Below are 57,671 nucleotides of genomic sequence, written 5' to 3' on the forward strand. Positions count from 1 at the left end.
CCTTCCATCTTTTCCACTAGCGGATTAATTATCGTGCGCTCGCCACCAATTGTTGCAAGTTCGCCAGATACCTGCACTATATCGCCGACGCTGACACCAGAGCCTTCTACTTTCAAACCAGCCGAGCGCCCAATCTCTTCAATGTAAAATGCCGAATCAAACACGGCCGTGACTGCAACATTCGAAATTCGAATACTATTCCCGTCTTCCAAATGCCGTGCCAGTCCGATGTTCGATATAGAAGTATACGCCTGCTCAAACTTTACTGCATCTGCAATTACCACATATCCTGATGGCGCGTTATTTGATAACTTAACCTGAACTGTGTTCCCTGCTTCCAAATAATATATTCCTAGCGTATTCCATTTGCCTCCATTAGTTTGCTGATTGACTATCTTTTCTTCCTCAGTTCCACCATAGATGACCGAGTATCTCGCAGTTGTGGAACGGTTTGTTCCCTCCGACCACCAGGCGCAGATTCTATAAATGCCAGTTTCTGCCACTTGCCACGTCCAGTACGCATTTGAGGTACCAGTGGGGCTAGTCATCGCATAACGATAGTCAGAGCCATATTTCCCAGGAGCAGTTGAGCCCGTAGACCAGCTCCCAACTGTGGAAAAGCCTGCATCAACGTTGTCTATTACAACAGCACCAGATAGCTTTGTTAGGACATAGATATCCCTAACCTCGGCCAGCTCACCAAACTCATCTTCCGATGAAATGCTTATTTTATAGACACTCCCAGGCATGAGACCCGTCAAAACCACCCGATGCTTCAGAACCCTCTTGCTCGAGTAAACACTCGTCGTACCGCCCGATGAAGCAAGCTGGTACTCAACCTTTGAGTCTGCCGGGTTATTTGTCGTCCAGGTTACCTCTGCCGAATCGGTAGTTGTGCTAACATGCGTATCTCCAATCCTCAAGGGAACAGGGAAAAACTGAACGCGCGGATTGCCAAACCAATCCGTAACCCCAACTGCAATTGCCACAGTATCCAAAAGATCATATTGAATGCGCCACTGGTTTATTCCAACCTTCACGCTATCCATCCGGGCGTACGACCCATCATTGCCTTTTCGTGCGACAAATGGCTGAACCTGATATATCTCTTCATCGGTGCTAAAAGTTACGGTGCGAACACTCCCTGAATCAGAGACTGAATATTGGATTGTTGGCGGCGTCACATCCGTTCCTTTTCGCCATTTCATCATGCATTCGCGACCCGTAAGATATTCAAATTTAACGCATGGAATTTTATCAGCTGCATCAGTAAGTCGAGCATGCAGGTTCGCCACCTGCGTCGGGAAATCTGCCTCTTTTAGATGCGAAAATGCTGTAACAATTTGAGTGGTACCGGCAAGTGCTTTTAGAAAAATATTTTCCACCTCGGACGCTGTAATGCTGTTCATATACGCACAGCGCGATTCCCAACCACGCAGATTGCCGGGCACCTGATAGTCATTTGCATCGGGATGATAAGGCACCCATTCAGATGGAGCACGCCTCCAATCGTAAACGTTGTCAACAGGCTCTGTCGGATCTTCGCGATAAGCTGGCCAGGCATTCTCAAAACGATATGGAAACCAATCGTCGAGATATGACTGGAAAAAGTTATCCATGCCATGCCAACCGCTCCTAAATGACGAAGGATAGAACATTCGATCAAGAATCATGTGAGCAACAGTTGTCTCAAAGTCATCTACGCAATATGTAAAGTCAGGCGCCTGATTCCAATGATACACCGAATCCCCATCTGGGTCGCTCCATATCCACGTATGATAGTGATATGCTAACTCATCACCCCACCGCTCAATCGAGTCGCCATGGTTGTCTACCATAAGGTCAAGAGGTAAAAGTGGTCCGGTGCTCACACCACAAGAATATAAAGAACCCAAATTCATATACCATGTGAACTTAATTGGATTGCCAAGGCTGTCTCGAAGGCCTTCTCTATATGACTCAGCCATAACTTGCGCTCCCTGGCCTTCTGGAGAAGTGTATGTATAATCATCCGCAGGAAAATTATTATAGTGGTTATTCACATTTATTCCGCCGGTTGAGGTATCGGAGCATACCTGTACGTAGACTCGGCCGGGTTCATATTGATTGGGGGTGTAAAACGCCAAGTCATCAACATAAAAGGTGCTCGTGTGCGGCAAGCTGATGTTTCCAATGCTCACTCGTGACGGCACATACACGTACGGCTGTGCCACACTAGCATCTGGATTTGTATGGCCATCGAGATACAAATTGGTTATTGAGCCATCATATGTAATCCGAAATGAATGCCAAGCTCCATAAGTAAGAGGGAACGGAACGTTTGATGCCTTCCCACTCCAACCGCTGGTGGAATCCAAGACAAACAGCTGAACTGTTCCGCCTGGCAGTATGAAAATGATTGCCGCGATACCGCCGCTGGTTGATCGAAGACACCATGGAATCGCTTCATCGCCCATAGATTCTATGTACAAGTTAAATGTGCACGAAAAGCTTTGAGTAGCTGAAGTAAGGCAAGAATATGCATATATTGCTCCCTGCTGGTTGTTTGTTGAAACCTTCAGGCTATAAGGAGGCGACACCGAGCGCTCATTGCTCACAGTAATCGGACCTTCGATTGAGAATTCCCACTTCGGGTTGTGAGTCCAATCGCCATCATCGAAGCTGTCCGAAAATATGAGGCATTCGGCTTTTGCTAAGTTAGAAACAAAGAGCATAAAGGAGATAGCAAGCAAGAATATCAAACGGCTGTGGTGACGTTTTATAAACATGTGGGGCACCTCCAAGAATTGAGCGTGCAAGATTTATGCCAACGAGGAAGCAGCTATTAACTAAAAGCATACTCTTGGCGAATATTCAGCTAAAAAATATAGCTATTTGGAACTTTTAACTAAACTTAAGCGTCAAAAAATTGAAGCGAACACAAGGGGGTTTGTATAGGACCAGCGTTCCACGGGTATATACCCTAGCAATCCGACCTCCTTCCATCGCCCCGGCCGGGCGTTTCCTACCCGACCGGGGCTTTTCTTTACACCATCAGACCTTGTTTTCCTCCACAGCTTCACCTAGATGAGCCGTGTCCTTGAGCTTCTTTATCTCATCCTCCAAATGGCGAAGCCGCTCTAGGATGCACTCGACAGCTTTCGCGACGGGATCGGGAAGCTCGTGTTGCTCTAGGTCAATTTCCCCTACGACTCTTCGACCATCTCGATACGTCACACGGCCAGGCACACCGACAACAACTGAATTTGGCGGAACCTCATGAACCACTACCGAACCAGCACCGATTCTGCTGTTATCGCCCACCTTAAATGGTCCTAGGATCTTTGCGCCCGCGCCTATCACCACATTATTGCCAATTGTTGGGTGACGCTTTTCCTTTTTCCAGCTAGTGCCGCCCAAAGTCACCCCATGGTAGAGGGTAACGTTCTCGCCAATCTCTGCCGTCTCGCCAATCACCACGCCCATGCCATGGTCAATGAAAAAGCCTGGTCCAATCTTGGCTCCTGGGTGAATTTCGATGCCCGTGAAAAAACGCCCAATTTGGGAAATAATCCGAGCAAGCAACTTTAACTGATGATTCCACAGCCAATGCGCCAGTCGATGGAAAAAGAGTATGTGAAAACCCGGGTAGCACGTAATTATCTCAAGCGTGCTACGGCACGCTGGATCTCTTTCTTTTACAGCCTGTATATCTCGCTTTAATGTCTCGAACAAGCTAAGCCACCTCCTTCAAAGGTGGTTGATTTAATCTAGTATTCTAGCGCCACTCGATTAGTTCCCCTAGTTCAATAGTAAAGGGAAATTTCCACTACCTGACAAACTGCCAACGCTCTTTTTTATTCTTCTTAAAGATCCACCGCTGTGCCAGCAAATGGTACAGCCTCAACCTTTTGCACCTCGGGGATCCTTGATTTTATCACGCGCTCGACGCCCATCTGCAGAGTCATTTGGGACATTGGACACCCCGCACATGCTCCGACAAGCTTTACCGTTACAACGCCAGTCTCCTCATTAACATCTACTAGTTCGATATCCCCACCATCGGCTTGCAAAGCTGGTCTAATCTCATTCAGTACTTCTTCAACCTTTTCTCGCATTTGATTTCCTCCTAGTTCATCTTTATTTTAGATATCTATTCTTCTCAAAATCGAGGCCTTTGCCGGTAGTTTTCCTTAGATAATCATCTATAGCAGCCTCAATTGCCTCCTCTGCCAAGACTGAGCAGTGCATCTTAACCGGCGGTAAGCCTCCTAGCGCCTCAGCCACAGCCTTGTTGCTGAGCTTCAGAGCCTCTTCTATTGTCTTGCCCTTTATCATCTCTGTCGCCATACTGCTGGTGGCAATTGCAGCACCGCACCCGAAAGTTTTAAACTTTGCATCTACAATTACCCCATCTTTGACTTTTATGTACATCCGCATAATGTCGCCACATACAGGATTGCCAACATTGCCTATGCCATCGGCATCTGGAATCTCGCCTACGTTGCGAGGATTCATAAAATGCTCCATGACCTTTTCGCTGTATTGAATGCTCATGTTCTTTTCCTCCTAATCGGCCAATTAAGTTCGCCGGATTGGCATTCCGGTAGCCGCCTGATATACCTCGTTGATTACACATTCCGGCATATGGTCTCGGCCGCAATGAGAGCAAACTTCAAGCGCCGTCCTATCATCCTTTATAACCGCTGTGATAAAATCCTCTAAAATTTGCACGAGCATCTCCCGACTAGCAGGTCTCATGCGGCCCAGTATTCGAGACATTTCGGTTACTCGCCGCAGTCTAATCTTCTCAGCAAGCTTAAACCCCTCATCTGTTAATTCAATCTCGGTTAGCCTGCGGTCGCGTGCATTTTCGCGGCGAGTGACCAAACCCTTCTTTACAAGACGATCAGCAAGCTGGCTCGCAGCCGAATACGTCATCGAAAGCCCCTCGGCAATATCCTTAACAGAGCATACACCATGCTGGTGTATAAACTGAATCCCCTGCGCCAGTGCGGGAGTAATACCCAGACCAACCTCGCGGAGTGGGCCAACTATGATTGCTTTGTGCAAAATCTCAGTAAAAAGATCAAGCACATGCTCAGCGTAGGCTATCGAGTCCTTTTTCATCAACATAATCCTCCGAAGGAACCCTGCAGAAGATTAAGATACTTATTGATTTAGTTACTTAACTTATACCCAAAACTCTTTGTATTGTCAACCAAAACTATCAAATTTTCTCAAAAAATCGCTGCCGTTGAGCCCAAATTCCTGGTTTAGGCTAAAGCCTATATTGGAAAAAGCATTCATGTCTTTGAGATGGACTGAATTTCACCCACAAAGCTGCAATGCCGTTTTGCGTTTGAAACACCATAGAAAAGGGAGGTGATACAGGTGGAGGAAGAGGAGATGATGAAGCGCCTCGAAGAGGAAGTACGCCGCGAGCTGGGAATCCAGCGAATCGGCCCGGAAATGACCACAGAGGAAGCTGGAAAGCTCGGTGGCTACATGGTTAAAAAACTGATCGAGCGCGGTGAGCGAGCCCTGCGAGAGGAAAAAGGAGAATAAATATACGACCATAGCCTCCTCTCGCATATGACTAGTTGAGGTAGTGGAGTGATAAACAGCTCCACTACCTTTTATTTCAAAGATTAAAGTGCGTACACTTGTTCTGCAGTAAGGACGTTTATGCCTTTCGATAGCAGTGCTCTTATCCCCTCATCAATGTTTTCGATTCGGAAAATTACAATAGCATCCTTCGATGATTTCTCGACAAACGCATACATATACTCAATGTTAATTTTTTCAGCCGCTAAAGCATTCAAAACACTTGCAAGGCCACCAGGACAATCAGGCACTTCAACGGCAATTACATCGGTCTCTTTCACAATAAAACCCTTATCCTGAAGCACTTTGCGGGCCTTTGCAATATCATTTACAATCAATCGAAGTATACCAAAACCCGACGTATCAGCAAGCGAGAGCGCACGAATATTAATTCCCTCGGAGCCGAGTGCACCTGCCACTTCAGCCAAACGGCCTGACTGATTTTCTAAGAATATCGAAAGCTGCTTGACTTTCATTGTTTGCCTCCTTTAAAGTGAGACCAAGACATCAAGTGATAAACGAGCCTCGTGTCCTACGTTTTCGGCCGCTTATCCAGAACCCTTTTTGCCTTTCCCTCGCTTCGCTCGATAGTCTTTGGCTCTTTTAGCCGGACTGCCACGCTCAAGCCGAGGACACTCTCGATTTCACGCTCAATCCTTTTTTCAAGGGCTTCTAATACCTTAATTTCGTCTGAAAAGACTTTTTCGCTAACCTCAACCCAAACCTCAAGAGAGTCAAGGGAATCAACTCGGTCAACAACGATAAGGTAATGAGGTGCAATGCCTTCAACCCCAAGCAATACACTTTCAATCTGACTTGGAAAGACGTTCACTCCGCGGATGATAAGCATGTCATCCGTCCTACCAGTGATTCTTCCCATTCTAAAATGAGTGCGACCGCATGGGCACGGGTCTATCATTAGCATGGAAAGGTCTCTGGTCCGATAGCGGATAATCGGAAAAGCTTCCTTGGTTAATGATGTAAACACAAGCTCACCAGGCGTGTTTGGAGGAAGGACTTCAAGCGTATTAGGGTCAATCACTTCTGGCAGGAAATGGTCGTCAAATACGTGCAAGCCATTCTGAACTTCACACTCACTAGAAACGCCAGGACCGATGATTTCGCTTAGACCGTAGATGTCGGTTGCTCGGATTCCCATTTTTTCTTCAATTTCTTTGCGGAGGCTGTCGGTCCAAGGCTCCGCGCCAAAAATTCCATATTTTAGCGGCAGCTTCCGAATATCAACACCCATCTCAGCTGCGGTATCTGCGATATACAATGCGTAGGAAGGCGTGCAAGCAAGCATAGTGGAACCAAAGTCCTGCATGACCATAATCTGCCGCTTTGTGTTACCACCGGAAATCGGAATAACCGTGGCACCAATTTTCTCTGCCCCGTAATGGATGCCCAATCCACCAGTGAACAAGCCATAGCCATACGCATTTTGGACAATGTCGTTCTTCCCAGCACCACCACATCCGATTGTTCTAGCCATCACCTCCGCCCAAACGTTGATGTCGTTCTTGGTATAGCCAACGACTTTGGGCTTGCCAGTGGTGCCTGAGGACGAATGTATGCGCACGATTTCCTCCATAGGCACGGCAAACATGCCGAATGGGTAGTTCTCGATTAAATCCTCCCTCGTTGTGAAGGGCAGATATTTAATGTCATCAACCGAGCGTATATCCTCTGGCTTGATTCCAGCCTCATCGAACTTTTTTCGATAGACTGGAACCTTCTCATAGCAGCGCCGAACTGTTTTCTGAAGCAGTGCCGACTGCAGTTCCCTTCGCTGTTCTACTGGCATACACTCAGCTTCTTTATTCCAAATCATTTAGGAATCACCACTCCTAACTTCAAATCTCTCGTTAAGGATGCCTCGCGCCCCAGCTCAAAAGCCCTGAGATTTGCATCTAGGTTTCTGCCCTTAAACTTCTCAGTTATGACAGCCTCCCAAATTGGTTCCTTTATATTTAGACACGTCGCCAGTGCGCCCAGAAGGCAAACATTTACAGCTTTCACCGACCCAGCTTTCTTAGCCAACGCCAGCGCATTAATCGAGATAACATTTGCTGCAACAGTCATTAGGTATTTCTCAATTTCCGCTGGGTAATCTATTTTGCCCAAAGCAACCGATGAAGGGAATATCCGTTGTTCATTTACTATTACCGTGCCCCCCGGTTTAAGTGAATGAAGATATCGGAGTGCCTCCATCTGCTCGAACGCCAGGAGTATATCTACCTTACCTTCAGGAACTATCGGCGAATAGACCTTAGGGCCAAAACGAACATCACTAATAACTGTGCCGCCACGCTGAGCCATTCCGTGAACTTCCGTCTTCTTCACATCCAGGCCACTTGCAAGAAGCACGTCACACAAGATTTCACTCGCAACAAGAATGCCCTGGCCTCCAACACCTGCCAGTCGTATGTTCATTGTGTTATTACTCATTCTTTCTCACATTGAATTGCAGCCGAACGGCAGATTTGAATACAGACTTCACATCCTGAACACAAATCAGCATTTATTTTGGCTTTCCGTCTATTCCCATCTGCACGTATGGACTCGATTGCTGGGCAGCCAAGCTTGAAACAGAGACCACAACCAGTACAAGCTTCCAGATTAACTGCGACAGCTTTCCTTTTAATCTTTCTATCAATTAAAAGACACGGGCGATTGGTAATTACTACCGAAGGCTTCCCAGCTTGTATTGCATCGCGAAGCGCCGCTTCAAGGGAGGCGAGGTCGTAAGGATCAACAATGTACACATCTTCAACGCCAACCGCCCGAACCAAAGCCACTAAATCAAGGCGTGGCGCATCTTCTCCTCGAAGCGTCTTGCCGGACGCGGGGTGATTCTGACCGCCAGTCATAGCGGTCGTATGATTATCGAGAATGCAAACTGTTATCGCCGTACCGTTGTAAATGGCGTCAATTAGGCCAGGTATTCCAGCATGTACGAAGGTCGAATCTCCAATTACGGCTACCACCGGTCTGCTGTCATCCTGCGGCATTGCTCTCTTAATACCAAGAGCATTCCCGATGGAAGCCCCCATACATACGCACGTATCCATAGTTTCAAGCGGCGGAAGAACGCTTAATGTGTAGCAGCCAATATCACCCGTTACAATCGCTCCAAGCTTGCGAAGAACATAAAAGAATCCCCTGTGTGGACATCCAGCACAAAGTGTTGGGGGCCGCGGGGGAACAGGTACGGTTTCCGCCTCTTGTTTGGGTATTTCAACCCCTAAACCCATTGCTACCAATGTCGGATTAAGCTCGCCAATTCTTGGGAAGCGGTCTTTCCCAATGACACTTATGCCCAGTGCCCGAATCTGGTCTTCAAGAAATGGATCAAGCTCCTCAACGACGTAAAGCGTTTTGACCTTTCCAGCAAAATTTCGTATTAGCTTATCTGGAAGTGGATACGTCATACCCAGCTTCAGCACTGAAGCTTCAGGAAGTACTTCCTTTACATATTGGTAGCTTACTCCTGAAGTGATTATCCCTATGGAGGAATCACCCCATTCGATGAAGTTCAAATCAATAGAATTTGATAAATCCCTAAGTCGAATGAGACGTTCCTCAACAACCGCGTGGCGCTTGATCCCATGGGCAGGAACCATCACGTATTTGCAAAAATTGCGCTCAAATCGTCCTCTTGTATTAACCTTTGGCTTTGAAAGTCTGACAACCGACTTGCCGTGATTCACGCGTGTGGTTGTTCGGAGCAATACCGGCGTATCGTATTCCTCGCTGACTTCGAACGCCCGGACAGTGAAATCTTTTGCCTCCTGACTGTCGCTTGGCTCAAACATTGGAATCTTGGCAAACCGAGCGTAATGGCGATTATCTTGCTCATTTTGCGAGCTGTGCATACCTGGGTCGTCAGCGCTTACTAGTACAAAGCCAGCATTGACACCCGTATAGGAAGCAGTAAGAAGAGGATCTGAAGCCACATTCACGCCAACATGTTTCATGGCCGCCAGAGCCCTAGCGCCACCATATGCGGCTCCGAGCGCAACTTCAAAAGCGACTTTCTCATTTGGTGCCCATTCGGCATAAATCGAGCTGTATTGAACTATGTTTTCAAGTATCTCGGTACTTGGGGTTCCGGGGTATCCTGCCGCCACCCGAACGTCCGCCTCGAAGGCACCGCGGGCGATAGCTTCATTACCCGATAACAATACTACATCTTTCAAGACTTGCTGATCCCTCTGAGCTAACTTTGAAGTATCCTATCACGTTGCGCGCTCATCGGTCAAGCAAATGAAAGGGCCTCAGGTAACGCAGAACATTTTCAATGCTAACTCACTAAAGCCTATAAAATCGAGGAGAAAATAGGAGAAACTACTTAATTCAGCGGCAAGTCTTCTGCTATACAAAAAATTGGATATTACTTATGAGTGCCTGCTACCCGTTGAGGTTTCTCGGTTTCTGCCCGCATGGTAAAGGGCAGAGCATAAACATCTCCTGTTTTCGAAGCAAAATAAAGGTGAGATTCTGATGGCTTGAGTGCATTGCCATCTGCCCAGAGGGCGTAGAAATCGGGATGGGCATCAACAACCCGGCGAGCGTATGTATGATTGTGCTTGCTATCCCTTGTGAGTGTGCGAACCCTTACCCAAGTTTTCCCTTGATTTCGACTAATCCACATTACCATCTCGCCGCCCGTGCACCATGCCTGCGGCCCAGGGTCAGAAGGGCCAATGATTCGCCATACTCCGTCGTCTTCGATATATAACGACCCCATATCATAATTGTGGTCGCAAGTTGTTACTCTGCGAATTTCCCACTGCTTGCCATTCCAACGGGCAGTCATCCAGGTACGCGGCCCATTCTTGGGACCGGACTCGAATCCCCTACTCAATACGTAGAATATGACTGGATTGCCATCCCGGTCAAAGTTGACATCGTTTATATATACTAGAAAACCTTCTTTTTGGTAATCATGCACAAGAGCATCGTTTTGAACAGTTTCAAGCGGTATTTTAAGCGGTTTTCCGGCTGCATTCACCCATGTTCTTCCGTAATCGCGGGTCTCTATGTAATAGAGATTTGTGCGAGCGTTCAAGTTGCCCTGTGGGTGCCAGTTGAACGCCGTTCCCAATTTCTTTTTGTGTTTCCAACTCACTTGATAGTGACCGTCAAAGCCGACAATCTTGCGGTCCTGAGTCCATTTCTTACCATCTACGCTGGTGCTCACATAGAGCTCCCGCCCACGGGTGTATTTGGTAAAGAGGAATACAAAACCAAAATCCTCGAAATACCAAGGCTGAGGATAGCTAAACTCGCGCTGCATGATTCGGTCAAAGCGGTCAATAGAATAGGGAGCGTCGCTTCGGTATATGAAACCATCCTTGCCGCCATGTGATGCGCAAAACACCCAAAGATAACCATCTTTGTCAATCGAGATTACGGGATTGTGGTGCGCATCCGCCGTCCCTTTCTCCATTACAATGGTTGGTTTTGGAACCCTTTTTGTCTTGTGGTCGTAATAGCCAACTATTTCTAGGAGCGGTTTTGGATTTTCTAGGCCCTTTGAACCACCATAGACAAAAAACGTTTTGCCTGCCTTCGGAGCATAGATAGCCAGAGGTATATGGTCGGCACAGTATGTTCCGAGCCCACCACTATATTTAAATGCATATTCATCACCAGAGGGCTGATTTGAATACCAGATTCCTCGGTAGCCTTCAGCCTTTGGAGCATTAGGTTTCGACGCAGCTATTGCGGCAAACGGAATCACCAGGCATGCGAACAGAATTTTTAGCCAATATTCCATGAAACTCATACTTGCCGAATCAAGAACCCTCCTAAATCTAAACCTTGCCTCCCTGACTAAATATTAATCCAACCTTGCATGCTCCAACGCCTTGCCACATTCGTCACAGGGCCCCACGGGCATCTTTTCAATCATCTGCAAAATAACCTTCCGAACGCGTTCATTGTTTGCCTCAAGCACCTTGATAATCTCCTCAGCTGTTACCGGCTCCACGCCAGGTAGCCCAACACATCCTGCATCCCAATCGGTAACTAGCGAGATATTCACATAACACATTTCAAGCTCACGAGCAAGTATTACCTCAGGGTATTGAGTCATATTGATGACTTCCCAGCCCATTTTTGTGTACCAACTACTCTCAGCCTTTGTCGAAAATCTTGGGCCTTGAATTACAACGACCGTACCTTGCTCATGGCATGTTATGCCGTTTGATTTGATAATTTCCACTGCCAGCTTGCGTAGTTGGCTACAATATGGATTTGCACCCATAATGTGTGTCGTAATGGGGCCGTCATAGAAGGTGTCTTTCCTTCCCGAAGTTCGGTCAACAAATTGATCGCAGACCACAAAGTCGCCTGGTTTGATATGCGGTTGAAGGCTTCCGCAAGCGCTGGGAGCAATAATCCTCGATACGCCAAGCTTCTTCATTGCAAAGGCATTCGCACGGTAGGGAATCATATGTGGTGGATGCTGGTGACGGCGGCCATGCCTTGGAAGAAATGCTACTCTTTTCCCAGCAACCGTCGCCAACGCAATTAAATCACTTGGCGCGCCATATGGGGTCTCGACCTTAATTTCATCAACATCATCAAGAAAAGAATAAAAACCTGAGCCACCGTAAACGCCTATCTCCGCTCGAGCTTCCTTCATGCTTACTATTCCTTCCTCTGCAACTTATCGAAATGTGGATGTTGAAGCGCCTCAAATGCCGCCGCTTGCTCTGCCTGCTTCTTGCTTTTTCCAGTTCCAACACCCAGCGATATGCCATCTAGCTGGGCCTCGACCACAAAAGTCTTATCATGGTCAGCTCCAGACTCGCTAATGACGACGTATCTTGGTGCTCGCTTGTAGAGGCTCTGGCTCAATTCCTGAAGAAGGGACTTGTAATTCCGATGGTGCTCCTCACGCTCAATGTCCTCCAAAGTCTGACGAAGAACGCTTAGCACCACTTGTCTTGCAACATCGAGTCCCTCGCTTAAATATACCGCCGCAATCACTGCTTCGAATGCATCGGCAAGGATTGACGGCCGGTTTCTGCCGCCTGAGGCTTCCTCGCCAGTGCTAAGAAGCAAAGCATCAGGTATTAGAAGCTTCTTTGCCGCCTCAGCTAGAACCGGCTCGCTCACTGCAACAGCTTTTGCTTTTGCTAGTTCGCCCTCCCGCTTCTCTGTAAACTTGGCGAATAGATGCTCCGAGACTATCATGCCGAGCACGGCATCACCAAGGAACTCCAACCTTTCATTACTCTCTATCCCGGAGACTTCACCCAAGTATGATTTGTGCGTGAGGGCTTGCCACAAAATGCCCCAATTCTCCTTCTTTATTTTTACCTTTCGAGCTACTCTCGCCAGCGGTGAAAGCGGCATACAGCCCCCATTATTTAAGTTTCGCTACAGCCTCAGCGATTCGCTTGATTCCTTCCTTAATGTTTTCCATTGAGGTTGCATACGATAACCGAATGTTTTGGTCGGCGCCAAATCCCGACCCCGGTATGACAGCAACCTTCGAGTCGCCGCTGAGTAGATATTCTGCAAATGAGTCTGACCCAGTTATCACCCCGCCATCGTACGTTTTGCCGATGATGCCTGATATGTTCGGGAAAACGTAAAATGCACCGCCGGGCTCTGGGCATACAATTCCAGGGATTGCGTTCAAGCCTGCCACCATGACCTTGCGCCGCTCATTGAATTCTCGAACCATCATTTCGGTGAAATCTTGAGGGCCATTTAGCGCCTCAATTGCACCATACTGAACAAAAGATACGGGATTCGATGTGGAGTTGTCCTGGATGCGTTCCATTGCATCAACAATTTCCTTTTCAGCGGCAGCAAAACCGACTCGCCAACCGGTCATTGAGTGGCTCTTTGAAAGGCCATTTATCGTAACTGTCAGCTTCTTTATGTCCTCGCCGAGGGAAGCTATGCTCAAATGTTTATTGCCATCATAAATGATTTTTTCATATATTTCATCTGAAATAACATATATGCCCTTCGCAACGGCAATTTCGGCAAATGCTTCAATAGCTTCGGGAGTATAGACCGCACCAGTAGGATTACTCGGGCTGTTTAAAATTAAAATCTTTGTCCTTGGCGTGATGGCATCCAAAAGCATATCGGGTGTCATTCTGAAACCGGTACTTTCGTCTGTCTGTACGAAGACAGGCACCCCATCCGCCAACTTTACAAACTCAGGATATGACACCCAATACGGTGCAGGAATTATGACTTCGTCGCCAGGGTCGCACAGGGCTAGGATGGCATTATAGATAGAATGCTTCGCGCCATTTGATACGATAATCTGCGTTGGCGGATAATCTAAACCGTTGTCCCGCTTAAGTTTCGCGGCAACCGCCTGCTTAAGCTCGATAAGGCCCGACGAAGCAGTATATTTAGTCGCGCCTTGTTGGAGTGCTTTTATTGCGGCGTCCTTGACATTCTGTGGAGTGTCGAAATCGGGCTCGCCAGCGCCGAAGCTGATAACGTCTATCCCATCAGCTTTCATCTTTTTTGCCTTGGCGGTGATAGCCAGCGTTGGCGAAGGGTTGACCCTCGCCGCCCTCTGTGAGATCATTATAAACAGCCTCCTTTTATTCTTGCTCTTCTTCTTTATTCGGCAGTATGTCGTCCGATGGACTCAACTCTAGCTCCCTGACAGAAGTACCACTTTCAGGTTCAGTTTCCTTATCAAGGTCAAAAACAAATGGGGCAAACGGCTCGGAATCCTCTTCTTCTTTACTTGGAACTGCTTCTTCTGCTTCCGCAGTAGCAAGTTCAAAAGTAGAAGTCTCTTCTTCCGGCGAAACCTCTGAAGCCTGAGCAGTTTCCTCGGGCGAAGGTGGTGCTTCCGTCGGAGGTGGCGCCAGAATCTCTTCCCTTTGGGTCTCAGGAGCCTTAGCGGGTTGCTTAAACTGCTTGCCTGCCGCAGGCTGGCTCAGCTGGGCAAAGCAGTTCCAGCAAGCTGCACGGTTGTCTGTATTTTCAGAACCGCATCTAGGGCATATCTGCATGGCATCCTCCTACTCATATTTAGCCAATATGAGGGTTGCGTTGTGGCCTCCAAAACCAAATGAATTTGACATTGCTATTTTTACAGGCATTTTCCTTGGCTCATTCGGTACGTAGTCCAAATCACATTCAGGATCGGGCGTCTCATAGTTTATTGTTGGCGGAACAATGCCATCTCTAATCGCACAAATGCATGCGATTGCTTCAACTGCTCCCGCGGCGCCAAGCAGATGGCCAATCATGGACTTTGTGGAACTGATTGCAACTTTGTATGCATAATCGCCGAAGACTCGCTTGATAGCCATCGTCTCGGTCTTATCATTATCCGGCGTGGACGTTCCATGTGCGTTGATATAATCAACATCCTCAGGCTTTATGCCAGCATCCTTAAGAGCAGCAGCCATTGATCTCGCTGCTCCCTCACCTTCTGGCGCTGGTGCCGTTATATGGAAGGCATCGCCGCTCATACCAAAGCCTGTAATTTCGCAGTAGATTTTTGCGCCACGTGCTAGCGCATGCTCTAATGACTCGAGTATCAATACACCAGCGCCCTCACCTATAACAAAGCCATCGCGGTTCAAGTCAAAAGGCCGGCTTGCCCGCTCTGGTTCGTCGTTTCTTGTCGAAAATGCCCTAGCCGCGCAGAATCCAGCGACCGCGAGTGGCGTGATGGCTGCTTCCGAACCACCCGCAATCATTACATCTGCATCACCACGCTGAATAATCTTTGCTGCCTCGCCAATAGCATGGGTGGCTGTTGCGCAAGCAGTAACAATCGCTAGATTAGGCCCCTTTGCTCCGAGAATTATTGATGCCATGCCTGATGCCATATCGGAAATTAGCATAGGGACAAAGAAAGGACTTACACGCCTGGGGCCTTTCTCAATTAGCGTTCTATGCTGTTCCTCCCAGGTGCTAGTCCCACCGATGCCAGACCCAATCAAGACTCCCACTCGTCCAGCGTTTTCGTCGGTTATTTGAAACCCGGAGTCCTGGATTGCAAGAATGCTTGCGGCAACTGCGAACTGGGCAAAGCGGTCCATTCGCTTTGCTTCTTTGCGGTCCATATACTCCTCAGGGTCGAAATCTTTTATCTCTGCCGCTATCTGGGTGGAATAATCGGATGCGTCAAAATGGGTTATCAACCCAACTCCTGAGACACCATTCAACAGCGCTTGCCAATATTTCTCAGTGCCTGTGCCAACTGGCGTAATCGGCGCCATCCCGGTTACTACTACCCTTTTTCGTTCCATCAAACTCTCCTGCCATTTTACAACACGGACACGGTTAAATGCGTCCTTACCAAGCGCTACTAACCGTGCCCGTGCACATGCTTATCTTATGCTTTAGTTTTTTCTTCGATGTACTTAACTGCGTCGGCTACTGTGACGATTTTCTCCGCGTCTTCGTCTGGAATTTCCAGATCAAACTCCTCCTCAAGTCCCATTACTAGCTCCACAACGTCAAGCGAATCCGCACCAAGATCATCTACAAACGAAGCATCTTCGGTTACCTCTTCTTCATTGACGTCCAGTTGCTCGACGACAACTTTCTTTACTCTATCAAAAGTTGACACCTTTTCACCTCCTTACATTACCATGCCGCCGTCAACGTTTATCACCTGTCCGGTGATATAAGATGAGTCCTCGCTACACAAAAAAACTATAAGCCCGGCAACGTCGTCCGGTGTCCCGAGCCTTTGCAGCGGAATTTGTTTGCTTATATTCTCTCTTATATCTTCAGGCAGCTCATCGGTCATCGCAGTTTGGATAAACCCAGGTGCTACCGCATTTACGTTTATGCCTCGTGAGCCAAGCTCGCGGGCAGTTGTTTTTGTGAGTCCTATTATCCCCGCCTTAGACGCCGAGTAATTTGCCTGACCAATATTTCCTATGATTCCCATAACAGAAGCCACGTTCACAATCTTGCCACTACGCTGCTTTAGCATCGGACGAATGACTGCTTTGGTACAGTTGAAAGTACCTTTCAAGTTCGTATTAATCACCAGATCCCAGTCTTCCTCAGACATTTTTATCATAAGTGCATCTCTGGTGATTCCAGCGTTGTTTACAAGTATATCAATTTTGCCAAACTCATCCAACGCCTTTTGAACAATAGCTTCGGCATCAGCTGGATTAGCAACGTTTGCACGTACGGCAACTGCACGCCTCCCAAGTAACCTGACCTCCTCGGCAACGGCCTCGGCGGCTTCGGCAACATAGTCGGCGATAACGATATCAGCACCTTCGCGGGCGAGGGCAAGAGCTATGGACCGCCCGATTCCTTTGCCTTCCCTTCCAGCTCCCGTTACTATAGCAACTTTTCCTTCAAGTTTCAAGATGATTTATCCCCCTCTATGGTTTTTCTTTTAATTTTGCTCAACCTTATTTCCCAATTTACTCATAAATTCATTAAGAGATAACATATCGCCAACACTGTGCACCTCAGCCGAGCTAACAGTTCGCTTGATAAGACCAGCAAGCACCTTACCTGGTCCTATCTCTACATATATTTCAACGCCGTCAGCCTCCATGCGTCGAATAGTTTCTTCCCAACGAACGCTTCCAATAATTTGCTGCGCTAGGGTATCTCTAATTTCATCGCTCTTTTGAACATAATCCGCTGTAAAATTTGCAATTATGGGAACCCTAGCATCTTTTAGAGCAGTTTTCTTCAACTCTTCAGCCAATGCCTTCGCAGCAGGACTCATAAGCCGCGAGTGGAACGCTCCGCTAACATTCAGTGGAACGACCTTCCGTGCGCCAGCCACTTGGGCGTATTCTAGGGCTAGCTCAACCGCCTTGGTTTCGCCTGAAATAACAATTTGGCCTGGCGAGTTGTAGTTGGCAACATCAATAATGCCTGCACTGCTTGCACGACTGCAGACCCCAACCACCTCATCTGCATCAAGGCCAATAATCGCTGCCATAGTACCTGGCTGCTTCAAGCCAGCTTCTTGCATCAGCTCTCCCCTCTTGCGAACTAGGCGCAATGCATCTTCGAATGACAACGCCCCGGCCGCTACTATGGCAGCATACTCGCCAATGCTGTGACCGGCAACTACATCAGGCCTAATGCCTTGCTTCTCTATAAGACGAAGAATGGCTATGCTGGTTGTGAAGATGGCTGGCTGTGTGTTAGAGGTGAGACGAAGTTCGTCCTCCGGCCCCAAAAAGCAGAGCTGGCTAAGATTGAACCCTAAAATACGGTCGGCATTTTCATAAATCTCCCGAACCTCCGGAAATCCTTCATAAAGGTCTTTCCCCATGCCAACATACTGCGAACCCTGGCCTGGGAATACGAAAGCAATTTTTCTCATGTTTTGGGTTAGCATAGAAGCTCGCTTCCTATTCTTTCAAATATGGCATTGTCCACTTTATTACACCGGCCGCCCATGTTAGCCCTGCGCCGAATCCTACTACCACGACTACATCGCCATACTTAAGGCGCCCCTGCTGATATGCTTCGTCCAAAGCCAGCGGTATCGACGCCGCCGATGTGTTCCCATAGCTCTGAACATTAACAAAAACCTTCTCAGGTGGAAGGTTCAATCGCTCTGCCGCCGCCTCAATTATACGAATATTTGCTTGGTGAGGGACGAAGAGGCTAACATCTTCCGGCGTCAAGCCTGAAGATGCCAATGCTGCTAGCGAGGCTTCACCCATTATTCTGACGGCGAACTTGAAAACTTCTCTGCCTTCCATCTTAATGTAATGTTGGCGGTTGAGCACTGTTTCTTCGCTTGGAGGATTCTTTGACCCTCCTGCGGGAATTTTCAGCAGGTCGCCGCCAGATCCATCGGCACCGAGACAAAAAGACAGCAAACCCATATCAGGTTCCACAGGTGCAACCACAGCCGCACCAGCAGCATCACCAAAGAGGACACAGGTAGAACGATCGGTCCAATCTGTAAAGCTGGAAAGAACATCTACACCAACAACCAGGATTTTTTCATATGCGCCTGTCTCGATGAATTGGGCTGCGGTTGAAAGAGAATAAACCCATCCAGAACAGCCAGCCTGAAGGTCAAAAGCGGCGGCATTCTTGGCTCCTATTCGGTCCTGAATTAGACAAGAAGTTGCTGGGAAGGGATAATCACCGGTTATTGTGGCGCAGATTATTAAATCAAGCTTTTCTGCAGGCAGTGATGCAGTCGATAACGCTTTCTTCGCGGCTTCAACTGCAAGGTCGGAGGCCGCCATTCCATTTTCAACTATGCGCCTTTCACGAATTCCCGACCTTGTGACAATCCATTCGTTCGTCGTATCTACAATCTTCTCCAAATCGGCATTGGTGAGAACTTTCTGCGGAGCAAATGACCCTATTCCTACTATCCCCGCGCGTCGTGATTTATGCGCCATGTGCTCTCCTATCCTAGTAATTATCTTTCACGTTGGGAGGTTGGTTCGGCAAGGCTTTCCCTTCAGCACTTAATTCTTGCTCGTAATGTTTTATTCTTGCGTCAGGCTGGTCATCTCCTCTGCACGCAAGACCCCTCTGCTGTAGTGCCGTACTAATGCACCCAACTACATTATTCTCAACGGCTTTTGCAGCTGCCCGTATTGCATTTCGGATAGCCCGGCCGTTCGACCTCCCATGACCGATAACGCACACGCCATTTACGCCAAGTAGAGGCGCGCCGCCATACTCGGCATAGTCAAGCTTGGATTTGGCTCGCCTGAGGGCTGGCATTGCAAGCAGAGCTCCTATCTTGGAAACGATACCACGTTCAATCTCCTGCTTAATGGAAGTAAGAACAAACTCTGCCATACCCTCGCTAACCTTCAGAACCATGTTGCCATCAAATCCATCACAAACGACTACGTCGGCAACACCACGAAATATATCCTTCCCCTCGACATTGCCAATAAAGTTCAACCCAGCTGTCGCTCTAAGGCGTGCATTCGTGGCTTTAGTGACTTCATTGCCTTTTGTGGGTTCCTCACCAATGCTCAACAAACCAATTCGTGGATTAGGAAGTTTCAAAACCTGCTCGGCGTACTCCTTGCCCATAATTGCAAATTGAATCAAGTTTTCAACGGAGCAGTCAACATTGGCTCCAGCATCAATTAGTATAGCTTTGCCGTTTATTGTCGGCAAAAGGACACAAATAGCTGGACGGTCAATGCCTTGTATCCTCCCAAACTTAAGTAAAGCAACAGCCATAGCCGCACCAGTATTTCCGACGCTTACTATGGCTTGTGCTTCACCCGCAAGAACTAGGTTGGCAGCAACAACGATGGAAGAATCTACCTTCCGACGAATGGCAGTTGCTGGATGCTCATCCATCCCTACTACTTCAGAGGCGTGGCGTATCTCGACCCTCGAGTTGGCTGGATACTTTGCCAGCTCCTGCTTAATGGCTTTCTCATCACCCACCAGTATAACTGGAATGTGGTCGACGCTGGCTGCCTCAACCGCTCCCTCCACTACTTGGGCTGGTGCATAGTCGCCGCCCATAGCATCAACTGCTATCTTCATAGAGGGCTTGTCCGCTCCTTGCTATTCCTTTTTCTCTTTTTCCTTTACTTCCAATACCAGTCTTCCATTGTAGAACCCACAGCTTGGGCATACGTGGTGTGGTAAACGCGGCGCATGGCACCGCGGACAATCCACCACAGTCGGAACGCTCAGCTTCCAGTGAGTCCTTCGCTTTGCTTGTCGGGTCTTAGAATGTCTCCTTTTAGGAAGTGCCAATCATTTTCACCTCTTTCAAATCACACACAAAGTGATTAGTCTTCAGCTTCTTCGTCTTCTAGCAAAATTGCCAGCGCTTGGAAAGCCGAATTATACATCTCCTGATGACAAGAGCACTGGCCTTCGCTTAGGTTTTGGCCGCAAATCGGGCACAATCCTTTGCAGTCCGGTTTGCATAGCGGTTGGATAGGGACCTCAGTTAACAGGCTCTGCCTGATGAGTTCCTCCACATCTAATATATTGTTGCTAAGAAGCCCACCTACCACATCTTCCTCATCCAAAGGCATAGCCATGATTTGGTCGCCCATATGCACCAACCTAAATTGCTCCTCGATATTTGCAGTAAGCACGACAACAAAGTCTACCACACAACGGCTGCATTGCAACCTAACACTTGCGCCAACCTTACCTCTAGCAAGCAAAACATCGCCAGTATTGGTAAACTCTATGCTCCCTGTAATAGGCGAGATGCAGTCGAAACCAAATTCAGCAGGATGAAAAGGCTCATCGATTTTCTGTCTCACCTGCATTCCAGGGGTTCGTACAATTTCTGAAAGGTCAAGTTTCATCTATGTTGAATTCTCACTTTCACCAGTAATGACGCGGACTGTTTCCCGCGCAATAGCAATCTCTTCATTTGTTGGAATGACAAGCACCCGTGTTCTGGCTGTTTCCTTACTTATATCACACTCGCCCTGACACACAGCATTCTTTTCTGCATCAAGTTCGATGCCAAAGAATTCAAGGCCTTCGCATATTCGAGCACGGACAGTCGGCGAGTGTTCACCAATGCCAGCTGTGAACACAATCGCGTCTAGCCCGCCCATTGCCGCTACATAAGCACCAATGTATTTACGAATTCTATAACAAAATATGTCGAGTGCCAACTGTGAGCGCTTGTGGCCTGCTTCTGCCTCAGCAACAATATCTCGCATATCGTTGCTTATGCCAGAAATTCCCAGTAAGCCGCTCTTTTTGTTAATGATATTATCAATATCATCGGCGCTGTAGCCAAGCTCCTTCTGGAGGAAAGGAATTATCGCCGGATCAATATCTCCACATCTTGTTCCCATCACCAAGCCTTCGACCGGCGTAAGCCCCATGCTCGTATCAATGGATTTACCGCCCACAACTGCCGCCATGCTCGCGCCGTTTCCTAGGTGACAGGTTATTATTTTAAGCGACTCTTTGTCCTTTCCTTGTGCCATTAGCATCTTTATAGCTCTGGAGGATACATACTTGTGCGATGTGCCGTGGAAACCATAGCGCCTGACGCCGTGTTTTTGGTAAAACTCATACGGCAGGGCATAAATGTACGCATGCCGAGGGAGTGTGTGGTGAAATGCCGTATCAAAGACTGCAACATGCGGCACATTTGGCATTATTCGCATCGCGGCTTCGATACCCATTAAGTTTGGCGGGTTGTGCAATGGTGCCAGCTGGGTCAGACGCGCGATTGTATCCACAACTTTGTCGTCGATTATAACAGAGTCGAAGAAAGTCTCACCGCCATGGACAACCCTATGACCAATAGCTGAAATTTCCGAAATGTCTTTAATCGACCCTGTCTCTTCGTTAATAAGGGTATCAAAAACCAGGCGCATGGCTTGCATATGGTCGGCAACATTGGCTTTGACTTTTAGCTTTTTCTTTCCAAAAGCCTCGTGAGTAAGTTCCGCACCATTCGGACCCGACTCACCAATGCGCTCAACAATACCCTTAGCCATTACCTTTTCGTTCGACATATCTATAAGCTGGTATTTTAATGACGAACTTCCAGCGTTTACTACTAGTACCAACATTTCTTTTCTTCCTTTGATTAAGCCGCCTGTGCTACGGTAATTGCTACCACATTTACTATCGATTCCCAGTCGCACCCCCGAGAGAGGTCATTTACTGGCTTGGATAACCCTTGCAGAATGGGTCCAAAAGCCCTTGCATGCGCAAGTCGCTCTGTAAGTTTATAAGCTATGTTTCCGGCTTGCAAGTCGGGAAATATAAGCACATTAGCACGCCCCGCCACCGGACTGCCTGGAGCCTTTTTTTCTGCAACCCAAGGTACTATGGCAGCATCCGCCTGGAGCTCGCCATCAATTAGCATATCCGGTGCTTTTCTCTGCGCAAGGCGTGTTGCTTCAACAACTTTATCAACTAATGGGCCTTTTGCACTCCCTTTAGTTGAGAATGACAAAAGAGCAACGCGCGGCTCTACATCGAAAAGCTGCCGCATTGTCCTTCCGCTACTGACGGCAATCTCGGCAAGCTCATCCGCATTGGGATTTACCACCAGGCCGGAGTCAGCGTAAATAAACAAACCTTTTTCGCCATAGTTCGTGTCAGGTACAATCATAACAAAAAATGACGAAACCAAACTTACGCCCGGAGCACACTTAAGCACCTGCAAAGCTGGCCGCACAGTATCAGCTGTTGAATGAGTGGCGCCTGACACCTCGCCATCTGCATCGCCAGCCTTCACCATCAAAACGCCGTAATATAGTATGTCACCAGCCATCTCATATGCCTGCTCTGGCGTTACCCCCTTGGCCTTCCTAAGTTCGTAAAGCAGTTGCGCATATTGCTCTCGCTTTGGGGATGTAGCAGGGTCAATAATTTCTATGCCAGAGATGTCGACGCCCTGTTCTTTTGCAAGCTGGCGCACGGTATCAGGAGGCCCAAGAATAATAGGGATGGCCAAATCTTGTGCTCGAACTTCAGCTGCAGCCTTGACAACGCGCGGGTCAGTACCCTCAGGTAGCACAATCCTCTTCTTTGCTTCTCGAGCGCGCTTATATACGATATCCATTACATCATTCATTTTTACTTTCCTCAGCCACTTTATTTTCCAGTTTTTCGCGCCCCCGCTGAATTGTGCCCATTACCTTTCCGACAAAATTTTCCAAGTCCGTTAGCACTTCACGTGCGTATTCGTCTGCTCCAGACTTAGTGGCTCGAGCAGTTTCCTCGGCGCTAGCAATGATTTCTTTAGCTTGAGCTGTAGCAAGTCGCTTGATTTCACTTTGGTCAACAAGCCGCGCAGCCTCGGCTCTCGCTTCCTCAAGGATTTTTTCCTTCTCAGCCCTAGCCTCGTCAATAATTTGCGCCGCTTGTTCCTTAGCGTCATTGATAATATGCTCAGCGTCGCGCACTATTCTGGAAGCCGACTTCATATCCTCCGGAAGCGAAGCACGAATCCGCTTGAGCAAGTCGTCGAAATCATCTACGTTGACGAATGCTTTGTTAAACCATTGCCTACTGTTCTCAACAAGATCCTCTAGCTTGTCCAACAATTCGAAGGTGTCTATCTAAATCGCCCCCCTTGCTGTTAGGAAGTCTAAACTGTAAAACCAAGGCATGAAGTTCCCGTGTTGCGGTCGAACATCCAGGAGTGCCCTCACATGGTAAAAAGCACCTTGGTAATCTAACCTTCTGCCTCCGAACCTCCTACTTTGAATTTAGAAATCAGACGCTTCTCGACTATCTCCGGAACCAAGCCCTTCACAGAGCCGCCGAAACTAGCTACCTCCCTTACAATGCTAGAACTAAGATATGAATATTCCGCGTTTGTCATCATGAAAACTGTCTCGATGCCCGAGTCGAGGCGGCGATTCATCAAGGCCATTTCAAACTCAAACTCGAAATCCGAAAGTGCTCTCAAGCCCTTCACGATTACCGTAGCACCCTGGGCTTTGGCATATCGAACCAAAAGACCCGTGAACGAGTCCACTCTTACATTTGGTAAACTACGGCATACTTCTCGAAGCATTTCAACGCGCTCTTCGACATCAAAAAGAGGCTTTTTTCCGATATTCGGTGCGACTGCAACTATCAGCTCATCAAATAGGCTCGCTGCGCGCTTTATTATATCCATATGCCCATTTGTTACCGGATCAAAGCTGCCGGGATATACGGCTTTTATCATGTTATTCCAACCCATCTTTTAACATTATCGAATGAGATTAGTCATCAACTTACCGAGACCAATTCGTAGCCCTCAAATCTCCTCATCACTTCCTGCTTCAGTCCCTGGTGCTCAGGCGCGGTCAGATTGGGATCGCACTTCACAAGCTCGAACGCATCCTGACGGCTCATCTCAAGAATACTAACATCCCGCAGTACATCTGCAATTCGAAGCGATGGCAGGCCGCTCTGCCGCGTACCATAAAACTCTCCTGGCCCCCTTATCCTCAGGTCTTCTTCTGCAATCTGGAATCCGTTGTTGGTAGCTGAAATTACTTCCAGTCGCCGCTTAGCCTCTTCGGTCGTAGGGTCTCCAATCAACACACAATAAGATTGATGTTCGCCCCTGCCAACACGTCCCCTCAATTGGTGAAGCTGCGCCATGCCGAACCTTTCAGCATCTTCTATAACCATTACGCAGGCATTTGGAACATCTACACCGACCTCAATTACCGTAGTCGAGACGAGAATCTGAATTTCGCCGTCCCGAAAACGGCTCATGACCTCATCCTTCTCTGCAGGCTTCATCTGCCCATGGAGTAGCCCAAGCCTATAGTTTGGAAACACATCGTTAGCCAAGTGCTCAGCTAGCTCCGTGGCAGCTTTCGCCTGAAGTTTTTCTGATTCCTCTATGAGCGGACAGACTATATATACTTGCCGCCCCTGATCAACAAGCTTCCTAATAGCTTCATATACCCTAGGCCGCTCACTCGTTGGCTTAAAGTGAGTCTTTATAGGTTTCCGCCCCGGCGGCATCTCGTCAATAACCGAAAGATCAAGATCACCGTACACTGTCAATGCCAAGGTCCGCGGAATCGGCGTGGCTGTCATCACCAGCACGTCTGGATTCCAACCTTTTTGCCTTAGCGCGGCTCTTTGAAGAACGCCAAACCGGTGCTGTTCATCAACAATTACCAGCCCTAGCTTTGCAAATTCGACGTCTTCCTGTATCAGCGCGTGCGTGCCAATCACGATATTCGCCAATCCAGACGCCGTTTTTTCCTTTGCCAAGCGCTTTTCCTTCGCTGGAAGGCTGCCTGTCAGCAAAACAACGTCCAAGCCAAGTGCTTCAAGCATCCGCCTCAGCACGAGGTAGTGCTGTTCGGCCAAAATTTCCGTCGGTGCCATCAGCGCCGCTTGGTAGCCGTTATGGACGGCTATCATAATTGCCGCAACAGCGACTATCGTCTTCCCCGACCCGACATCGCCTTGCAGGAGGCGGTTCATCGCCCTTGGACTCGCCATGTCCCGCTCAATCTCAGCAATAACGCGTTTCTGCGCATTAGTCAGCTCAAACGGCAAAACATCGTAGAGTGCCTTCGTACACTCAGGTGTCACTCGGAATGCAATTCCCGGCTCACCTGCTGTGAAACTCTGCCTCCTCAGCGCCAATGCAAGCTGAAGCAGGAAGAATTCCTCATATACCAACCTAAATCGCGCCTTCTCGAGCGCCGTCTCGCTTTCCGGAAAATGAATGTTCAGCAGAGCCTCTGCCAAACCAACCAAACCACGGTGCTCGCGAATCTTCTCGGGTAGGATATCATGAACGCTCGGCAAAAACCTTTCCAGCGCCTGGTAGATTATTCTCCTAACGGTACCCTGATACAACCCTTCTGTCAGCGGATAGACTGGCACTATTCGGTTGGATGAGAGCGGGTCAACGCCCTCGTCGACCTCTTCCCACTCGGGATTTATTATCTCAATGCCGTGATTTCCAGGCTGCGCAGTTCCATATACAACTATTTTTCTTCCAAGGAGCTTAATAAACTTATTTTTCAGATACCATTGATTAAACCAAACTAAGTATGCAATTCCAGAGTCATCCTGAATAGCTACTTTTGTCAAAAGCGTCTGGCTTCGAGGAGTCCGCAGGTTGTCAGCAACAACCACTCTTCCAACGACTGTTGCCGTTTCTCCAACCTTAAGCTGCGCAATCCGGCGCATATGCCGCCGATCCTCATAGCGGCGGGGAAAATGGGTCAGGAGATCTCGAACCGTAAAAATACCCAGCTTGCTAAAAACCTTCGCCAGGCGCTCTCCCACTCCCTTAGCATAGCGGACGTCTGTGTCTAGGCTGGGATTGTGGCGAGAAGCCTCCTTTTTCGGGCCGGCTGCGGACCTGCCTGCTCGCTCCATCTAATGCCTCACGAAACACCGGGACATTATAGTGACGTACTGCGCTCTTTGTCAAGGTTTATACCTTCCTTGACTAAGCACTATGGCAGTCGCTTTCAAAATGTGCCTTAAATTCTTTGTCTACTGCTGACTTGCTTTTAGTGCTTCGAATTCCCTGTCTTGTGGGCGTTAAGGTTTGAACTCAGAGTCGGGGATTCCAGAATTAACTTTGATATTTTCATACATTGTCGAGCCGGCTAGCTTGCCGTCCCGATTGTAGACATCTATATGCCCTGGGACCCAAATTGGGCCGTAACGTCTGTGGTTTGAGTATATGTACCTTGACTTCAATGTGCCATCATCTTCATATTTCTCTAACTTAAGTAGCTTCCAAGTCTTTGGCTCAGCCCACAGGACTAGCTTTTTGTTCTTTGAATTTGACCTAACAAAAGCAATTTTGTAGAGCTTGCCGTTCTGTCCTTCTTCGGTCTCTACATTGGTAACTACGTAATCCTGCCACAGCTGGTCGGTAAAGATGCCGATGTCAAGGTCTCCCTGCCGCTTATGGGGTTGCCTAGCAATGTTCTCCTTCTTTGATATATGCAATCCCGGCGCCCTAATTGACTTAATGTCTCCATTTATTACAATTGCAACTGTTACCAACCCAAGCTTGCCCTCAATTTTCATTTTGTCAGGGGCTTTGTATTTGATTGTGGTGGATTTGAACTCGTAGCTATTCGGGAAGTCCTTTCCAATTTTCTTTAGCTCGGGAACATTTGCATACAAGACCCGACACGTCAGAGTTATATCCTTGAAAGCTTGAGTCGCTTGGCGAACTTGAGCGCGTATGTCAGGGTCAGTCCGCCCAAAAGTAGCCAAAAGCGATAGCAAAATAGTTAAAACCAATAATTTTAAAGCACTACGCATTTTAACCGCAGAGTCTGACAAGCCATATTTCAATACAATACGTGGTTGTCAGTCTTCAGGTTTCGAGTCCTCGCATCGCCTTTATCTTTTTGGTTAACAAAGGAATGATTTCAAGGCAGTCGCCGACAAAGCCCACATCTGCAACGCCGAAGATTGGTGCATCAGGATCTTTGTTGATTGCAATGATAGTGTCTGAAGACGACATTCCCGCAAGATGCTGAACCGCACCGCTAATTCCACATGCAATATAGAGTTTTGGACAGACAGTCTTTCCTGTTTGTCCAACTTGATGGCAGTATGGAATCCATCCTGCGTCCACAGCCGCCCTGCTTGCACCGACTGCGCCACCAAGCAGTTTTGCCAACTCCTCAAGCATTGAAAAGTTTGAGGGATCCTGAATGCCCCGACCGCCAGATACAATGATATCCGCCTCGACGAGGTTGACCGTCGACTCGTACTGCTCAATGAAGTCGAGAATCTCGCTGCGAGAACTGAAAAGTTGAGGCTTGGGGGTGAGGTTTATAATCTGTGCTTTCTTCCCATCATTCCGCTTCGGGCTTACTGGGAATACCTTATGCCGCACGGTTGCCATCTGCGGGCGGGTATATGGACAAAGAATAGTTGCCATCACGTTGCCACCGTATGCTGGGCGCGTTTGGTATAGCAGACCATCATCCTTACCAATCGCCAAACCGGTGCAGTCGGCGGTCAACCCTGTATATAGACGAATTGCCACTTGCGAAAGGAACGATCGCCCCGTTGTTGTTGCACCTGCAAGCATAATCTCCGGCTTCAGCTCACGGATAACATCTGCTAAGATTCGAGAATACCGCTCTCCATCATACTGAGCCAGTTCAGGAGCTTCATAAAGGTAAATCTTGTCAACTGGATATTCAGCGAGTTCGGCGGCTGCATCGCCAAGATTATTTCCAAGAACGATAACTGCCAACTCTGCCCCGCGATCGTCGGCAAGCTTGCGACCGACACCTATGAGCTCAAACACGACAGGAGCAATTTTGCCGCGGAACTGCTCGCCAAAAACCCAGACTCCCCTATATTGCCCAAGATCTTCGGCCGGTTGCTTCTCAATCTCGATGGCTATCGCACGAAGCCGACAGGCGCTCACGCACGAACCACAGTAGTTACAAATGTCAAGGTCAATGATTGCCAGCTTGTTATTAACGGTAATTGCATTAAGCGGACATGCTTTTACACATAATCCGCAACCATTGCATTTGCTTTCTATAACTCGGATTGCCACTAGACTATCTCCATCTCCTTCAATACGTTTAACAACTTGTCAGCAAGCTCATCTGGCTCGCCTGTGAATTTTTCTCCGCCCTCTCGGCGAGGCGGTGAAAAAACTTTGATTACCTGCGTTGGTGAACCTTGAAGCCCTATCTTCTCCGGAGAAGCCTCTATGTCGTCTGGCTTCCAGACGGGTATCTGCGCCTTCTTCGCGTTCATCTTTCCTCGCAGAGAAGGGGTTCTAGGCTCGTTAATCTCCTTTACCACGGTTAGAACAGCCGGCAGGCGAACAGAACAAACCTCATAGCCATTCTCAAGTAGCCGCCTGACGGTCAACTTCTTCTTGTCAAAGGACTCAATTTTTGCCACATAGGTTGCCTGGGCATAATCTAGGTGCACCGCTATACCTGGCCCAACTTGACCAGTATCACCATCAATCGCCTGCATCCCACAAAATACGAGAGCTGGCTCAAGCTTCGCGAGGGCTTTTGCAAGCGTGTAGGACGTTGCCCAAGTATCCGCACCGGCGAAGGCTCGGTCAGACAGCAGTATTCCACCATCCGCGCCGAGCGAAATTGCTTCTCTCAGGGCTTCCTCAGCCTGTGGCGGACCCATCGTGACCGCTGTAACGGTAGCTTCCTCACCTTGCTCCTGAAGGCGTTCCTTCATCCGAACTGCCTCCTCCAGTGCATAAAGGTCAAAAGGGTTAATCTGGGTCTCAACGCCTTCGCGAATTAGTGTGTTTGTCTCAGGATCGAACTTTACCTCCGTAGTCGCAGGAACTTGCTTGATGCATACACAAATTTTGAACATAACCACCAACCTAAAAAATAGAATGCCGATGTAGCATAAAATTGGGGCACTGATTGAAAAACCAAAGTCACTAATGACTTTGATTTTACCGCCCAAAAAACTCGTATTTAGTCACGGCCATAATTCTACACTATTGGGTAATTATTGGTCAAACCCCCAAAAAGGCTATCTTACATGGCGCATTCTTGACACCCTACGCTGCCCTTGATATAGTTGAGGTCGGACGAACACTCTACTTCGGCAGGAAAACGATTGGACAAAGCAAAAACTCCTAAGTACGGCATCAGGTTCCGAGCAATCCTCCTCGGCCTGATTCTCGTGCCGTTTAACTGCTACTGGGTTACAATCACCGAAATCAAATGGTGTAGCAACGACAGCACCTGTGTTTCCTTATTTATGACAGTCGTTTTTCTCCTCTTCGTCTTAACCATTGCCAACATCCTTATCGCTAAGCGCTTCCCTAGCCTAACGCTGAACCAGGGCGAGCTGATGGTGGTCTACATTATGCTCAGCATTTCGACCGCCATGTGTGGCCATGATATGATGGGCAATCTCCTTCCAAATATCACAAATGTCTTTTGGTTTGACAATCCACAAAATGACTGGCAGAAATTCCACCGCTACATCCCAAAATGGTTTGCAGTTCGAGATAAAGAAGTGCTAAGAGGGTTTTACGAAGGCAACTCGACATTCTATACAAAGGAACACATCCTAGCATGGCTCACACCAATCGCCGTTTGGGGCACGTTCATGGTTGTGATTGCTTTTACACTCCTCTGCATTAACGTAATTGTCCGCAAGCAGTGGAGTGACCGCGAGCGCCTAAGCTTTCCGATAATTCAAATGCCGCTCGAAATGACCAAAGAAGGAGGCCAGTCAGGTTTTTTCAAAAACAAATTCCTCTGGATTGGCTTCATTATTCCAGTACTAATCGAAACGCTAAACAACCTGAACTTCTTCTATCCATCCGTGCCCTATATCCAAATTAAGGTCTACAACATAGGACAGTTCATCCAGAATCGCCCATGGAACGGCGTCGGTTGGTTCCCGATTTCCTTCTACCCCTTCGCAATCGGGCTGACTTTCTTCCTGCCCGCGGATTTGTCATTTAGCTGTTGGTTTTTTTACTTATTCCGCAAAATGCTTGACGTTTTTGCGGTCGCAATGGGTTGGCGCGATGCCGGCGCAAGCCCAGCAATGCAAAGGTTTCCGTACTTCGCCGAGCAAGCAGATGGAGCATGGATAATTCTAGCACTAATAATGGTGTATGGAAGTCGGAACTACCTTCGGGAGGTTATAAAGCGCGCACTTGGACAAGAGTCCGAAATCGACGATTCGACCGAGCCTATGTCATACCGAACAGCCTTCATAGGAATCGGCTTCGGATTGGCGTTTCTCTATATATTTTGCATTCTTGCTGGCGCATCACCATTTGTCCCAGTGGTTTTCTTTGCACTATACTTTATCGTGGCAATCGCCATCACACGCATTCGCGCAGAACTCGGCCCACCTGCACATGAATTGAACTTTTACCGGCCCGAAGAGATAATGACGGCTGCCTTCGGGACCCAAGCCCTCGGGATAAGAAATCTCACCATAATAAGCTACTTCTATTGGTTCAACCGCGGCTACCGAAACCTTGTTGCGCCTCATCAACTCGAAGCTTTCAAAATCGGCGAGGTATGCAAATCAAGTGGCCGCAAGCTTACAGTAATAATAATGGTTGCTGTTGTGCTGGGCATTTTATCAACTTTTTGGTCACTCCTCCATATGTACTATATTAATGGGGCTGCAACTGCCAAGATCATTGCTGGCTATCGGACGAGTATCGGAAGCTATGCCTTCGATAGGCTGAACAGCTGGGTGTTAAACCCCAAGAAACCAGATGGCGCGGCACTGACTGCAATGGTTTCTGGCGGTGCATTTGCCATATTCTTGACAATTATGAAATCGCGCTTTCTCTGGTGGCCATTCCATCCTATTGGCTATGGGCTTGCAGTAAGTTATGCGATGGATTACTTTTGGTTTACTGCATTCATCGGCTGGTTTTGCAAGGTCCTTACACTCCGATATGGCGGAATCAAGCTTTATCGGACACTTCTTCCGTTCTTTATGGGCCTTATTCTCGGAGATTATGTCATCGCCAGCACCTGGACACTAATTGGGTGGGCACTAGGCATACCAATATACAGGCAGTTCATTTTCTAGATTAATATTTCAGAAATCAAATCCTACTAAAACACAAATGGTCAAGGCTCAGCTTTCTTCTTGTAATGTGGCAAGTAATTTAAGAGGGTAAATCAGAAAATTACGCGATGAAAAGTATTCTTGGAAGTTACAGACTTAATGCTTGCAGACATAATTTGAACTCACAGAAAGCAACGCAACCTCGAAACTAATAACCTGTGCTTTACCAATCCAGATACCTATTTTGAGGTATTTCCCAGCCTTCCGGGTAGATTAGGTAAACAGTGCCTTTTGAACCTTCCTCAGTAAGCCAAGAAGCTTCGAAATTCGACCGAGGGAAAACTTTGCGCACACATTCTCCCTTGTCAAGGAAAGTGTATGGGTCATTAAAAATAGGATCCCCTTCCTCAGTAAAGCCGCGGATTACCATCAAATGGCCCATGTCCCGACCTGCTTTTCCACGGAGGATATTATAATCAAGGCTAACGATTACTGGAACATCTTTAGCAATCCACTGCTCAATCTGAGATACACTCGAAAGCCTCGTGACATATGCCTTAAGGCCGCCGAACTCCGCAGCGTACGCTGTATTGAAAGTCCAATTGCCTGTTCCACCCCAACCCTTGTCATAAATGCCATCAACCGCTGTTTGGAGCGGCACAGAAAGTTTGGGGCGTCCAAGCTTCTGTGCCCACCAATCGAGCACCATCGCAGTCGAAGTAGCGCTGCAAAACCGATAGCCTTCGGGAACAGTGAGCTGGGAGCGCTCGGGAACAAGGAGGTCCTTCCCCCAAACTTCTCGGTGTTTCCTGAGCCTACCAGGGCGAGAATCTTTGGCAAGAGCATGAACTGCAAGCATCTTAAGAATTGGATAAGTCTTTCCATCCCTCGTTGAAAGCTCCGCCAAAACCCGAAACGCATCGGCAGGTTTTGTAATAAACAGCGTATCGGATTCCATCCTTGCAAACATATCTTTTTGCAGTCTGAGGCTAGTTCGAAAGTCAGCGCGGGATTCACGACTCCAGATGGCAACAGTAAACCTTTTGCTCCAAACGCCAGCTGAGCGCGTCTGCACGTACACCCGCAGATAGCTTCCCAACGGAGTAACTGCATTCCAAGAAACAATAATCTCACTGCAAGGGAAGCCGATTTCTATCACGGGTGATTCTATCAAAGCCGATGGATATGGATTATCAATTGGTGAGGAAGCAAGAGTTTTGATGTTTTTGTTGCCATCCTCAGCAAATTTAGCTTCGACTCCGCCAACGGCTGAGTTCCACCTAGCATGGGTAAGCCAAAACGACTCAAAATCTTTCTTATTTTCAAACTTAAACAGCTTTCTTCCCCCAACAATGCCCGCCTGGCTGGTCATGGAAATCAAAAAGATAAGCGTCGTTGTCAATAATACATGTTTCATACTTTTCACCAACGGATATGTTAATCCGCAAAAGTCGGGCTTCCTGCAAAAAGCCTTTGATCTTGCAAAACCCGACTTTCCTGTCGCTCCCGAATGCACTCGCAAAAGGCACCCTCAGCTGGAACACAACGCTACCTTTGGTTCTAGCCAGGATGTAACCAGAATTCGAAATTAAATTTTGTGGGAAATAAGAACCTTGTAATGATATAATAGAATAAGCTCTAGAGTCAGACTCTTTAGGATCACGTAATGGTTTCATGTGGCATTGTCGGATTGCCTAACGTCGGCAAGACAACTTTTTTCAATGCAATAACACGCGCTAGTGCGGAAGTCTCAAACTATCCGTTCACTACTGTTGGCAAAAACGAAGCAATCGTTCCCGTTCCCGACGCACGCCTAGACGATTTAAAGATTATTGCAGAACAGGAAGAAGCTCGTCCGGCTACTTTCCGCCTGGTTGATATCGCAGGCTTAGTCCGCGGCGCCAGCAAAGGCGAGGGCCTTGGTAACGAGTTCCTTGGCTATATTCGAAATGTAGATGCAATAATCCAAGTTCTGAGGTGCTTCGAGGCACCGCACATTTCCCACGTGGAAGGAGAACCAGACCCTATTCGCGATCTTGAGATTATTGATACCGAGCTTCGACTCGCAGACCTCGTTGTGCTCGACCGAAGGCTAGACAAAATTGGCAAGAACCCAAGTCTAAAAGAGCAAAAAGAAGAACGTGAGGCGTTGCTAGCTATCTTCGACGCCTTAAATTCCGGAAAAAACTTACGAAGCGGAGTGGTTGCCCCCGAATTAATGTCAAAAGCCGGCCCCCTAAATCTCCTGTCGGCAAAGCCACGAATGCTAGTGGCGAACATTGGGGACCAATGCGAGAATGAGTACCTTCTACGTCTTCGAGAATGGGCAAAGGAGCACGGGGAACTGCTATATGAGCTCCCATGCAAATTAGCCTGCGATTTAGCAGAACTTTCACCAGAAGAGGCTGAGGAGTTTGCGAACGAGTTTGGAATGCCTACAAATGCCCTTGCAGAGATTTTAATTGCAGCATACCGGCTTCTTGACCTTATCACTTTCTACACAATTGTCGGGAGATGTGTAACTGCATGGCCAATACGCCGGGGGTCGGATGCCTATCACGCTGCCGGAATGATACACAAAGATATCCAGAAAGGCTTCATAAAAGCCGAAGTCGTCTCTTACGAAGACCTCAAAGCCTCAGGCTCATGGGCAAATGCGCGGCATCTTGGAAAAATTAGATTAGAAGGCAGGGAATATATACTTCAAGACGGAGACATTGTCTTCTTCAAGTTTTCAGCCTAGATATCCAAAATATAATAATGGCAAACAATCAAAGGTTTCACATTTCACGATATCGAAAAAACAATTGACTATACAGCTTTGGCATGCTAAAATATCACAACCGTTGGGTTGCTTCAGGCAAATTGCCAACCTGGAGCCTACGAGGCAATGAAGCACACACCTATGTCCTATAATCCCCATATAGGCGCGGATAAATGTGCCATCTTAGCCCTCTCGAGAATTTTCATTGAACTATCGAAAGGAGCCCAAACCCATGCCACACAATTCGACGCTTGGCGCCTACCGACTTGACTTTGTCAAGATCTGCGGTATCACAAGCGCCGAGGACCGCGATCTCGTTGCAGAGGCCGGTGCAGATTACTTTGGTGTACTCATTGATGTAGCTTACTCCCCACGCTCGATTTCTCTAACGCAAGCTGGAAAGCTCTTCAAATCTCCACCCATCCCCGGTGTAGCTCTTGTATTCAACAACAGCCTGGATCGCATCCGCAAAATCGTAGATGAGCTCAACCCCTTTGCAATCCAGCTTCTCGGCAATGAGCCTCCAGAATTCATTGCCACTTTGAAAAGCGCCTTGGACTGTAGGATTTGGAAGTGCCTCCACCTTCCTCCAAAAGGCCATGGAGCAGTGGATCTTGAGTTTTTAATTACGCTCGCAGAAGACCTCGAAAACTCAGGGGTCGATGCAATCGCCGTAGATACGCTTGATACTACCGGCACTAAAACAATGCTTGGCGGTACGGGCATGGTTGGCGATTGGAATGCAATACGAGCCCTTCTCAAAGACAGAACGGTCCCTGGCATATTGGCTGGCGGAATAAACGACGGAAATGTCATTATGGCATTGCAGGCAGTTCGGCCAAATGGAATAGACGTCTGCACAGGCGTGGAATCCTCAATTGGGAAAAAAGACCCTGCCAAGCTCAACCGTCTTTTCAGTGTTCTTGAGCCTTATAGAAGCAGCTAGAAACAGTAAATTTCAGCTACATCAGTCCTGGGGGCTAAGAATGCAAAATCCACGTTGAAAACCTGATGCTCTTGTGCTATACTAGCTAAGCATAACAATATAGGTACTCGCAACAAACTCTAAACACTGATTAGAGTTATCCATGTGTGGTGGTTTTTACATGGATGATTACGGTCAATCAAGCCTAGGATTTGAAGAAAACGTCGTTGCAGTAGCATCGTATTTTTATCTTCTCGGCTTTATCATCCTTATACTTGAGAAAAAAAGCCATTTTGTCCGTTTTCATGCCCTTCAATCAACGTTCGGGTTCACATTTTTAACACTTCTGCTAATTACCATCAAATGCATACCAGCCCTCTCTTTTCTTTGGTGGCTACCTGGGCTCTCAATGCTCTTATTCGCAGGCACTTCTATGCTTAAGGCTTATTACGGCGAGGAGCACAAAATGCCACTTGTAGGGCGACTGGCATTTGGGTTGGTTTACGACACAAGAAGTGAGGAAGAAGACATCCTCGCTGCAGAGGAATCGAACGAAGAGACTACTAACGTCAAAACCGCGGGCACAGTTTCTTGACATTAGTTCGAATTGTGGTATAATACATTTACACAGAGCAAAGCTATTAAAATGCGGGAGTAGCTCAGTTGGTAGAGCGCTAGCCTTCCAAGCTGGATGTCGCGGGTTCGATCCCCGTCTCCCGCTCCATCAATTCGAAAGCAAGCACCGATAGGTGGAAGGTGCTTTTTTCTTTGCAAATGGGCCCCCGTAGCTCAGGGGACAGAGCAACTGCCTTCTAAGCAGTGGGCCACAGGTTCGAATCCTGTCGGGGGCGCCACGTAGGTCGCGGCGGGAATAGCTCAGCCGGTTAGAGCGCCAGGTTGTGGCCCTGGAGGTCGTGGGTTCGAATCCCATTTCTCGCCCCATCAATATACGATAAGGCTCGTCCGCTCGGACGGGCCTTATCAATTAATATGACGGCAAAAAGCAATCCGAAACCAGATATTTTGCCAACCAACTTGCGCAAATTCGATGGCACGGCTCTGATAAATTGTTCACTGCTATGCATGAATGTAACAATTTCAAACACACCCTTGCCCTTATAGGCAAAATCATTTATAGTAATGTTGCTAAAGCTAATTAGTAGCCGCGGGGAAGTCCATGGACATAGCAAGCATAAGGAAACAAATAGACAAAATCGACCAGCAAATCCTTGAACTATTGAACAAGCGTGCTGAGCTCGCCCTTGAGATTGGCAAATACAAGGCAAAGATGAAGAAAAGCACTTTCGCACCTGAGCGCGAACGACAAGTGCTTACAAAGCTAATTCAGGCGAATACTGGGCCATTGCCAAACTCAGCTGTGCAGGCAATCTATCGCGAAATAATCTCAGCCTCAAGAGCACTCGAGAAACCGCTAACAATTGCCTATTGGGGGCCACCTGCCACCAACACTCATATGGCAGCCATAAGCAAGTTTGGCTCATCATGCTCTTTCGTCTCAATGGATACCATACCAGATGTATTTAGCGAGGTCGAGCGCGAACGAGCCGACTTCGGCGTTGTCCCTATTGAAAACTCAACCGAAGGGGTTATAAACCACACGCTAGACACATTCTTGCAGTCAAAGTTGAAGATTTGCTCGGAGGTCTACCTTCCAATCACCCACAACCTATTATCTTTGGCTGAGGACCTTTCAGAGATAAAGTGCGTTTACTCAATTCCCACGGCAGTTGCACAGTGTCGAAATTGGTTAAGGGCAAATCTTCCAAACGCAGAAATTAAAGAAGTGTCAACAACTGCCAAAGCCGCCCAAATCTGCGCAACTGAAAAGGGCTCAGCAGCAATAGCCACAAGCTTAGCAGCTGAGTATTACGGCCTTAAAATACTGGCAGAACATATCGAAGATAATCCCCAAAACCGAACCCGCTTCCTCGTCGTTGGCTACAACGAGCCTGCACCGAGCGGAAAGGACAAAACATCACTTATGTTCTCAGTCGCACACAAAGCTGGCTCGCTTTTCCGCGCATTGAGTGCATTCGAGAAATACGACATTAATCTCACAATGATTGAATCGCGCCCGACAAAACTCACGCCATGGGAATACGTCTTCTTTGTGGACTGCCAGGGTCATTTCAAAGACGCGCCAATTCAAAAAGCTTTGAATGCGCTAAAGGAGTACACACTGTTCGTTACGGTGCTTGGGTCGTACCCCGAAGCTGAATAAAGGCAGGCTGATTCTCAGCTTGAATCCCGTTTCTAAATAAGTTTTCTCGACCTTCTGGCGCACACCACAACGGCAAAAAGGTAAATAATACTAGACACGATTGAAATCCATTTCCCTATTGTGAATGCTGTAGGCACGTATTCAATTTTTATCCAGTGATGTCCTGCTGAAAGTGGAATTGCGCGGAGAATATAATCCGCAGGCATCAGGTTGTACTTTCTTTGGTCGCTACCAGGCAGTGGCTTTGCACGCCAGCCTTTAGAGTACGCATCCGTTATGAGTAATATCGCCGGGTCAGGTAGCTCAGCCTCCACCACCAGCTCATCAGTCGAACGCTTCAAAAGTCTTGCCTTGCCGATTCTTCCCGATGGAACTGGCTTGGGATATGGCTCCGACTCAAGAATAACAGTCTTTCTCGGATTAAACCCATTTTCACTCATCTTGGCAAGGATATCATCACGGCCAGTGGCAACCTTCCAGTCCTGAACTAAATTTAGCAACGGCAAAGGATTAGGCAACTCGAAGACCTGTACCGCACCTCCCTGAGGAATGAAAACGTATCTGCATCTGATTAGGCTCGCCAGAGGATGAACGCTAAATGAACGTATCTCAGCCTTCGCTTCATCGGGGTCTTTCCCATTTATAAATGCAATAAATTCTGCATATCGGCGAAGAACAAGCGCATCATAACCCCATACATCATACCTGCCAACGCACATAGCATGGTTTGGATTATCTGGCCAAAGAATCCGGTAATCCCCCGGATTCTTCGCAAGAAAAGCTCTCAGACTTGGATTATCTGCCAGCTTTGAATCAAAGCTCACGCAAAGCATGCGAGCAAAAACGAGAATCTCAACCACCGCCAACACGCCAATTGCGTATACAGCTCGCTTTTCCTTCCTCGCAATCATAAGGAGAACAAACAATAATAGACAAATTCCGGCAGAAATGAGCAAAGACTCAGAGGCAAACTTTCCAGCCTGCAGGAAGAAATCTGACTCTAAGATTCCATGCCTGCCAATATAGCACTCAGCTGAACTAGTAATAGCTGTAGAAAATCTTTTCCATAATCCATCTGGATTTGCTGCCGACGTTCGAATAAAAAACGCCAAAATGCCGAGAACTAAACCAATACATGGAACGCTTGCTACAAAAGCCCGACTTTCCGGCGGCTTTCTTAACATCCGATCAAAACCAACCCCGGCTAACATAATTGTAAAAAGGGTGGCTTGAAGTATAAATTTCGACATCCCACGGAATGAGTTAAACCCAGGAATCCAATAATATAAAACATTGAAAAGCGGAGTATGCGATCCCAAGGCAAGCACAATAAGGATGAACACCATTGCAAGTGAGAGACGTCGGATCTGTTTGTCGCCAAATATCGCTCCATAAAGCGCCAGGAAGAAGCCACTCACTCCTATATAAAGCGACATTTCCCACAAGAAACAACGCCCCCAATAGGGGAATTTAATCATATTTCCGAAAAACCCAGGGACCAACAAGGTAATCAAATTTTCAGGAGGGAAAGAGAACATTGCCGCATAGTCATACTTTACACCCCCGCCGCGAATGCTCTCGGCCGCCGCCTGAAGCCCCGTTAGAAGCTGGACGGCAGACAGCGCACTTCCCACAACATACATCCCCATCACGCAAAGCCCTGTAATGAGTCTTTTTTCTGTTTTTATTATCCGAATCCCAGAGTAGAAAAGCACCGCCACCAGGGTGTAGAACATGCACTGTGGAAAACCAGCTAGCCCTTGCATTGCAACTGAAAATGCTCCCAGCAAGAACCATGACAGCGATGGCTTGTCAAACATACCGTCAATCGCAAGCAGTATCAGTGGCGCCCATGCCATAACGCATATTACAGGCAAATGACCAGCATACACATGCATAAATAGAGGCGCAGAAAACATCCACAAAATTGCCGAAAGAAGACATGCTCCCGGGTGTAGCCTACGATGTGCCACCCATAGATACATAAACAAACCCGCAAGAATGATGTGCGCTGCAACCAAAAGATTGATCGCCCTTGAAACTGAAAGTATCAAATGCAACCAATTTGGAGGGTATAAGAGCGCAGATTGAAAGAAACCGAAAAACGGGCTACCAGAGAAAACATACGGATTCCACAATGCTAGGTTGCCGTTCCTGAGTTCGCGGAATCCAAACTCCCTCAAATGAACGTAGTGTAGGCAGATATCCCCTCGGTTACGGGAAATAATAAAATCCTTGCCAGCAAAAATAGAACCTGCAAGCATTAATATAGTCAGAATGATAATCAATACAGCCGATATTGCAATAGTCGCCCTGGAATTGCTTACAAACGGAACGCTTCCTAAACGATATCCTTCTGACCTTGATTTGCCGCTTTTTTTGTTTTTTCGAATACTATAGTGTTTCATAGTCACCTATGGCTCCGGCATTCTTTCGGATAGAGCTTTCAAAAAGTCGGGATGAGGCGTAACCCCGTATTTGCGACACAGCTTGACCTCTCTCCATGCGCCTGCATAATCACCCTTGAAATATAAGGCTATGGCAAGGTTGTTGTGAGCTTCTCCAAGTGTCGGATCAAGCCTGATTGCCTTGCGGTATTCTTCTATTGCTTCGTCGAGCTTGCCTAATTCTTTAAGAATTACCCCAAGGTTGCTATGAGCCTCCGCAAGCGTTGGATCAATCCTTACTGCCTCTTGATATTCTCTCATAGCCTCGTTCAGGTTGCCCTGCACGTCAAAATCCAAGCCTTTACGGTAATGTTCCAGTGCATTTTCGCGTTGCTTTGACCTCACAACTTGCCGCACCACATTGGCACTGGCTCGCCGCCGCTTCTCTGCAGTGGCGGCGATTAGGTTAACCCGAGCGTCTTCAAAATTCGGATTCAGCCTAAGCGCCTCCGTAAAATGAGCGATTGCCAGGTCAATTTCTCCCATTCCATAAAACGCATTCCCTAAATTAAAATGAGTCTTCGGCTGATCTGGCATTATTCTAAGTGCGGCTTCGAAATGTTTCGCGGCTGTTTTATAGTCTTTTTTCTCGGCTAAAGCAGTGCCAAGGTTCATATGAGCAACCGAGTTTTCCGATGTTACTTCAAGAGCTCGAGTAAAAATCGCAACGCTATTTTTCCAATAACCCAATTGAACAAAAGTACAAGTAGAAAGACAAACAAGCGTTATAACAGCACTTAAAGGAAGAACGGAAGAATAGAGGAAAACATTGAAGAAGCAGCTAGCCTTTTTACTTTCTTCCATTACTTTATTTCTACTCAAGCTTCCAGTTAAATCTGGGATTCCCCATGCGATTACTATAAAAAGGCCAATCAAGGGAATGTAGGTAAAACGATCCGCCATGCCATGCATGCCAAACTGCACCAGACCAATTACAGGAACAAGGGTGCCCATAAACCACAGCCATCCAACTCCGACGTACGGCCGGCGTTTAGATGCTCGGAAGGCAAAATATAACAAAATCGCAAGCGCCAATCCAGAAGCTACCACCTGCCATTCCGGTATCTTATCGAGAGGATGGGGGTAGATAACTGCAAGCTTCTGCGGCCATAGCATCTTTAAAATATACAGGACATAGGAGACAATTGCATTAGAAACCCGAATGCCAAACGGTATGGCTTCAAACGAGCTTATCGCTCCACCCTTCTGCTGAGCATAGTATGCAATATAGCAAGAAATCAATACCATTCCGAAAAGCGGCAACTTCTCAATAATCAGGTGCGAGGTAGTCTTTGTACTTAATTTCAAATGCCGAGCAGTAGGCGAGCGATTAGCAAGTGTGCTGCGGCAGAGCGGCCAGTAATCCAAAAGTAGAAGCACGAATGGGAGAGTTACAAGCATTGGCTTTGACATCAGGCCAAGGGCAAAGAAAACAATAATTGGAGCATAGGTCGAAACCTTGGGAAATTGGACATATCGGGCATATGCCCACAGCGCAAGCATCCAAAAAAGCGTACTTAAGACGTCCTTTCTCTCGGCTACCCAAGCAACCGACTCAATATGTAAAGGGTGTATTGCAAAAAGCGCTGCCACAAAGCCACTCTGCCAAGGCAAGCCAGTCATGCGAACGAGGACTAAAAAAAGCACAACCGTGTTAGCCGAATGAAGCAGCAGATTGATCAAATGATATCCAAAAGGCTCCAGACGAAAAAGTTCCCAGTCAAACATATACGACAGCCAAACCATTGGCTGCCAAGTGCCTTGATACACAGTCCTAAAAGCCCAGCTGATATTTCGCACGTTAAGGCCGTGCACGTTTACATTATTTACGACATATTCGGGATCATCATAGGAGAGAAAATCGTTGTTGAGCACGCGGCAAAACGTAGCAAATATTAAGAGAAGCAGCGCTAGGCAGATTATTAGGTTAAGTCGTCTTTCGAACATACCTACCTCAGTTTTCAGGCATTTTCTCAGAGAGTGCTTTCAAAAAAGTTTTGGGAGGCTTTCCACCATATTCCTCATACAGACGGATTTCCCACCACGCCCCCACATAGTCTCCTTTTTCATACAGCGCAATAGCTAAATTTTTGTGGGCGCTTGCGTGCCTAGGATTAAGTCGAATCGCCATCCGGTAGGCTTGAATTGCCGCATCCAACTTGCCTAACTGACCAAGAGCAACCCCCAAATTGTAGTAAGCAGACACGAACTGCGGATTCTTTTGAACCGCTATTCTAAATTGGCGCACTGCTCCATCAAGGTCACCCTTAAATGCTAGCGCCAATCCGAGGTCATTGTAAACCTCTGCAAGGTTAGGATTTAGCTGTATAGCCTTCTTATAGTGTTCGATTGCCTCATCAATACGCCCCTGTGCCGCCAATGCTAGCCCAAGGTTGCCGTGAGCGTTTGCAAAGTCAGGCCTAAGCGACAACGCTTTGCCATAATGTTCGACTGCCTCAGATAGATTTCCCTGTGAAGCAAGAGCCAAGCCCAGGTTATTATACGCATCAGCATCATTCGGATTGACCTTCAATGCTTCTTTAAACTGCAAGATTGCCTCCTTTACCATCCCTCCTTCGGCTAGGGCAACGCCAAGATTGAGCATTGCATTAGGATCGAAAGGATAGATTTCCAACGCCCTTGAGTAGTGTGCTATTGCCTGCTTTATTTTGCCCTTCTCCCTTAAAGCATCACCAAGGCTTGTATGAGCCACAACATTGTTTTTTGTCACTGCAAGGGTGTGTTCAAATAGTGAGACACTATCACGCCAGTAGCCAACTTGGATGCGTGTGCAGATTGCCAGGGCAAGAAGCGATACAGCAGATGCAAATGGGAGAATAGGCAAATTGATAATCTTTCTTCCTTCTCTCGCTCCCTTTAATCCAATATTCCCCAGAAGGTCGGGGACTCCCCAAACAATTGCGATGAAAATGCCAATGAGCGGAATATAAGTGTACCTATCCGCCATTGCCTGGCTTCCAACTTGGATTATGCCAATTACCGGGACCAAAGTAAAGAGATACCAAAACCAGCCAACCACCAGATAGCGCCTGCTATGCGCTAGGTAGACTGCCAGCAAAGTTATGCTAACGAGAACCAAACCAGATCCAACAACTTGCCAAATCGGCAATCCCTCTATTGGGTATGGATAGAAAATCGCAAGGTTCCTTGGCCAGAGCATCTTGCCAAGATATGCAACATAAGAAACAAGCGCATTTGAAATACGGTCAGTGATGGCAACTTTTTGAAGCGTTCTCACAGCCTCGCCCTCATGCTGGGCAATGTATGTTATAACGCATGATATAGTTGAGAGCACGAATAGCAGCGCCTTCTCAAGTATAAGATTACCATGCTTACTTAAAGCAGCAGCCGACGTTGAGTGACGAGCAAGGCTGATGCGTCTTAAGGGCCAGTAGTCTAGCAGCAGGAAAACAAGGGGAAGGGTAACCAGCATAGGTTTCGACATAAGCCCAAGCGCAAACAAGACCATAACTCGAAGGTAAGTCATAACCCTAGGAGATTGCACGTAACTGATATATGACCATGTGGTGACCATCCAGAAAAAGGCACTCAAGACATCCTTTCTTTCGGCCGTCCAAGCGACTGATTCCACATGAAGCGGATGTATCGCAAAAAAAGCCGCAACGAGCGCGCTTCGCCACGGATAGCCTGTAACACTCAAGAGGATTCCAAAAAGAGTAAGCGTCGTCGCCAGATGCAAAATAAGATTCGTTAGATGGTGCCCCCATGGCTTCATGCCATACACTTCAACGTCGAGCATATGGGAAATCCACGTCATAGGATGCCAATTTGCCGCATGCCTAGTTGCAAACGCCCACTTAATACCTTCCCATGTTAATCCTGCTCTGACAAGTACATTCTCTGTCACGTACTCGCCATCATCGAAATTTATAAACTCATTTCGAAGCACCGGCAGGAAAACTCCGATGGTAATGGCAATTAGCGCAAGCATAATCCAGAAGCGCTGGTAAAACTTTTTCATTCTGCATTCTCCGCAACGGCAGACCTTGGCATGCGCCCACTAAGTTTATAATTCATCCATGCAATCCAAGCATACAAAAACGCTGCAAGAAAGACAATCGCTGAGATTATTGAAACCAGTTCCTTGCTGTAAAGCACGATGGCTAATCCAAGACATGGGTTGGCATGCTCAAATACATCCCAACTCTAACAAAAAACAGAAGGAGGCAGCAATAATGAGCGGAATTTCAGTGAAATTCTTACTATGCATGGTTATTATGGAGGCAAGATATTCCAAAAATTGGCAGCAGAACTATACTACCGCGCAGAGCCGCCCCCTTCTGTTTCTTCTTCACCCTCAGGCGACTTAGGGGGTTTAATAATGCGAACTTTCTGAATACGACGGCCATCTGTTTTCTCTACAACGAACTTTATGCCGTCATATTCGACCGCTTGACCCTGGTGAGGTTGGGTACCAAATAAACCAAATACAAAGCCACCTATGGTGTCGAATTCCTCCTCAGGCAGCTGAATGTCCATTAATTCGTTTATTTCGCTGATGGGAATTCTCGCATCGACTATCATAGTATTTTCATCTAGTATTTCGGTCATAGGTTCTTCGACATCATACTCATCCATAATGTCGCCAACAATCTCTTCGAGAATATCCTCAATTGTTACTAAGCCTGCTGTTCCGCCATATTCATCCACAACGATAGCCATTTGAATCTTGCTCTTCTTGAACTCCGCAAGAAGCTCGTCCACTTTTTTGTTTTCGGGAACGATGTACGGCGGGCGCATGAGTTCTCGGATATTGACCTTCTTGCCATTTTCATGCAACGCCCTCAGAAGGTCCTTTGCATGAACAACGCCGACGATATTGTCCACTGTATCTTCGTATATGGGCACGCGTGAATGCCCTGCACGGATTATCACATCTAGAAGCTCATCAACCGAGGCATTTACCTCGACACATTTCATATCGGTCCGCGGCGTCATAACTTTTCGCACGACGGTATCGGTGAACTCAAAGATGGAATGAATCATCTCCTTTTCTTCCTCTTCGAGAACACCTTCCTCTTCGCCGGCTTCCACAAGCATTTTGAGCTCTTCCTCAGTTAGAATTGGCGGTGAGAAGCTAGCTCTGCCACCGAAAGGTCTGACAAACAGATTGCTTGCGGCTGTGATTGTTTTAACAAACGGTGCCGTGAGATACGAAAGCCAAAGCATTGGACCGGCAACCAACAATGCAATTTTTTCGGCGTGCTGGAGAGCCAGACTTTTTGGGGCAGTCTCCCCAATTACTAAACTTAGAAAGACTATCACAAGGGTCAAGAGCACGACCGCTGACGCAATTGGGTTGTCAGCGATGATTGGAATGCCTGTCGCCTGAAGGTACTTTGCTAGTGGTTCGGCTAGCGTAGCGGCACCTGCCGCTGAGGCGAAAAACCCAACGAGGGTGATGCCCATCTGCACCGTCGCCAAAAAGCGGGTGGGGTCTTCAAGCAGCCTCTGAACCGCTTTTGCTCGAGAGACGCCTTCGTCCACAAGCTGCTTTATTCTTGTCTTGCGCACGGATACAATCGCTATCTCTGCCATAGAAAAGAATGCATTACAGAAAAGCAGCAGAAATATGAGAATAACGCTCTTAACTATGCCGGGATTGCCCGTGCTTCCTACCATCCCGGCAAAACTGAACGGGTCAACATCTGTACCCAAGTAATAAAACACCCCCTAAACTGAACATTAAAAGGATGAAACTAACCACAGTCTAAACTTAGCCTGGTGCAAACCAATAAACGACAGCCGTGACTAGCATTGCAAGCACGGCGCCGATGATAACCTCCTGCAGTGAATGAATCTTAGCCTCAACGCGACTCTGGGCAATAAGGAGCGCAAGCACAACACCTAATATTGCGGCAAGATTGTTTTTCGAGATGTATAGAATCGAAGCTGCTAGGAAAAAACCTGCGGCAGTGTGACCGCTCACAATTCCTCCTCTTAACAGCTTTCCCTTCGAACCCAATACTTTGATAATTGTGATAAGTACCAGCAGGATTACGCCAGTGAGAAACACCCGCATCAGCGGACCCGGCCTTTCTCCTCCAACCGGACTACCAAAGCCGCCTAGGTCGAAGTACTCTGCAGATAATATGACTCCAACGATGACAGCCGTTACAGCCGAAATAAGAACAGCACCAGCCGCGGCATCTTTGGCGAATTTTGCTAGTGGATGATATGTAGGCGCTATGATATCCACAACAGCCTCAATGGCTGAATTGAACATCTCGCAAATTAATACAAGTGAAATCGTAAAAAGTAACACCAACATGTCCCTTTTCTCTAAATTGAAAAGGAGAGCAACAAGAAGCACAAGAAAAACCATAACGAAATGAAAGCGCATGTGCTTCTGTGTGCGAAAGACATCAAGTATGCCATTAACCGCATACCTGAATCCTCCCAAAATGCCCCTTGGCTTGACATTTGGTGCTTCTGAATCATCCGTAGACTGATCAATTGCCTCTTTAGTTAGATCTTCCATCGTTTGATTGTTCCAAAATCTCCTTTTCGTGTTCCCGCATTACAGCTGCCTGCGCTTCAGTTTGGTCACCATAACCTAGAAGGTGGAGCATGCCATGTGCAACCAACAAACTGATTTCATCATCAAGTGAATGACCATGCTCCCTTGCTTGTTTTTCGGCTGTTTCCACGGAAATTATTATATCACCCAGCACAACTTGGTCGTTTTCATAAGTTACTTCCTTGTCTTCCAATTGCGAAAAGGCAAGAACATCTGTTGGCGAGTCTACACCTCTATATTCTTTATTCAATTCGCGAATCATCTCATCATCTGTAAGGACAATGCTAACCTCTGCAGGTCGGTTAAATCCCTCAACTTGCAGTGACTTGGCTACGACCTTTTTCAACCTTTCCTGATTCACTTGCCTCTTCTGAAGATTCTTTATTAGCACTTCCATTTGCAGATTTCTTTCCTTCGGTCCCTGTAAGTTCAGGATACTCGATACGAGCATGCATCATGCTCGTCAGCGTTCGAACAAATGAGTCTCGAATTCGACTTATATCCTTAAAAGTCAAATCTGATTCGTCAAGCTGGCCATCAGCTAAACGATCATCAATAATCTTATCCACGAGATTTTCTATGCGGCTAGGCGTTGGCTTCGATAAACTCCGCGATGCAGCCTCGACCGAATCAGCCAGCATCAAAAGAGCAGCCTCTTTACTCTGCGGCTTAGTTCCGTCGTAGCGGAAATGCTGTTCGAGCATGTCCGACTCGTTATTCCCTTCGCTTGTAGCTTGATGATAAAAATATTTTACGACGCTCGTGCCATGATGTTGCGCCATTAATTCGCATATCAATGGCGGCAATTTGTATTCCTTCGCAAGCTCGAGGCCGTCTTTGATATGCGACCTAATTACTAATGCACTTAGCGAGGGATTCAGCCCATCGTGAGCATTTTCAACATACTGGTTCTCCACAAAGAAATGCGGCCGCTTCATCTTGCCTACGTCATGATAATATGCCGCAACGCGAACAAGTAGCGGGTCCGCTCCAATTTGTTCAGCAGCTCCTGCTGCTATATTTCCCACAAATATGCTATGACTATATGTACCCGGTGCCTCCATTAATAACCGCTTCAATATAGGGTTGTTCGTATCCGCCAGTTCCAAGAGGCGATTGTGGGTCGTGATTCCGAAAGGCTTTTCCAATGCGGTCGTCCCCAACCAAAACAGACCTATAGAACTCACTCCTCCGACAACAGCCCATCCCGAGCCTATAAAAAGCGTCCTTACATCGTCGCCGCCTACACGTCCAATTAACCACACTATCGCAAGGTTAGTTAACGACACAATTACTGCCGCGGTCATTAGGTCCGACCGGTGGCGGATGTCGGATACCGAATAGATTGCTACAAAACCGCTAACTAACGCCGCTAGCGCCCACCGTAGCTCCTGATTCATCGCAAATCCTGTCATCGCCGACAGAAGCGCCACAATCATGACGGCGACCTGCGGATTAATCAGCGTCGCAGTGAGCATGCCCGCCGTAGCAATCCAAATCATCCCAAAATAGCCGCTTTGTGAGCCACTTAAATTCAAACCAAGTGCCGCGCCGCCTAGCTTCAGCCCCAAAACGCTTAAGACTACTATCAAAGACAGTAATCCAAGCAACTTTGTGGACCTATATATCCGTGCATGGTATCGCGCAAGATAAAGAAGCGTGAAAATCACTACACAAGCAACAAGTATGCTTATGCACATCATAGTGACATAATCCGCCTTTGGATGGCTTAGCCCCAATGCAGTGAATTTGTCTATGTGCTCAGGCGTAACGCGCTCGCCTTTGGAAATAACCACTTCGCCGAGAAGAATCTGACCATACTTGGGGGGCACCATCCGCATCTCCCGCTCTTGAGCCTTCTTTGTAGCTTCTGGGTCGAACAGGCGGTTCGGCCTTATAAGACTACCGCCTATCTTCGAGACTGCGGCAGCATACTTGGTATTTCCTAAAATTTCTATAAGACGCTTTCGAAACTCTGCACGCACGACAGGAACGTCATCCGGAATGTCACGAATCTCCCTATCAACAATCTGACGCATTAGTGGCTCTGCGTATGATTGAATCTGATCAAAGGTCTTTGCATCAGCTTTTAGCAGAATTCTCAAAGCTTCGGAGTCCACACACTCCTGCAAGTCTGGGCGAAGGTTGCGGCTCACGTAAGCAATCCTGGCTTCGTCGGAATATAGGGTGGGGTCGAGCCTAGCACGCTTGAGGACATCTATAATTTGAGCGAAAGCCTCGCCAGTCTCGGAAGCAGCCTTTGGAACGACGGTATAGACCTTGTCGGTTCTTTTAGCCGCCTCCTGTCTGAGACGCTCCGTTGCAATTGTGTCTATATAACGGACCGTTTTGTGGGCACGAATTTCTTCGTTGCTGATATCGCCAACCCGGAGTGATACCTTCTCAGGAAGTAGATGCATTGAGAGGAGGACCGACAAGATGAGTATAACGCAGAGGGCCAATATCACACGCGGACCCCCTGCTCTCAATAATGCCGATTTTCGCTTATCCAGGTCCTTTTTGCGGTGCCCAGGTTGGGCAACGGAGTTAAAAATAATCATATTATGCAGAACTGCGCTCAAGCAAGCGGTCGACTATCTCGCTGACTAATCTTCCGTCTGCTCGACCACGAACGCGCGGCATAAGGGCGCTCATTACCCGACCCTTATCTGCCTTTGACGCAGCTTTCAGTTCTGCTATCACCTCTTGCGCAATCCCGGCTATTTCGTCCTCAGAGAGCTGTTCAGGCAAATATTCCGAGAGAATTCTCATCTCAGCGGTTTCCTTCTCAACTAAATCTGTCCGACCGCCTTGTTTGAACTGCTCAATGGACTCCTGCCGTCGCTTAATCTCACGGGTGATTACCTCAGCGATTTCTTCCTCAGTAAGAGAACGGCGCTTAGCAATTTCCGCGTTTCGGATCTCGCTACGCGCCATACGAATTACCGATACTCGGAGAGTATCCTTGGCTTTCATCGCCGCTTTATAATCTTCTTCTAGCTTTTCCCGCAACGACATACCAAATTGCCTCGCGGTTGGCAAACCTTAGGTATTAACCCTTGTTGAGCTTCATGAGCTTGCGCCGCCGAGCAGCTTCGGCCTTGCGCTTCTTGTCGCTAGGCTTCTCGTAGTGCTCATGCTCGCGGGCTTCCTTCAGAACGCCAGCCTGTTGAAGTTCCTTCTTGAATCGCTTTAGGGCGCTATCTATTGATTCGTTTTCCCGCACTTGGACTTGCGCCAATCAGTGTCCCCCCCTACGTTATTTAATCGCTTTAATAAAATACCTTCCATATACAAGTTTCGGTTGAAGGGTTCTTCAACTTAACCCCATTGAAAAAACTTTATTGCAATAAAACTGGCTGCGCGGCTGCGCAGCCCTACCGTCAGTCGCTGGAGGTCAAAACCATTATATATTTATTTAATTCCGTTGTCAAGTCTAACCTGGAGGCCAGCTCAAAGCCCTGCCTCCCAACAGATGGAAATGCAAATGCGGCACGCTTTGACCTGCCGCCGGACCTGAGTTGACTACAACCCGAAAACCTCTGTCCGCAATACCAAGTTCTTGAGCAAGCTTCGGGATAACTAGCCAAATCCCTTTTATTATTTCCGAATGTTCTTGATTAAGTGAAAGCACCCCCGCAATGTGCTCCTTAGGAATAATAAGTACATGCACTGGAGCAACTGGATTCACATCTTTAAAGGCGAGAATAGCTTCATCCTCATATACTACTTGAGCTGGAATTTCACGTTGCACAATCTTGCAGAATATGCACCCTTCCATGAAGTCTACCTCCCAGAATAGCGCAGACGCTACTCTAACGATAATCACGCGTTACTTGTTATGATTTCCCCAAAAACTTGATTTTCTTTCACATCGGCAATTCTAACCTGTACAATTTCTCCAGCCTCGCATTTAGGGTCGTTTTTAAAAACAACCCTAATATAATTATCGGTAAAGCCTGAGCGAAGTTTGCTTTCTTTATTGCCCTCAACCAATACGGCCATGGTCTTACCGATAAACCGCTTTGCAAACTTTTCGGAATGAGCCTTTGCCAATTCAATTAATAGCTCGCTCCGCCGCTTTTTCTCAACCGGTGAAACATCATCTGGCATCAAATATGCTGCTGTACCTTGTCTTGGTGAAAATCGGAATATGTGTGCCCGTGAGAATTCCAGCCGCTCTGCAAAACGGTACGTCTCTTCAAACTCCTCAATGGTTTCGCCCGGGAAGCCTACCATAATATCGGTCGTTATCGCAATATCCGACACCCTTAAACGAGCCTCTTCAACAAACCGTTCGAACTCTTCCGCAGTGTAGGGCCTGTTCATTCGCTTAAGTACTCCATCGTTGCCGCTTTGCAACGGCACGTGTAGGTGGCGACATATTTTTTTCTCGCTAGCCATTATTTCAAGAAGACAGATTGGCACATCGGTCATTTCAATCGAGCTCAGTCGGATACGTTCAATCCCCGAGACTTTCACAAGCGATTGAAGAAGTCCAACAAGGTTTGTCCCACCATATTCGTAGCGCCCGAGCCTTATGCCAGTGAGAACAATTTCCTTGAATCCTCGGTCGGCTAGTTGAGTAACCTCGTCAACAACCTCATCTGCCGGCTTACACCACATCGTTGGCCTGGCAAAAGGCACGATGCAATATGAGCAAAATTGGTCGCATCCATCCTGGATTTTCACCAGCGCGCGTGTTCTAGCACTAGCCGCCCTTGAAACCGAGGCCGCCATGTCTGTTTTACTCACCTTACTAGGGAGAAGCCGCCCGATGTATTCTACGATGGCATCTTTGTGCCGGTTCCCCAATACGAGCGATACACCCTCGATTCCACGAGCTTCATCAGGCGATGTCTCAGCATAGCAACCGGTGAGTACGACGCTTGCCCCTGGGTGACGGCGTGCAATCGTTCTAACAGCCTGCCGGGATTTGCTGTCAGCAGTATGTGTTACCGAGCAACTATTTATGATATAAACATCGGCTGAATCAGCAAAGTCAACAACATCATACCCACTAGCACGCAGTGCATCCGCCATCCTCTGCGTTTCGTATTGATTAACCTTACAACCAAGAGTATGAAATGCCACCTTTGGCACTTGAAAATTCTCCTTCCGCCCCAGAATTTTTCATCCTAGGGTTACATCAAAATTTTGCCATAACCCAGAGTAGCTGTCAAATGAACGGAGAGAACGCCCGCAAAACAGGGATTTATAAAAACCATCGGCACGACGAGATCATGCAAGATTTTACTTTTAAAAATTAAACCGTGTTCATGTAGTTGGGACCACCAAGCGTGTTAGCAACCGCAACGAGGTCCTGATAATCATTGGTGTCGCCGTCACCATCTGCATCGCCAATAAGCCGGATATCGTCCTGCTTAAGATTGCCATACAATGCAATCTCCTTATGGACATCATACGATGTTGATTCTTGTGCCCAAATGCCTGCCATGCAAGCAACCGCCAATAAGATGCATAGGAAGACCGTCAGCAGTTTTGTACCGTACTAAAACTTCCTTTTGACTATGCTAGCCAAGCCACTAGTGAAAACCAAGAATAAAATTCGCTATATATGCTTACCGCCTAACAACATGAATTTGGGCGATATTATCGTCATACGGCTATAAAAGACTTATCTTGGTCTTCTTGCATATTTCAAGCTTGAAAACGAACGCTCTAAACAGGGAACAACACTTGCAAAAAGCCGGGTTTGCTTTGTAACTTGGGTTGCTATTGCGGTAGATAGGATAGCTGGGTTAAAGAGAAGCAGCCCAAGCTCATATTTTGTGCGCAGGCAACGTGAAAAAGCAATCCAGATACGCGCAACCCTGCACTTTTCTGGCAATGTTACAAGGAGAATAACGCACTTCAAGCGAATTTTAAACGCTTTGTAATAAACAGGTAAAAATACCAGGGGTGTGTAGGTTAATGCTAGCTACTTCGAACAGGAAGGGTGAAGGTAAAAGTGCTGCCGCAGCCCGGCTCGCTCTCCACCGAGATTGTGCCGCCGTGAGCTTCGACAACGAGCTTACAGAAAGCGAGACCAAGGCCGGTTGACAGCTTTCTGCGCGACCATTGGGGCTCGACTTGGACGAACTTGTCAAAGATTCGTGCATGGTATTCTTTTGGAATGCCCTCACCTGTATCACTTACGCTTACCGCCACCGAAGATTTATCGGCAGTTAAATTTGCCTCAACTGATATACGCCCACCAGGCGGCGTGTGGCGAACCGCATTACTTAAAAGATTAACAACCGTCCTCACTATCCTATCACGGTCTATTTCCAACTCAGGCAAGCCCCTTTGAACACGGCGATGGAGCTCCAATCGTTTGCGCTTAGCAAGAATTTCTACCTGGCTAATGGCTTCCCGAAGCACCTCATTTACCCGAGTAGGCGTCTTGTGTAAGGTGACTTTATTGCTTTCCATTTTACTAACATCAAGGAGGTCGTTTATCATGCCAAGGAGTGTCTGAGCCCCGTGAATCGCCATCTGGAGAACAGTCTCTTCTTGAGGGGAAAGCCTAGGCTTAGTCATTTCCGCCAGTGTAAGCATCGAGCTGATGGCCGCGGACAGTGGTGTGCGCATATCATGTACTATCATATCTATTAAATCCTTTTTCATTCGTTCGGACTGACGGAGCTCATGATATGCCTCACGGATAAGCCGATTCTTTTCTCGTATTGTAACTGCGGTATCAAGGGCAGTAGCGGCTTTCCCGGCAAGCATGGCTACCATCTCAAGTGGTTCGAGGTCTTTAAGAGTTTTCGATTGCCCATCAGAACGCCTAGCTACCCAAAGGCAAGTCGTATCACCTAATCCCCAACACCGCGTTTCCTCGACTGTAAACTCTGTGCCCAACCCGGCTGATAAGCCCGCAGACATAATGCCTGATTCAAAATGGCAGAGTGGCTCGCCGATGTTCGGCGCCCCAGAACATGTGGCGCATTCATTCAAACTTATGACGAGATGGTCATCAGTTTGCTCTTCGATTGTTCCCTTTCCCACTCCAAAATCTTCAAGCGCATCAATAACATCTGCAGGCCCACGAATACCTATTTTTTGCGCCACCATTTGGCCGGCGACGTTCAACATCGCCGCCGAAAGATTTGACCCGAGCAATTCACGAAATGCAAGCAGGCGTACTGCACGATAAAGTTTAATCGGCACCGTCGGTCCAAGAGTTGGCCTTTCAAATGAAAAAATCCCAGGTACATCAAGGGGATGTTGGGTCCGCGCCTCCTCAAGGCTTATGTTTATTATGCGGAGCGCTTCCTCTTTCAAAGCTTCGCTTAACTCTATAGTAGGGTGCAACTCAGAGGCATCCTTCGAATTTTCCATTTTAATCTCTTCGCTCCCCGGCAGGTACTATGAGTTGCCCGTTATTGAGGATGATTTCAGCAGCATTTTTGCAGTTCAGGATACCATATAGCAGCCAAAATAGCAACCAACCAGGCAATTTTTGCCCTTTTTGAAAAGTATTAATTCCCGCCTCTTGAAAAATTAAGAGAGAGCTTTTTAAGTAATTGGCAAGGAGACGCACCAGCTGTTTATAAACGTTTCGACATTAACATATCACATTCCTTTGGAAACTAAACAAAAAATTGACTTATTTTCAAATTGCATACTTGATCTCAAAGGCACTTGATGAAATAGGATAATTCGAACCGTGCCGCTACATCGGCACGATACAAGCTAAACCCTACCAAGCCCAAGACAATATACAGGCTCGGATGCTAAACCATGACAAATAAACCAAGAAAAATTGTAAACGTAGGAGGAAAATTTTATGGCTTGCGGAGTAATGATATGGTGGAGCTAGCCAGGTAACGATGCCACGCATGAACATGAAAGTCAGCTCGTTGCCTTTAAGATAAATGGTTCCGTCATTTCGCTAATCTATAAATATAAAGTAGAAGGGGAATTCTAATTATGCCACGCAAAATTGCATTTATCGGAGCGGGAAGCTTCGGGTTCACTCGCGGCCTTGTCAGGGACATTCTCACGTTCCCTGCTCTTGCAGACAGCACACTTGCACTTATGGACATTGATCAAGAGCGTCTTGACTTCAGCAAAGCTGCAGTCAACCGAATCATAGAAGCAGGAAAATACCCTGCAAAAGTAATCACTACACTTGACCGTAAAGAAGCTCTAGAAGGTGCAGACGGAGTTCTAATTACCATTCTCCAAGGAGGCCCTCAAGTCTTCCGCACAGATATTGAAATTCCCAAAAAATACGGAGTTGACATTAACGTTGGTGATACAAGGGGGCCTTCGGGTATTTTCCGAGCCATAAGAACAATCCCAGTGATGCTTGAAATTGCTGCAGACATTCAAAAGTATGCTCCTAATGCCATTGTGCTAAACTACACGAACCCAATGGCAATGCTATGTCGAGCAATGCAAAGCGAGTATCCAAAACTGACGATATCAGGTCTATGCCATAGCGTTCAAGGAACAGCAATGATGCTTGCTAGCTGGATTGGCGCACCATACGAGGAGATTACTTATCATTGTGCCGGAATCAACCACCAAGCTTGGTATTTGGACTTCAAATGGAACGGCAAAGATGCCTATCCTCTCATTCGAGAGGCAATTACAACGAGACCAGAAATATATAACCATGAACAAGTAAGGAACGAGATGTTCCTGCATCTCGGATATTATGTAACCGAATCTAGCGGTCACAACTCTGAGTATGTAGCTTGGTTTAGGAAACGCCCAGACCTAATTGAAAAATACTGCACCACCGGAACCGGCTGGAATCCAGGCCATCACGCCTACATACTCAATGAATATCTCCGACGAGAGGACACATGGAGGGACAGCATCAAAGCAGCTCTTGAAGCACCCGTGCGGCTTGAAAGGGGACACGAATACGCAGCAAGCATATTTAATGCAACCTTTGGCGACGGTACCCTCTTTGAGTTTAATGGCAATGTGCGCAACAACGGTATTATAGACAACCTGCCACAAGGTTGTTGTGTAGAGGTGCCAGTGCTTGCATCCAAACGTGGCCTCGACCCAATCAAGGTTGGCCCACTTCCACCTCAGTGTGCGCTCTTGAACAGCATCAGCGCCCAGTGTGAGGAACTAGCAGTCGAAGGTTGCCTCCAGGGCGATCGTGAAAAAATATACCACGCAATCTATTACGATCCGCTAACTTCGGCTGTACTTAGCTTGGCCGAGATCAAGTCCATGGTTGACGAAATGTTCGAAGCGAATAAAGGTTTTCTTGGGAGATTGGAATAATAGAGTGACAGTTTGGGAAAGTAACAAGCAAAGGTTACCTTTGCATCATATCCGTTATTCCTAGCTGTCTATCAAATATTCCAGGGATTTCCATGCACCAAGAACTTGAGCGTTTCATAAATCACTTGCAAGCTGTAAGGAACGCCTCGCCGAACACGGTCAGGAGCTATGCGACGGATATCAAACAGTTTCTCGCCTTTCTCGATGACGAAGGTTTGGTTACTGAGCCTTGGCACATCGATGCAAAGGTAGTGCGAAGATACATGGCGCGCCTTCATCGACTCGGCATCGGCAAAACATCTAGTGCCCGAAAGCTCTCATCACTGCGCGCCTTTTTTAAATATTTGGTGCGAAGGGGCTTAATGAGCTCCAACCCGACGATAGGGTTATCTGGGCCAAAAATCGAAAAAAGGCTACCGAAATTCCTGCGGGAAGAACAAATCAATGCGCTTATGCAAATGCCGAATTTGGCTGAGCCAATCGGCTTGCGCGATAGGGCAATACTCGAGGTGCTCTACGCCACTGGTGCAAGAGTCAGCGAAATCGTGGGTATCAACCTGGATGACCTTGACCTCACCAACGGCGAGATTCGAGTGCTTGGAAAGGGTTCCAAGGAAAGGATTACCTTCATAGGAAGGCCAGCACAAGAAGCCCTTGATGCCTATATCAACTTCGGCCGTTCCAAACTCCTAGCGAAACGCAAGGATGGCGTCACGGAAAATGCGCTTTTTCTCAATAGATTTGGGCGTAGGCTCACCGTGCGAAGTGTGCACCGCCTGCTCGATAAATACTTCAACGATGTAAGCGAAGAGATAAAGATTAGCCCTCATGTTCTTCGCCATACCTTTGCCACGCATATGCTCGAGCACGGGGCAGATGTGCGCTCAATTCAGGAATTACTTGGACATTCCAGCATCTCCACAACCCAAATTTACACCCATGTCACCCGCGAACGCTTAAAAGAGGTATATGACCAGGCTCATCCAAGGGCGAGAGTGGAAGAAAGTGGTGTTGAAAGCTGGCCTTTGGGCGATAAAGATTCCGACCACTCGTGACCAGGAGGTATCTTCATGCACGCTACTACAATTGTCGCAATAAACCGCGACGGCAAGACAGCTATTGCAGGCGACGGCCAGGTAACAATCGAGAACACAATAATGAAGCAAGGGGCAAAAAAGGTTCGTCGAATGTACGACGGCAAGGTTCTCGCCGGCATTGCTGGTTCGGTCGCCGATGCATACACGCTTTCCGATAAATTCGAGGCAAAGTTAGAAGAATCACATGGCAATCTCCTTCGCGCCGTCCGAGAGTTCGCAAAAGAATGGCGGACTGATAGAATACTTAGGCGACTCGAGGCGCTGATGATTGTTGCAGATAAGGAACACGTACTGGTTCTTTCAGGGAATGGCGAAGTAATCGAGCCAGACGATGGAATCGCAGCAATAGGTTCTGGCGGCGGTTTCGCCCTGGCAGCGGCACGTGCGTTAGCTCGCCATTCAAATTTGCCTGCGGAAAAGATTGTCAAAGAAGCTCTGCTTATTGCGTCTACAATTTGCGTATATACAAATGATAAAATAACAGTGGAGGTACTCGAGTAATTACCGAAAAATATTTTTCGATAAGTTCTGTGTTTGTTACCAGCGAGGTTCACCATGGAGGATCTTACCCCTAGACAAATAGTCGAGGAATTGGACAAATATATCATCGGACAGGAAAGGGCAAAGCGTGCAGTGGCAATTGCCCTACGTAATCGCTATAGGCGCCGACTGCTAAGCGAGGAAATACGAGACGAGGTCATCCCAAAAAACATTTTAATGATAGGCCCAACAGGCGTTGGCAAAACCGAAATTGCCCGCCGTCTAGCCCAAATAGCCAACGCACCGTTTATCAAGGTCGAAGCTACAAAGTTCACAGAGGTTGGTTATGTCGGACGT

At 47.5% G+C, this 57,671-nt stretch carries 54 protein-coding genes and 3 tRNA genes (2 of these 57 running past the window's edge); 13 read left to right on the plus strand and 44 right to left on the minus strand.

The window, feature by feature from the left end; genetic code table 11:
* The 5 genes from QHH26_04970 to QHH26_04990 all read right to left on the minus strand — a co-directional run.
* A protein-coding gene (locus QHH26_04970) for a hypothetical protein (GenBank protein ID MDH7481317.1) crosses the window boundary here: on the minus strand, positions 1-2,768 show its 5' portion. The gene continues 325 nt to the left of window position 1, outside the view; 2,768 of the gene's 3,093 nt are visible here — the first part of the coding sequence; it begins with the start codon at positions 2,766-2,768; the stop codon falls past the left edge of the window.
* A gap of 265 nt (positions 2,769-3,033) precedes the next feature.
* Positions 3,034-3,714, minus strand: a complete 681-nt coding sequence (gene cysE / locus QHH26_04975; protein ID MDH7481318.1) for a serine O-acetyltransferase — start codon at positions 3,712-3,714, stop codon at positions 3,034-3,036.
* 131 nt (positions 3,715-3,845) lie between these two features.
* Positions 3,846-4,097, minus strand: a complete 252-nt coding sequence (locus tag QHH26_04980; protein MDH7481319.1) for a NifU family protein — start codon at positions 4,095-4,097, stop codon at positions 3,846-3,848.
* 22 nt (positions 4,098-4,119) lie between these two features.
* Positions 4,120-4,536: a Fe-S cluster assembly scaffold protein NifU gene (gene nifU / locus QHH26_04985; protein ID MDH7481320.1), complete on the minus strand. Its 417-nt coding sequence runs from the start codon at positions 4,534-4,536 to the stop codon at positions 4,120-4,122.
* A gap of 24 nt (positions 4,537-4,560) precedes the next feature.
* On the minus strand, positions 4,561-5,109 hold the full coding sequence (locus QHH26_04990; protein MDH7481321.1) for a MarR family transcriptional regulator: 549 nt from the start codon (positions 5,107-5,109) through the stop codon (positions 4,561-4,563).
* Positions 5,110-5,388: 279 nt separating this feature from the next.
* On the opposite strand from QHH26_04990, the gene QHH26_04995 reads away from it, so the two are divergent.
* Entirely contained in the window at positions 5,389-5,547 is a 159-nt protein-coding gene (locus tag QHH26_04995) for a small, acid-soluble spore protein, alpha/beta type (GenBank protein ID MDH7481322.1), read from the plus strand.
* A gap of 83 nt (positions 5,548-5,630) precedes the next feature.
* Here the strand turns inward: QHH26_04995 and QHH26_05000 are convergent, their stop codons facing one another.
* The 25 genes from QHH26_05000 to QHH26_05120 form a co-directional block, all read right to left on the minus strand.
* On the minus strand, positions 5,631-6,062 hold the full coding sequence (locus tag QHH26_05000) for an ACT domain-containing protein (GenBank protein ID MDH7481323.1): 432 nt from the start codon (positions 6,060-6,062) through the stop codon (positions 5,631-5,633).
* A gap of 56 nt (positions 6,063-6,118) precedes the next feature.
* Positions 6,119-7,420 carry a phenylacetate--CoA ligase gene (locus QHH26_05005; protein MDH7481324.1) on the minus strand — a complete coding sequence of 434 codons (1,302 nt, stop codon included), beginning with the start codon at positions 7,418-7,420 and terminating at the stop codon, positions 6,119-6,121.
* Complete coding sequence (locus QHH26_05010) at positions 7,417-8,037, minus strand: indolepyruvate oxidoreductase subunit beta (GenBank protein ID MDH7481325.1); 621 nt, start codon at positions 8,035-8,037, stop codon at positions 7,417-7,419. The genes QHH26_05005 and QHH26_05010 overlap by 4 nt, the downstream gene beginning before the upstream one ends.
* Positions 8,034-9,788, minus strand: a complete 1,755-nt coding sequence (gene iorA, locus QHH26_05015; GenBank protein MDH7481326.1) for an indolepyruvate ferredoxin oxidoreductase subunit alpha — start codon at positions 9,786-9,788, stop codon at positions 8,034-8,036. Before iorA ends, QHH26_05010 begins: the two co-directional genes overlap by 4 nt.
* Before the next feature lie 194 nt (positions 9,789-9,982).
* Positions 9,983-11,371, minus strand: coding sequence for a BNR-4 repeat-containing protein (locus QHH26_05020; protein ID MDH7481327.1), 1,389 nt, complete (start codon positions 11,369-11,371; stop codon positions 9,983-9,985).
* A gap of 63 nt (positions 11,372-11,434) precedes the next feature.
* Positions 11,435-12,241, minus strand: coding sequence for an S-methyl-5'-thioadenosine phosphorylase (locus QHH26_05025; GenBank protein ID MDH7481328.1), 807 nt, complete (start codon positions 12,239-12,241; stop codon positions 11,435-11,437).
* Between the two features lie 5 nt (positions 12,242-12,246).
* Positions 12,247-12,957, minus strand: a complete 711-nt coding sequence (rnc, locus tag QHH26_05030; protein MDH7481329.1) for a ribonuclease III — start codon at positions 12,955-12,957, stop codon at positions 12,247-12,249.
* A 10-nt stretch (positions 12,958-12,967) separates the two neighbouring features.
* Positions 12,968-14,164: a pyridoxal phosphate-dependent aminotransferase gene (locus QHH26_05035; protein MDH7481330.1), complete on the minus strand. Its 1,197-nt coding sequence runs from the start codon at positions 14,162-14,164 to the stop codon at positions 12,968-12,970.
* A gap of 13 nt (positions 14,165-14,177) precedes the next feature.
* Positions 14,178-14,597, minus strand: a complete 420-nt coding sequence (locus QHH26_05040; GenBank protein MDH7481331.1) for a hypothetical protein — start codon at positions 14,595-14,597, stop codon at positions 14,178-14,180.
* Between the two features lie 9 nt (positions 14,598-14,606).
* Positions 14,607-15,848, minus strand: a complete 1,242-nt coding sequence (gene fabF / locus QHH26_05045; GenBank protein ID MDH7481332.1) for a beta-ketoacyl-ACP synthase II — start codon at positions 15,846-15,848, stop codon at positions 14,607-14,609.
* Positions 15,849-15,934: 86 nt separating this feature from the next.
* Entirely contained in the window at positions 15,935-16,171 is a 237-nt protein-coding gene (gene acpP / locus QHH26_05050) for an acyl carrier protein (protein MDH7481333.1), read from the minus strand.
* 12 nt (positions 16,172-16,183) lie between these two features.
* Entirely contained in the window at positions 16,184-16,933 is a 750-nt protein-coding gene (fabG, locus tag QHH26_05055) for a 3-oxoacyl-[acyl-carrier-protein] reductase (GenBank protein ID MDH7481334.1), read from the minus strand.
* A 30-nt stretch (positions 16,934-16,963) separates the two neighbouring features.
* Positions 16,964-17,929: an ACP S-malonyltransferase gene (gene fabD / locus QHH26_05060; GenBank protein ID MDH7481335.1), complete on the minus strand. Its 966-nt coding sequence runs from the start codon at positions 17,927-17,929 to the stop codon at positions 16,964-16,966.
* A gap of 13 nt (positions 17,930-17,942) precedes the next feature.
* Complete coding sequence (locus QHH26_05065; protein ID MDH7481336.1) at positions 17,943-18,956, minus strand: beta-ketoacyl-ACP synthase III; 1,014 nt, start codon at positions 18,954-18,956, stop codon at positions 17,943-17,945.
* 13 nt (positions 18,957-18,969) lie between these two features.
* Positions 18,970-20,076, minus strand: coding sequence for a phosphate acyltransferase PlsX (gene plsX / locus QHH26_05070; GenBank protein MDH7481337.1), 1,107 nt, complete (start codon positions 20,074-20,076; stop codon positions 18,970-18,972).
* Positions 20,077-20,097: 21 nt separating this feature from the next.
* Complete coding sequence (rpmF, locus tag QHH26_05075) at positions 20,098-20,292, minus strand: 50S ribosomal protein L32 (GenBank protein ID MDH7481338.1); 195 nt, start codon at positions 20,290-20,292, stop codon at positions 20,098-20,100.
* A 35-nt stretch (positions 20,293-20,327) separates the two neighbouring features.
* The gene (locus QHH26_05080; GenBank protein MDH7481339.1) at positions 20,328-20,861 is read right to left on the minus strand and encodes a DUF177 domain-containing protein; all 534 of its coding nucleotides are present in this window, start codon (positions 20,859-20,861) and stop codon (positions 20,328-20,330) included.
* On the minus strand, positions 20,862-22,094 hold the full coding sequence (locus QHH26_05085) for an acetate kinase (protein ID MDH7481340.1): 1,233 nt from the start codon (positions 22,092-22,094) through the stop codon (positions 20,862-20,864).
* A gap of 17 nt (positions 22,095-22,111) precedes the next feature.
* Positions 22,112-23,107: a phosphate acetyltransferase gene (gene pta, locus QHH26_05090; GenBank protein MDH7481341.1), complete on the minus strand. Its 996-nt coding sequence runs from the start codon at positions 23,105-23,107 to the stop codon at positions 22,112-22,114.
* Positions 23,100-23,576 carry a hypothetical protein gene (locus QHH26_05095; protein MDH7481342.1) on the minus strand — a complete coding sequence of 159 codons (477 nt, stop codon included), beginning with the start codon at positions 23,574-23,576 and terminating at the stop codon, positions 23,100-23,102. Before QHH26_05095 ends, pta begins: the two co-directional genes overlap by 8 nt.
* Positions 23,577-23,710: 134 nt before the next feature.
* Entirely contained in the window at positions 23,711-24,211 is a 501-nt protein-coding gene (gene coaD / locus QHH26_05100; GenBank protein ID MDH7481343.1) for a pantetheine-phosphate adenylyltransferase, read from the minus strand.
* 44 nt (positions 24,212-24,255) lie between these two features.
* Positions 24,256-26,385 (minus strand): ATP-dependent DNA helicase RecG, encoded by a 2,130-nt coding sequence (recG, locus tag QHH26_05105; protein ID MDH7481344.1) that lies wholly within the window; start codon positions 26,383-26,385, stop codon positions 24,256-24,258.
* A gap of 168 nt (positions 26,386-26,553) precedes the next feature.
* The gene (locus tag QHH26_05110; protein MDH7481345.1) at positions 26,554-27,291 is read right to left on the minus strand and encodes an outer membrane lipoprotein-sorting protein; all 738 of its coding nucleotides are present in this window, start codon (positions 27,289-27,291) and stop codon (positions 26,554-26,556) included.
* 55 nt (positions 27,292-27,346) lie between these two features.
* On the minus strand, positions 27,347-28,552 hold the full coding sequence (locus tag QHH26_05115) for an electron transfer flavoprotein subunit alpha (GenBank protein MDH7481346.1): 1,206 nt from the start codon (positions 28,550-28,552) through the stop codon (positions 27,347-27,349).
* Complete coding sequence (locus tag QHH26_05120) at positions 28,552-29,352, minus strand: electron transfer flavoprotein subunit beta/FixA family protein (protein MDH7481347.1); 801 nt, start codon at positions 29,350-29,352, stop codon at positions 28,552-28,554. The genes QHH26_05115 and QHH26_05120 overlap by 1 nt, the downstream gene beginning before the upstream one ends.
* Positions 29,353-29,604: 252 nt before the next feature.
* Between QHH26_05120 and QHH26_05125 the strand changes: the two genes are divergently transcribed.
* Positions 29,605-31,560: a hypothetical protein gene (locus QHH26_05125; GenBank protein ID MDH7481348.1), complete on the plus strand. Its 1,956-nt coding sequence runs from the start codon at positions 29,605-29,607 to the stop codon at positions 31,558-31,560.
* A gap of 202 nt (positions 31,561-31,762) precedes the next feature.
* Here QHH26_05125 and QHH26_05130 read toward each other — a convergent pair whose 3' ends face one another.
* Positions 31,763-32,956, minus strand: a complete 1,194-nt coding sequence (locus QHH26_05130) for a peptidase C39 family protein (GenBank protein MDH7481349.1) — start codon at positions 32,954-32,956, stop codon at positions 31,763-31,765.
* 249 nt (positions 32,957-33,205) lie between these two features.
* On the opposite strand from QHH26_05130, the gene ychF reads away from it, so the two are divergent.
* From ychF to pheA, 7 genes are all read left to right on the plus strand, one after another.
* Positions 33,206-34,282: a redox-regulated ATPase YchF gene (gene ychF / locus QHH26_05135; GenBank protein ID MDH7481350.1), complete on the plus strand. Its 1,077-nt coding sequence runs from the start codon at positions 33,206-33,208 to the stop codon at positions 34,280-34,282.
* A 253-nt stretch (positions 34,283-34,535) separates the two neighbouring features.
* Positions 34,536-35,249 carry a phosphoribosylanthranilate isomerase gene (locus QHH26_05140; GenBank protein MDH7481351.1) on the plus strand — a complete coding sequence of 238 codons (714 nt, stop codon included), beginning with the start codon at positions 34,536-34,538 and terminating at the stop codon, positions 35,247-35,249.
* A 160-nt stretch (positions 35,250-35,409) separates the two neighbouring features.
* Positions 35,410-35,823 carry a hypothetical protein gene (locus QHH26_05145; protein MDH7481352.1) on the plus strand — a complete coding sequence of 138 codons (414 nt, stop codon included), beginning with the start codon at positions 35,410-35,412 and terminating at the stop codon, positions 35,821-35,823.
* Between the two features lie 53 nt (positions 35,824-35,876).
* Positions 35,877-35,952, plus strand: a tRNA-Gly gene (locus QHH26_05150).
* A gap of 54 nt (positions 35,953-36,006) precedes the next feature.
* A tRNA-Arg gene (locus QHH26_05155) sits at positions 36,007-36,082 on the plus strand.
* Between the two features lie 11 nt (positions 36,083-36,093).
* Positions 36,094-36,170, plus strand: a tRNA-His gene (locus QHH26_05160).
* Positions 36,171-36,405: 235 nt separating this feature from the next.
* Positions 36,406-37,470, plus strand: a complete 1,065-nt coding sequence (gene pheA / locus QHH26_05165) for a prephenate dehydratase (GenBank protein MDH7481353.1) — start codon at positions 36,406-36,408, stop codon at positions 37,468-37,470.
* 32 nt (positions 37,471-37,502) lie between these two features.
* Here pheA and QHH26_05170 read toward each other — a convergent pair whose 3' ends face one another.
* The 13 genes from QHH26_05170 to QHH26_05230 all read right to left on the minus strand — a co-directional run bounded on the left by QHH26_05170 (position 37,503) and on the right by QHH26_05230 (position 53,826).
* Positions 37,503-39,878 (minus strand): hypothetical protein, encoded by a 2,376-nt coding sequence (locus QHH26_05170; GenBank protein MDH7481354.1) that lies wholly within the window; start codon positions 39,876-39,878, stop codon positions 37,503-37,505.
* Between the two features lie 6 nt (positions 39,879-39,884).
* Complete coding sequence (locus tag QHH26_05175; protein ID MDH7481355.1) at positions 39,885-41,864, minus strand: tetratricopeptide repeat protein; 1,980 nt, start codon at positions 41,862-41,864, stop codon at positions 39,885-39,887.
* A 7-nt stretch (positions 41,865-41,871) separates the two neighbouring features.
* On the minus strand, positions 41,872-43,920 hold the full coding sequence (locus QHH26_05180) for a tetratricopeptide repeat protein (protein MDH7481356.1): 2,049 nt from the start codon (positions 43,918-43,920) through the stop codon (positions 41,872-41,874).
* 296 nt (positions 43,921-44,216) lie between these two features.
* Positions 44,217-45,617: a hemolysin family protein gene (locus QHH26_05185; GenBank protein ID MDH7481357.1), complete on the minus strand. Its 1,401-nt coding sequence runs from the start codon at positions 45,615-45,617 to the stop codon at positions 44,217-44,219.
* 58 nt (positions 45,618-45,675) lie between these two features.
* Positions 45,676-46,440 carry a diacylglycerol kinase gene (locus tag QHH26_05190; protein ID MDH7481358.1) on the minus strand — a complete coding sequence of 255 codons (765 nt, stop codon included), beginning with the start codon at positions 46,438-46,440 and terminating at the stop codon, positions 45,676-45,678.
* Positions 46,424-46,840, minus strand: coding sequence for an rRNA maturation RNase YbeY (gene ybeY / locus QHH26_05195; protein ID MDH7481359.1), 417 nt, complete (start codon positions 46,838-46,840; stop codon positions 46,424-46,426). Before ybeY ends, QHH26_05190 begins: the two co-directional genes overlap by 17 nt.
* Positions 46,791-48,947 (minus strand): HD domain-containing protein, encoded by a 2,157-nt coding sequence (locus tag QHH26_05200; protein MDH7481360.1) that lies wholly within the window; start codon positions 48,945-48,947, stop codon positions 46,791-46,793. The genes ybeY and QHH26_05200 overlap by 50 nt, the downstream gene beginning before the upstream one ends.
* 94 nt (positions 48,948-49,041) lie before the next feature.
* Positions 49,042-49,497 (minus strand): GatB/YqeY domain-containing protein, encoded by a 456-nt coding sequence (locus QHH26_05205; GenBank protein MDH7481361.1) that lies wholly within the window; start codon positions 49,495-49,497, stop codon positions 49,042-49,044.
* A 34-nt stretch (positions 49,498-49,531) separates the two neighbouring features.
* Entirely contained in the window at positions 49,532-49,720 is a 189-nt protein-coding gene (gene rpsU, locus QHH26_05210; GenBank protein ID MDH7481362.1) for a 30S ribosomal protein S21, read from the minus strand.
* Positions 49,721-49,915: 195 nt separating this feature from the next.
* Entirely contained in the window at positions 49,916-50,260 is a 345-nt protein-coding gene (locus QHH26_05215; GenBank protein MDH7481363.1) for a histidine triad nucleotide-binding protein, read from the minus strand.
* A 44-nt stretch (positions 50,261-50,304) separates the two neighbouring features.
* Positions 50,305-51,582 (minus strand): tRNA (N(6)-L-threonylcarbamoyladenosine(37)-C(2))-methylthiotransferase MtaB, encoded by a 1,278-nt coding sequence (gene mtaB, locus QHH26_05220; protein MDH7481364.1) that lies wholly within the window; start codon positions 51,580-51,582, stop codon positions 50,305-50,307.
* 163 nt (positions 51,583-51,745) lie between these two features.
* Positions 51,746-51,937 (minus strand): hypothetical protein, encoded by a 192-nt coding sequence (locus tag QHH26_05225; protein MDH7481365.1) that lies wholly within the window; start codon positions 51,935-51,937, stop codon positions 51,746-51,748.
* A gap of 479 nt (positions 51,938-52,416) precedes the next feature.
* On the minus strand, positions 52,417-53,826 hold the full coding sequence (locus tag QHH26_05230; GenBank protein MDH7481366.1) for an ATP-binding protein: 1,410 nt from the start codon (positions 53,824-53,826) through the stop codon (positions 52,417-52,419).
* A 591-nt stretch (positions 53,827-54,417) separates the two neighbouring features.
* On the opposite strand from QHH26_05230, the gene melA reads away from it, so the two are divergent.
* The 4 genes from melA to hslU form a co-directional block, all read left to right on the plus strand.
* Entirely contained in the window at positions 54,418-55,737 is a 1,320-nt protein-coding gene (gene melA / locus QHH26_05235; protein ID MDH7481367.1) for an alpha-galactosidase, read from the plus strand.
* 92 nt (positions 55,738-55,829) lie between these two features.
* A complete protein-coding gene (xerC, locus tag QHH26_05240) occupies positions 55,830-56,792 on the plus strand; it encodes a tyrosine recombinase XerC (protein MDH7481368.1) in 963 nt (320 codons plus the stop codon).
* 15 nt (positions 56,793-56,807) lie between these two features.
* Positions 56,808-57,335 carry an ATP-dependent protease subunit HslV gene (gene hslV, locus QHH26_05245; protein MDH7481369.1) on the plus strand — a complete coding sequence of 176 codons (528 nt, stop codon included), beginning with the start codon at positions 56,808-56,810 and terminating at the stop codon, positions 57,333-57,335.
* Between the two features lie 54 nt (positions 57,336-57,389).
* Positions 57,390-57,671 carry the 5' portion of an ATP-dependent protease ATPase subunit HslU gene (hslU, locus tag QHH26_05250; protein ID MDH7481370.1) on the plus strand. The gene runs 1,164 nt beyond the window's last position, so the window shows 282 of its 1,446 coding nt (coding positions 1-282); the start codon lies at positions 57,390-57,392; its stop codon lies beyond the right edge, outside the window.

The organism is Armatimonadota bacterium, from assembly GCA_029907255.1.
Classification (GTDB): Bacteria; Armatimonadota; UBA5829; order DTJY01; family DTJY01; genus JAIMAU01.

Bases quoted from the DNA above. Each gene is read 5' to 3' on its own strand.
- QHH26_04980 (MDH7481319.1), bottom strand. From the start codon at position 4,097: ATGCGAGAAAAGGTTGAAGAAGTACTGAATGAGATTAGACCAGCTTTG.
- nifU (MDH7481320.1), bottom strand. From the start codon at position 4,536: ATGAGCATTCAATACAGCGAAAAGGTCATGGAGCATTTTATGAATCCT.
- QHH26_04990 (MDH7481321.1), bottom strand. From the start codon at position 5,109: ATGAAAAAGGACTCGATAGCCTACGCTGAGCATGTGCTTGATCTTTTT.
- QHH26_04995 (MDH7481322.1), top strand. From the start codon at position 5,389: ATGATGAAGCGCCTCGAAGAGGAAGTACGCCGCGAGCTGGGAATCCAG.
- QHH26_05000 (MDH7481323.1), bottom strand. From the start codon at position 6,062: ATGAAAGTCAAGCAGCTTTCGATATTCTTAGAAAATCAGTCAGGCCGT.
- QHH26_05005 (MDH7481324.1), bottom strand. From the start codon at position 7,420: ATGATTTGGAATAAAGAAGCTGAGTGTATGCCAGTAGAACAGCGAAGG.
- QHH26_05010 (MDH7481325.1), bottom strand. From the start codon at position 8,037: ATGAGTAATAACACAATGAACATACGACTGGCAGGTGTTGGAGGCCAG.
- QHH26_05020 (MDH7481327.1), bottom strand. From the start codon at position 11,371: ATGGAATATTGGCTAAAAATTCTGTTCGCATGCCTGGTGATTCCGTTT.
- QHH26_05025 (MDH7481328.1), bottom strand. From the start codon at position 12,241: ATGAAGGAAGCTCGAGCGGAGATAGGCGTTTACGGTGGCTCAGGTTTT.
- rnc (MDH7481329.1), bottom strand. From the start codon at position 12,957: ATGCCGCTTTCACCGCTGGCGAGAGTAGCTCGAAAGGTAAAAATAAAG.
- QHH26_05040 (MDH7481331.1), bottom strand. From the start codon at position 14,597: ATGCAGATATGCCCTAGATGCGGTTCTGAAAATACAGACAACCGTGCA.
- fabF (MDH7481332.1), bottom strand. From the start codon at position 15,848: ATGGAACGAAAAAGGGTAGTAGTAACCGGGATGGCGCCGATTACGCCA.
- fabD (MDH7481335.1), bottom strand. From the start codon at position 17,929: ATGCTAACCCAAAACATGAGAAAAATTGCTTTCGTATTCCCAGGCCAG.
- QHH26_05065 (MDH7481336.1), bottom strand. From the start codon at position 18,956: ATGGCGCATAAATCACGACGCGCGGGGATAGTAGGAATAGGGTCATTT.
- plsX (MDH7481337.1), bottom strand. From the start codon at position 20,076: ATGAAGATAGCAGTTGATGCTATGGGCGGCGACTATGCACCAGCCCAA.
- QHH26_05080 (MDH7481339.1), bottom strand. From the start codon at position 20,861: ATGAAACTTGACCTTTCAGAAATTGTACGAACCCCTGGAATGCAGGTG.
- QHH26_05085 (MDH7481340.1), bottom strand. From the start codon at position 22,094: ATGTTGGTACTAGTAGTAAACGCTGGAAGTTCGTCATTAAAATACCAG.
- pta (MDH7481341.1), bottom strand. From the start codon at position 23,107: ATGAATGATGTAATGGATATCGTATATAAGCGCGCTCGAGAAGCAAAG.
- coaD (MDH7481343.1), bottom strand. From the start codon at position 24,211: ATGATAAAAGCCGTATATCCCGGCAGCTTTGATCCGGTAACAAATGGG.
- recG (MDH7481344.1), bottom strand. From the start codon at position 26,385: ATGGAGCGAGCAGGCAGGTCCGCAGCCGGCCCGAAAAAGGAGGCTTCT.
- QHH26_05110 (MDH7481345.1), bottom strand. From the start codon at position 27,291: ATGCGTAGTGCTTTAAAATTATTGGTTTTAACTATTTTGCTATCGCTT.
- QHH26_05120 (MDH7481347.1), bottom strand. From the start codon at position 29,352: ATGTTCAAAATTTGTGTATGCATCAAGCAAGTTCCTGCGACTACGGAG.
- QHH26_05130 (MDH7481349.1), bottom strand. From the start codon at position 32,956: ATGAAACATGTATTATTGACAACGACGCTTATCTTTTTGATTTCCATG.
- ychF (MDH7481350.1), top strand. From the start codon at position 33,206: ATGGTTTCATGTGGCATTGTCGGATTGCCTAACGTCGGCAAGACAACT.
- QHH26_05140 (MDH7481351.1), top strand. From the start codon at position 34,536: ATGCCACACAATTCGACGCTTGGCGCCTACCGACTTGACTTTGTCAAG.
- QHH26_05145 (MDH7481352.1), top strand. From the start codon at position 35,410: ATGGATGATTACGGTCAATCAAGCCTAGGATTTGAAGAAAACGTCGTT.
- pheA (MDH7481353.1), top strand. From the start codon at position 36,406: ATGGACATAGCAAGCATAAGGAAACAAATAGACAAAATCGACCAGCAA.
- QHH26_05170 (MDH7481354.1), bottom strand. From the start codon at position 39,878: ATGAAACACTATAGTATTCGAAAAAACAAAAAAAGCGGCAAATCAAGG.
- QHH26_05175 (MDH7481355.1), bottom strand. From the start codon at position 41,864: ATGTTCGAAAGACGACTTAACCTAATAATCTGCCTAGCGCTGCTTCTC.
- QHH26_05180 (MDH7481356.1), bottom strand. From the start codon at position 43,920: ATGAAAAAGTTTTACCAGCGCTTCTGGATTATGCTTGCGCTAATTGCC.
- QHH26_05190 (MDH7481358.1), bottom strand. From the start codon at position 46,440: ATGGAAGATCTAACTAAAGAGGCAATTGATCAGTCTACGGATGATTCA.
- QHH26_05205 (MDH7481361.1), bottom strand. From the start codon at position 49,497: ATGTCGTTGCGGGAAAAGCTAGAAGAAGATTATAAAGCGGCGATGAAA.
- QHH26_05215 (MDH7481363.1), bottom strand. From the start codon at position 50,260: ATGGAAGGGTGCATATTCTGCAAGATTGTGCAACGTGAAATTCCAGCT.
- QHH26_05225 (MDH7481365.1), bottom strand. From the start codon at position 51,937: ATGGCAGGCATTTGGGCACAAGAATCAACATCGTATGATGTCCATAAG.
- QHH26_05230 (MDH7481366.1), bottom strand. From the start codon at position 53,826: ATGGAAAATTCGAAGGATGCCTCTGAGTTGCACCCTACTATAGAGTTA.
- melA (MDH7481367.1), top strand. From the start codon at position 54,418: ATGCCACGCAAAATTGCATTTATCGGAGCGGGAAGCTTCGGGTTCACT.
- xerC (MDH7481368.1), top strand. From the start codon at position 55,830: ATGCACCAAGAACTTGAGCGTTTCATAAATCACTTGCAAGCTGTAAGG.
- hslV (MDH7481369.1), top strand. From the start codon at position 56,808: ATGCACGCTACTACAATTGTCGCAATAAACCGCGACGGCAAGACAGCT.